Raw genomic sequence first — 57,671 nt, forward strand, 5'->3', positions numbered from 1 at the left:
CTAATTTTTTTCTCTTTGAAATTTTTTGAGAAATTCTTAGGATACTCATTGAGTACAACCGGTGCAATTGAATCTTTCGGTCCACCTGTTGGCTGCTTTATGCTTGCACATTGCACAGTTAATAAAATCAGAGAAGAAAACAAGCTTAAAAGCACTAACCTTGTGATTAGTGTGCTTTTAATGCTTTTTAAGCTTGTTTTATTTTTTTTTGAATGTTGACTCATAAATGAAATAATAATACTTTATATCGCTTTATTTTGCATTGATAATATTTATTATACAAGTAACTGTAAATCAGATTATTATGACATATGTACCATTAAAACACTAATATCGGATGGTGATACACCTGATATTCTGGATGCCTGGCCCAATGTTCTTGGTTTTACCTGAGCAAGTTTTTGTCTTGCTTCTATCGACAACGAAACTAAGGAAGAATAATCAAAATCTGGATTGATTTCTCTATCTTCCATTTTTTTCATTCTGTTTACGATTTCCATTTCTTTCTCGAAGTAGCTTTCATATTTGACTTTGATTTCCGCCTGCTCTATTGTCTCTTTGTCGAACTGGTTTAAATAGGATCCAAAATCTGAATCACCTTTCGCGAGGTCATAGATATTGATTTGTGGTCTTCCTAGTAAATTAACCAATTTTGTTTTTTGTGAAATCAAGCTTGATCCAACTTCGTCTAAGATAGGATTCATCTTATCGACTGTTGTTGAATTTTGTTTAAGATACTGAATAATATGATCTGAATTTTTAATTTTCTCATTTACTTTATTCAGTCGCTCATCTCCTATTAATCCTAATTTATGGGCAATCGGTGTTAATCTGATATCTGCATTATCTTGTCTTAGTAGTAACCGGTGTTCTGCTCTGGAAGTAAACATGCGGTATGGCTCATCAGTTCCTTTTGTTACTAAGTCATCAATTAGTACGCCTATATAAGATTCAGATCTTTTTAAGATTAGTTCTTTATCATCATTAATGCGTTGGTGTGCGTTGATACCTGCAATGAATCCTTGCGCTGCTGCTTCTTCATAACCTGTAGTACCATTAATCTGTCCTGCAAAAAAGAGATGCTTTACAATGAGTGTTTCCAAAGTTAGATCAAGTTGCATAGGTGGAAAGAAATCATATTCTATAGCATAACCTGGTCTATACATTCTTGCATTTTCAAAACCTGGGATCAATTGTAAAGCTTTTTGTTGCACGTCTTCCGGTAAAGAAGTGGAGAAGCCATTAACATAAATTTCATTCGTAGTCCATCCTTCTGGTTCTACAAAAATCTGATGTCTTTCACGTTCTGCAAAGCGATTGATTTTGTCTTCTATCGAAGGACAGTAACGTGGGCCGAGACCTTTAATTCTACCTGTGAACATAGGCGATCTTTCAAAACCTGTTTTCAACATTTCATGTACCTTATCATTGGTATATGTGATCCAGCAACAGCGTTGCTCTGTCGGTAATGGAGTATCTGTATAAGAGAACCGACCTCGATTATCATCGCCCCATTGCTCTTCCATCAAAGCATAATTTAAGCTTCTTCCATCGATTCGCGGAGGTGTTCCGGTTTTCATTCTACCGGACTCGAAGCCTAGTGATACAAGTTGTTCTGTCAAACCTGTTGCTGCCTTCTCTCCTGTTCTCCCGCCACCGAATTTCTTTTCACCAATATGAATAACACCATTTAGAAAAGTTCCATTTGTTAGGACTACTGCGTCTGCTTCTATTTCTATTCCTAAAGAAGTGATGACACCGCAAGCTTTTCCATTTTTAACGATCACTTCTTTCACGGTATCTTGCCACATGTCTAATGTTGGCAGAGCTTCCAGTTGTAATCTCCATTCTTCTGCGAATCGCATACGATCATTCTGCGTTCTGGGACTCCACATAGCAGGTCCTTTCGACAGATTAAGCATTCTAAATTGAATAGTTGATTTATCTGCGATGATACCCGTATAGCCACCCATGGCATCAATCTCTCTTACGATTTGTCCTTTTGCTACTCCACCTATTGCTGGATTACAACTCATCTGTGCGATTACTCCCATATTCATGGTAATGAGAAGTACAGATGAACCTAGGTTTGCGGCTGCCGCCGCGGCTTCACAGCCGGCATGTCCTGCACCAACTACGATAACGTTATATTTTTTAAACATCTTATTTTATTTCAAAGTTCCACGTGAAACGCTGGAATTGATTGTTTAGTTTTTATTATTTATTACGCTACGTTTCACGTGAAACGTAGCGTGTTGTTTTTACATCAGTTCTGCTAGACTCAACCATCTTTCAGATTTTACGTCTATACTATTTTGTATATCTTCTATTTCTTTTGCTATACTTGATAGTTGTACGTGGTCCACCGTAGAATGAAGCGTATTGTTTTTTTCTACCAAGAGTTCTTCCAATTGCTGTATTTCTTTTTCCAGTTTATCGTACTCCAATTGCTCTTTATATGAAAGCTTTTTCTTTTCTTCCTTTACTTCTTCTTTCTTTTGAACAGGAATATCTTTTTTCTGTTTTTGTTCTTTTAGTAAGATATCCTGCTCTGTTTTATAATCGGCATAATTACCATTATAGATATCAATTTTTCCCTCTCCCTCAAATATGAATAATTGCTCTGTCAATTTATCTAGTAGATACCTATCGTGAGAAACTAATATAAGTACGCCATTATAGTTCATTAAGAAATCTTCTAGAACATTTAAGGTGTCAATATCAAGATCGTTTGATGGCTCATCGAGTATTAGGAAGTTCGGGTTTAACATCAACACGCGCATTAGTTGTAAACGCTTACGCTCACCCCCACTCAACTTGCTTACGAAACCAAATTGTTTTTCAGGAGGAAACAAAAAGTGTGTCAATAATTGTGAAGCTGTGATCACTTCACCATTTGCCATCTTGATATATTCTGCTACATTTTTTACAACATCAAGAACTCGATCTCCTTCGCTTACTTCTAAACCACCTTGTTTGTAATATCCATAAACAGTCGTTTCTCCAACAGCAATACTTCCACTGGTAGCAGTTTCATTTTGTGTAATTAGATTTAGAAAGGTCGATTTACCTGTTCCATTTTTACCGGCTAATCCTATCCGGTCACCTTTTTTGAAAACATAAGAAAAATCTTTTATGATGACTTTATCTCCATAGTTTTTAGAGACATGTTCTAATTCTAAAATTTTTGAACCTTGCCTACTAATCTTAACACTTAGCTGAACTGAATCATTTGCTTTTTGAGCTTTTGATTTATCTTCAAGTTCATAGTAGGCATCTATTCTAGATTTGGATTTTGTACCACGTGCTTGCGGTTGTCTTCTCATCCATTCTAGTTCCCGACGTAATAGATTTCTACTTCTTTCTACCATTACTGCGTCGATCGCTTCGCGATCAGATTTTTTCTCGAGGAAGTATGAATAGTTTCCTTTATAAGTAAACAGCTTTCCCCTATCCAATTCTCTGATCTCTGTACAAATGTTATCTAAAAAATAACGATCATGGGTAACCAGTAATACAGTTTTATTTCCTGTTGTCAAAAGTTTTTCAAGCCATTCTATTGTTTCAATATCCAAATGGTTGGTAGGCTCATCTAGAATGTAAACATCCGGTTCGTCTATTAAAAGTTTTGCTAGAGCTAGTCGCTTACGTTGTCCTCCCGAAAGACTCTTTATATCTTGATGAAAATCGACAATATTAAGTCTATTCAAAATAGTCTTAATATTATACTCATACTCCCATGCATTGAGGGTTGTTATTTTTTCTGTCAGCTCTTCTAATTTATTCTGATCAATTTCTGGCATAGCCAAAAGCTCTTCATAATCTCTAATTAATCGCTGTTCTTCGTTGTCAGTTGAATATATAAAATCGTTAATGGAGGTTAATCCATCATATTTAGGATCTTGATCTAAAAAACCAATCTTGATACCTTTTTCTTTAACAACTTTTCCGGAGGTAGGTTCTAATTTGCCACCTAATATGGAGAGAAGGGTTGATTTTCCTGTTCCGTTAATACCTACTAAGGCTACTCTATCCCCTTTTAGAAGTCCAAAATGTAAATCTTTAAAAAGCCATCTATCATGAAATGAATGACTTACTTGTTCAGTTGCTAATATACTCACGTTAATTTCCTAATTTTTCTTGTTCAATAAATTGCATAATTTACACATAAGAAAAACATAAAATACTGATTATTAGTGCTTTGTGTTTTTTCCTGTGTTTTTCAATACACTTCTATGTATTAAAAACTATGAATGTCTACCCTCTAGTATAAATAACTTTGATGGTAGTAAATTATATGCAAAAGTTAGCACATTGCTAACGTATTATTTTATTAAGAATAAATGACAGTTGGTCATTTAATAGGAGATTTTAAATGTTGGTCCCTAGCAACAGTATGTCCAATTTATTCAAGCAGATTTTATCACATGTAAAATCAATCGCGATGAATAAGGAAGATATATGAATTTGATTATTTAGAAAATAATTTCCACTCACAAATGTATCACGCAAAAGTAAGTAATTTTCGCCTTTTATATGTAATCTTTGGAGAAGATCTGGATAAGATGAAATGCAGGTGATAATGATCTAGTTCAATACGTAATTTGCAATCAAGTTAAATCTAGGGATGTCAACTTTGAATGAAGAGTCGTCTATCAATTTGATCATATTAAAGTAACCTTCCATATAGCCCATCTCACTTTTTAAATTGCATCCTGATGTATATTGATGCATTTGACCTGGTTCAATAATGGGCTGTTCTCCGACTACACCGTCACCATATACTTCATTATGATCTCCGATTGAATCGAAAATATTCCAGTAGCGGCTCATGAGCTTAATACTTGAATCACTTAAGTTTTCTATACTTATTAGATAAGCAAACATAAAATGATCTCTTTCTGGATTAGAATATTCAGGTTGAAAAACGCATTCTACTGAAATTTTTATTCCTTCTGTTATTTGAGTTGTCATATACAGTTTTTTTGCTATGCAACTAAGTTACTAATAATGAGTTTAAATACTCAAAAAAATGATAAGGTTTTACATTATATTGAAAAATGCATCTGTTATGAAAGACAATTTAGTAGGTTTGTAAATATGCAAAAAGGTACACTATTTTTGATTCCGGTTCCTCTTAGCGAGGAAGCATCAGCAAAATCTTTCACTTCCTATTTAGTGGAGACAATAAATAGCTTGGATGAATATATTGTGGAGAATGAGAAGACAGCACGTAAGTTTCTTAAACAAGCTGGTCTTAAGATTCCTCAAAAGGATTTGATCATTTATGATTATGGTAAGCATGCACGAGATAAAGGAAACATTAAAGATTTTTTCAAGGGCTTACTAGCAGGTAAAAATGTCGGTCTCATGTCCGAAGCTGGTTGCCCAGGTGTTGCTGACCCCGGTGCTGATATTGTGGCTGAAGCACATCGTCAAGGAATTAAGATTGTGCCATTAGTTGGGCCTAGTTCTATTTTATTAGCCTTAATGGCTTCGGGTTTTAGTGGACAAAAATTTGCTTTCCAAGGATATCTACCTATTGATAAAACAGATCGTTCAAAACGTATAAAAGAATTGGAACTACAGGCATCAAAGGAAGATCAGACACAAATTTTTATAGAAACTCCTTTCAGAAATAATCAATTACTGGCCGAATTATTAAAAACATGTAAAGGACAAACTAAACTTTGTGTTGCATGTGATCTCACAGATGATGCTGAATTTATTAAAACATTGACTATTGATCAATGGAAAAAGAGATCCGATGATTTTCATAAAAGACCTGCTATATTTTTGCTTTACTAGTAATGGTCTCCCCTACCCTAGTGTGGTAAGTTCGCATACTGAAATTAAAAACCTCACTGAGGTGTTTTAAATGGGGTGAAATGTGGTGAGTAAGTACTTATTTACTCTGTTATTTTATCTGTTGATAACGAATAGTTTTTGAAACGCGTTGTATTAAATGATTCCATGTAGATTGCAATCATTATCTCAGTTGTATACGGCATACTATGCTTTTGAAATACACGTCTGATTATTAATTAGATATATTTTTTATATGAACTTTATTTTTCATAAAACTTGCTAAGTTGCAGGAATACAGTCGGATAATAATCTAATAAATCCCCCACTCTTTCACTATTTGGGAATAGGTTAAAGCTTTTAATATAAATATCATTTTAAGGGTAATTGATCAAAATCGACGAATAAAGAATTTAAAAGAATTGGTATCTTTACTGCATAACGAGAATTAGCACAGATGGATCAAGTAGAATTACAAGAACAGTTATTGAAGGAAATTTCAAAGCCGGAGTTTATCTATACAGTAATTGCAATTTATATTATTCGTATTGTTATTTGGCTGTTTTTAGCCAATACGATGAGAAAGACATTATTATTGGTGTCAGAAGAAAATCAATGTATAAAACCTAATCAGGTATTTGGTATCGCTATTCCTTTATTTAATATTTATTGGAATTTTGAAGTAGCAAGACGTTTACGGGATTCGTTAATTAATGAATTTTTTGATCGTAAAATCGCTGTAGATGAATCTCCGACATTTAAGAAAGGTTCACTATATGGCTGGATATATTTGGCGACAAATATTCCATTACCCCCATTTATATCTGTTGTTGCTATTATTTTTCATTTTGTAACCATGATTAATTATTGGGTTGATATCAAAAATTATAAGCGTATATTAGAGCAACATAATACTTTTAGGGATCAAGAAGAATTAGAGAATAAACATGAAGATTAAGGAAATTACTGCTTATCTGGAAAGGATAGCACCATTAGATCTACAGGAGTCGTATGACAATTGCGGTTTAATCGTGGGAGATCCGGATCAAGAACTTTCAAAAATATTGATTTCTTTAGATTGTACTGAAGAGGTAGTTGATGATGCAATTGCTAAAGGATGTAATTTAATTGTTTCTCATCATCCCATTGTTTTTAAAGGTCTGAAGAAATTTAATGGAAACAATTACGTGGAGCGTACTGTTATAAAAGCAATTCAACATGATATTGCGCTGTATGCTATTCATACGAATCTGGATAATATAACAGGTGGTGTTAATTCAAAGATAGCCTCCCTGTTAAATCTTCAAAATCAGGCTATTTTAGAACCTAAATCTAATCTTTTGTATAAACTTGTGGTCTATGTCCCACGAAGCCATGTCGAATTGGTTAGAGAAGCTCTATTTGATGCTGGCGCAGGTAAAGTTGGGACCAAATACGATCAATGCAGTTTTAATACTGCCGGTTATGGTACATTTAGACCTCATGGCGAAGCACAACCAACTATTGGGGAAATTGGGCTACAAGAAAGAGTGGAAGAGACCAGAATTGAAGTTGTTTATACAAAAGCTATTGAACGTAAAGTTCTTTTGGCTATGTATGAATCACATCCTTATGAAGAAGTTGCTTACGATACGCTTAAACTGGAAAATAAAAATCAAGAAGTCGGAGCTGGAGTTATTGGAAATTTAGAAAGTCCTATGTCTGAACAGGATTTTTTAGCCTATTTAAAAAATAATTTAAACCTGCAGGTTATTAGACATACTGCTCTACAGGGAAGACCTGTGTCAAGGGTTGCCGTATGTGGTGGTGCCGGTGGATTTTTATTAAATACCGCAAAGCGGTCTGGAGCGGATTTTTTTGTTACAGCCGATTATAAATATCATGAATTTTTTGATGCAGAAAATCAAATTGTGATTGCAGATATTGGTCATTATGAAAGCGAACAATTTACGCAAGAATTATTGTTCGATATAATTACAGAAAAATTTCCTAACTTTGCAGTCCTAATAACAGAAGTAGATACAAATCCTATAAAACACTATTGTTGATGGAACAAACCGTAGAACAAAAATTGAAAGCATTATGGTTATTACAGGCCATACATACTAAAGTAGATAAAATTCGCCAAATTAGAGGAGAATTACCTATCGAGGTTGCAGATCTTGAAGATGAAATTGCGGGTTTAGAAACACGTATCGAAAAGATCAGAACAGACTTAGATGAGTTAGAAGATTCGATCGTTAAGCGTAAGAACATGATTAAAGACGCTCAATTGGCTATCAAAAAATATGAAAGTCAACTGAACGAAGTAAAAAATAATCGTGAATATGATGCTATTTCGAAAGAAATTGAAATTCAAGGATTAGAAATCCAAGTTTGTGAAAAAAGAATTAAAGAATTCGAATTCGAAATTCGCAATAAAACAGAAAACTACGATACGACAGTATCTAATTTAGAGTATAGTAAAGGTGAGTTAGAAGGTAAAAAGAAAGAATTGGAAACAATTACTTCTGAAACTCAAAAAGATGAAGATGATTTGTTGGCTAAAGCTGAAAAAGCGGAAGCTAACATTGATGAACGCTTAAATAAAGTTTATTACCGTTTACGTAATTCATTCAAGAATGGTCTAGCAGTTGTTTCAATTGACCGTGATAGCTGTTCAGGATGTCATAATAAAATCCCTGCACAACTACAATCTGAGATTCGTCAACGTAAGAAAATTATTATCTGTGAACACTGTGGACGTGTTTTAGTAGACGAAGGTGTTGTTTTAGAAATAGAACAAGACTACGGTTTCTAAAAAACAGCCTTATATTGATATTTAAGCCCCAATTTTTTAATTGGGGTTTTTTTATTGCAACTTAATTGATATACATAATTTATTGATAAATTATTGGTTATTTTTACAGCACAATAAAAACCCTATTTTATCTTTAAATATATGTTAAAACCTAAACTTCGATTTTTAGGATTAGTAATGGCTTTATCGGGTGCTTTTTCAGTAGAAGCACAAGAAACTTTGTTATTGAGAAGTCCTAGTATTAGTGCCGAAAATATTGCTTTCGTATATGGAGGTGATATTTGGATCTCGGATAAATCTGGAGCAAATCCAAGAAGATTAACGACAAATCCTGGTGTTGAACAAAACCCCATCTTCTCACCGGATGGAAAACAGATTGCTTTTACGGGTAATTATGATGGTAATACAGACGTTTATGTCATGCCGATTGAAGGTGGTGAACCTAAACGTATTACTTTTCATCCCGCATCTGATGTGCTGCGAGGCTGGCTAAATAATAATGAAGTATATTATACCACAACCCGCGAATACAATTATGCATTAAGTCCACGTTTATATTCTTCATCTGTTACTGGATTGACATTGGACAAATCGCTTCCTATGCCAGAGGCTTATCAGGGTAGCCCTTCTAAAGATGGACGCTATTGGGCTTATATAAAAAATACAGATCCTACGGAACGTGACCGTGTTGCTTTTAAGCGCTATAGGGGCGGTGGTATGCCATCCATTTGGATTTTCGACACAAAGAGTAATCAAATCGAAATAATCCCTGGAGAGCGCTGCAATGACGTTAAGCCGGTATGGTTGGATAATAAGGTTTACTTCCTTTCGGACAGAGATAAAATTGTCAATATTTTCTCGTACGATGTCAAATCAAAAAAAATCGATAAAATTACCAATTTTACTGACTATGACGTCAGAACATTGACGGGCAACGGATCGGAATTGACCTTTGAACAAGAAGGAAGAGTACACATTTACAATATCAATTCAAAGTCTTCTACAGCATTAAAAATTAATGTGAGTAATGATGCGTTGTATAAAAGACCACATTATGATAATATGCGTGATGATATTCGCACTTTGAACATTTCCCCTACCGGGCAACGTGCTCTTATCGAAGCGAGAGGGGAAATATTCTCTGTACCGAAAGAAAAAGGTGAAGCTCGCAATATTTCAAATTCTCCAGGAGCACATGACCGCTTTCCAAGCTGGTCTCCGAACGGGAAATGGGTTTCCTATATTTCGAGTGAAAAAGGGAAATATGTACTTCAATTACGCGATCAATTTGGAAAAGATGAACCTCTCATGTATACTTTAGGTGAATCTAATTTTTATTTTGAACCTACCTGGTCTCCTGATTCTAAGAAATTGTTTTATAACGATTCTCACTTGAATTTATTTTACATTGATATCGATAGTAAAAAGATAGTCAAGGTAGATTCGGATAGTGAAAGTGCTCAGACTGGCCGTGTTTTTAATCATTTCCAACCAAGTTGGTCACCTGATTCGAAGTGGATTTCTTACATTAAAACACTTCCAAATTCCGTTTCGGCAGTATTTTTATATCATCTTGACAGTAAAAAAAGCACACAGATTACCGATGGTATGAGTGCGGTTCGATCGACTTCATTTAGTCGAGATGGTAAGTATCTTTTTTTCACAGCAAGTACAAATGTAGGACTAACAAATTCAGGACTGCATATGTCAGCAACGGAGCGTCGTGCTAATTATGAAGCATATGCATTCATTTTATCCAGTAAAACACCATCTATTTTCAAAAATGAAAGTGATGAAGAAACGATAAAAGAAGAGAAAGAGGAGTCTGAAAAGCCTAAAGAAACAGCAAAGGCTAATAAAAAGAAAAAAGACGAGAAGAAAGAAGAACCAAACAAAGAAGCTTCAAAACCTGCGGTACAGCCTACAGAAATAGATTTTGATAATATCAATAATCGAATTGTTGCGCTTCCATTAGGTGATGGTATTTATGGTATCAATGGATCTGTCGTCAATCAATTGACATATGTCAAGAATGGGACACTCTATGCTTATGATTTTACAGATTTCAAAGAAAAAGATCTTGTCGCAGGTATCCGCTCATATGCTATCAGTGCCGACGGTAAGAAAATGATTATTCAGACCAGTACAGGTATTAATATTGTAACAGCAGGTCAAAAAGTGGCAAGTCCTACAACTGGTGTATTGAAATTGGATAATATCAAACAATTAGTTGATCCTGTTGCTGAGTGGAAACAAATATTCGATGAAGTATGGGCAATGCAGAAAGATTATTTCTACGTTGAAAATATGCATGGAGCAGATTGGAATGCTGTAAAAACGAAATACGAGAAGTTCTTGCCTTATGTAAGTCACCGTTCTGATTTAGGTTATTTATTGAACGAAATGATGGGCGAAATGGTTGTTGGACATAATTATATTTATCCAGGCGATCAACCTAGTGGTCCTTCGGTTAGTGTGGGTGTCTTAGGAGCTGATTATTCTATTGATAAAGGTTTTTATAAGCTTGATAAAATTTTTACACGCTTAGATTGGAATCCATCATTTAAAGCGCCTTTGTCCGAACCGGGATTAAATATCAAATCGGGAATGTACTTAGTAGCAGTTAACGGTACAGCAGTTACTGCCGATATGGACCTGTACAGTTTATTTGATAATACTGTAGGCAAACAGGTAAGCATTAAAGTCAATACAAAACCTAGTTTAGTTGGCGCTAAAGAATATGTGGTGAAGCCAATCTCATTTTCTGATGAGATGAGTTTAAGAAGCACCGAGTGGATGGAGCGCAACAGAAAACGTGTGGAAGAATTAAGCAAGGGTCAGATCGCGTATATTTATATGCCTAACACAGGTGGAGAAGGATACACTGCTTTCAATCGCTATTATTTCTCTCAGATGGATAAAAAAGCGGTATTAATTGATGAGCGTAACAATGGTGGCGGTTGGGTTGCCGATTACGTAATTGATTTATTGTCCCGTGATTTAATCGCCGGATGGGGAATACGGGACGGAAAGGGATTCAATACTCCAGGTAATGGAATCTATGGACCCAAAGCAATGATTATCAATGAAAATGCGGGTTCCGGAGGAGATATGATGCCTTATATGTTCCGCCACAAAGGATTAGGAAAATTGGTGGGCCGTACCACTATGGGTATTTTAGTTGGTATCAGCGGTTATCCTCCTTTATTGGATGGAGGAAGAATCACTTCACCAAACTTTGGTGTATACGATTTGAAAGGCAATTATATCATCGAAAATGAAGGTGTTGCTCCAGATATTTTCGTTGAACAAACACCTAAGGATTTGATAGAAGGTCGTGATCCACAATTGGAAAAAACGGTTCAGATCTTGTTGGAAGAAATGAAAAATTATCCCTACAAGAACATGAAAAAACCGGCTGATCCAATTCGGGTTAATTAATTGAAAAACATGGAAATCCCGTTTCATTTTAAATGAAACGGGATTTTTTTTGTTTACAGGTTTCTATATCCAGATAGACGTTGTTCTAGATGTAGCATGATAGCTTAAAGTAGATCTTTTAGAAGATTTTGAGGTAATAAATTTTAATTGTAATATATTTATAGAATAAATTAAAAGTACTACATGGAAGAATTAGTGACAAAGATAAATCCCGGAAAATCTTTATTTAGATTATTGCTTTACATGATCGTTTTGGGTGTAAGTATTCAATTGGTATTGATGGGATTATCACTATTGGTTATGAAGATTTTGTCTCCCGAGAGTCCGTTCAGTTTATCTTTTTTTCAAGAAAATACAGTGGCACTCAAAGGGATGTTGCTGATCAGTAGTGTTACAACATTTATTTTACCAGCTTGGATCTTATATCGTAGCGAATCAGGCATTCATCCCTATTTTGAAAGAATAAATAAGGTTTCATCATTACAATATCTTTTTGTCTTTGCGGCCATGCTATGTTTCATTCCTATGATGTCATTGCTTGCGTATTGGAATGAATCTATGCAATTGCCCGATAGTCTTCAAGGTGTACAGCAGTGGATGCGTGCTAGTGAAGATAGTGCCGCTGTAATGACTAAACAAATTGTAGAGGAGTCAACTTGGGGCGGTTTATTGATCAATCTGATCATTTTAGCAGTGGTGCCGGCCGTAGGTGAAGAAATGGTTTTTAGAGGCTGTCTACAAAACATTTTTGGACGTTGGATATGGAATAAGCACGTGGTCATTTGGTTAGTAGCAATAATCTTTAGTGCATTTCATATGCAGTTCTTTGGATTTATTCCTAGAATGCTTCTTGGTGCCTTTTTTGGATATCTCTATGTCTGGAGTAGAAACATATATTTGCCTATTTTTGGCCATTTTATTAATAATGCAAGTGCCACCATTACAGCGTTTTATTATACAAGAAAAGGGATACCTTTCGAAGAAATGAATAACTTTGAACAAGAACCAATTTGGGTTTACCTTGCAAGCTTAATATTTACTGTTATTTTTGTAGTATTATATTATCGTTCAACTAAAAAAATCCCATATGGAGCAAGGCTGGAAGAAGATTAAAGTGTATACTAATGCAATAGAAGCTGAGATCGTTAAACAAATGTTAGAAGAAAGCGGGATACCTGCTATTGTATTAAATAAGCAGGACTCATCATACCTTGTATTTGGTAAGATTGAGCTTTATGTGAATCAAGAAGATGAGCAACAGGCATTAGTTTTAATCGAATCTACGACAGAAAGCGAAGATTAGTATGAAAACTAGAGCTATTACAGGATTTTTCTTTATCATCGTCATGGTTGGGGCTATGCTTCTGGGCGACGCAGTTTTCCTTGGATTTTTTTCTTTATTAAGCGCCTGGTGTCTGTATGAGTTTTATGGTATTGTTAGCTCAGAAGATCGTAGACCAAGTAAAGCTTTAGGTATATTGACTACAGTTGTTTTATTTAGTACAACAGCGTTATATAGTTTAGGCATTTTTGAGGCGAAGTATATTTTGTTATGCATCCCTTTTCTTTTAGCGATCTATATACAAGCTCTTTATCAAAAGCGTGATTTCCCCTTTAATGATATCGGCTTTACCATTTTAGGTATTCTGTATGTTGGATTTCCTTTTTATTGTTTTACAAGATTAGGCTATATAGGTGGTTCATTTAATCATTTTTTACCTTTGGGTTTTATGATTTTACTTTGGACGAGTGATACAGGGGCTTATTTAGCTGGGAGATCCTTGGGAAAACATAAACTTTTTGAGCGAATTTCTCCAAAGAAAACCTGGGAAGGTTTTATTGGTGGTATTGTATTGGCAGTTCTTGTATCTTTATGTTTAGCACATTATTTTGAAACAATACCGCAATGGCAATGGATTATTGTAGCAATGATAATTGCTGTATTTGGTACATTGGGTGATTTGGTAGAATCGATGCTTAAAAGAAGCTTAAATGTGAAAGATTCTGGACATATATTACCTGGACACGGAGGTTTATTAGATCGATTCGACGGTTTATTAATCGCTGGACCTTTGGTATATTTATTTTTGTTTTTAGTAAATTAAGATCATATTTATGGGACATATTAATCAAAATACGTTTAAATTTTTAAAAGATTTACAGGATAACAATACCCGCGAATGGTTTGCAGAAGAGAAAGAACGCTATGAAGCGGCTTTAGCTGATGTTCGTTTGTTTGTGGCTGATTTGATTAATAGCCTGTCTCAATTTGATCCTCATATTACGACCGATATTCAGGCCAATAAATGTTTGTTTCGTATCTATCGTGATACGCGTTTTTCAAAAGACAAAACACCCTATAAAAATTGGTTCGGTGCAGGTATTTCCAAAGATGGCCGTAAATTGGACGGACCAGAATATTATATCCACATCTCTCCAGATAATTCATTTATTGCCTGTGGTTACTGGAGACCAGAAAAAAAACATTTAGATGCTATTCGTCAGGAAATAGATTATAACGAAGAGAAATTTAATGCAATTATAGCAGATTTACAGAAAAAAAGTGGTCTTACTTTAGAAGAAGAAGACAAACTAAAACGCCCCCCTGCTGGCTATGAGGCAACACATCCTTCAATTGAATTTTTAAAATTAAAGAGCTTTGTTGCACACAAAAGCTTATCCGATAGCGCTCTGACTGATAAAAATGCTTTGAATAATATCATTGCCTTATATAAAACAATGCTTCCTTTGAAGCAGTATCTACACGAAGCTATTGATAATGATTAGTTGTTATTGAGGTAAGCTAATTTTACCCATACAGACTGCAGGAGAATCTTTTATTTGACTTACATTGTCTCGGTCGCCAACCAATGTTTCATTAGCCAGTAGAGCAAATAACACTGCTTCTTTAGCGTCGGGATCAATGCCTAGTATTCCAAATGAGGAGACTTTATGATGAGGCAATCCTGCTTTGATTTTAGCGACCAATAGCGGATTGTGTAAACCTCCCCCACTGATGTAGATATGTACATTGCTTAATGTTTTTGACAGCTTATGGATTGCGTCAATGATGCATGTTGCAGTAAATTGATTTAAGGTGGCCATGATATCTTCAGGAATCATATGAAGATTATTGGATGCTATCTGACATTTTTTTAGATAATCCAAATTAAAGAGCTCCGGACCAGTTGTTTTAGGGAATTCATCTTGTAGAAATGGTTCTTTTAAAAGCTCATTTAAAAGTCCCTCATGGATAGTTCCTTGTGTAGCGATGTTTGCATCCTTATCCATCTCTATATCAAATTTTTCTTTTGCAAACTGATTCATAATGGTATTTCCGGGGCCGATATCTGTTGCAAAAGCTTTCAAATCACTTTCTTGGCTAGGTATAAAGGTATAATTAGCAATGCCACCGATATTCAATAAAAATCGATTTTCTTTCCTGTCCGAAAAAAGTAAGTAATCGCCGTAGGCCGTCAGAGGTGCACCTTCACCACCTGCAGCGATGTGTTTTTGTCTAAAATCTGATAGTGTAATAATACCAGTTTTTACAGCAATATGATCGCCATCCCCGATTTGAAGAGTGCTGTTAGGCATTAATTGATCATCTGTAAGGCTTTGTGGAGCGTGGTATACTGTCTGCCCATGGCTAGCAATACAATCGATTTCTGTATGTGGAATCCCCCATTTTTCAAGAGCCTGATTAATCAGTGCTGCATGTACATTTCCGACGTAAGCATGAAGTCCGCAGAGCAGCTGTTGATCAATTGTACGCTTTGCAAAAACACCTCTTACGTATTTTCTAAACTCATCCTGATAGTCCATTGTAATAAAATTATCTACGCTAATTTGTGTAGACTTACCACTATTACTTATTCTACAAAGTGCAATATCAAGACCATCCAATGAAGTCCCTGACATAAGTCCTATTATGAAGCGACTATCTTTTTTTGCTATTTTGTAAAGCTTTTCAATCATTGAGTTCATACCTTAAAAGTAGGAACAAAATATGATAGAATACACAAGATTTTTGTGATATAAATATATTTTGTAACTTCATGGCGTAATTAAATAGAAGATTAAAAAAAAGTAAAATGAATTTTCCAGCAGAATTAAAATACACTAAAGATCACGAATGGATTCGTGTTGAAGGTGATGAGGCCGTTATTGGTATTACTGATTTCGCACAACGTGAGTTAGGTGATATCGTATTTGTAGACATCAACACAATTGGTGAAGAAGTGGCTGCAAACGAAATCTTTGGAACAATCGAAGCAGTAAAAACGGTTTCTGATTTATTCATTCCTGTTACAGCAACAGTGTTAGCTGTTAACGAGGCAATCGATGCATCACCAGAATTAGTAAACTCAGATCCTTATGGAGAGGGTTGGATTATTCGTATCAAATTAAATGATGTAGCTGACGTTGATGCTTTATTAACTGCTGATCAATATAAAGAAGAAATTAACGCGTAATTTTAACATTTACGTTCAATAAAACCACGAAAGAGCTGTCATTGACAGCTCTTTTGTGGTTTATAGGATTTCTATTTTGTTGGTGACTTCAACCTCTTCATTTTTTACTTTTGTTTCGAGCGTAAGCGCTTTTAAATAATGAGTTTTAGGATTTAATAGGTATTGGCCAGTGATTGATCCGACAGTTTGGCCTTCTGCCGTTATACTTCCTTCCGAAGTAATCGATATACCCTCTGCTGAGATACTTTTTAGGGTATATGTTTGTTCTATTGGGCCTAGAGACTTATTATTTGCTGTTGCTTTCCATTGTTCTCCAACTTTTAATTCTCTATTTGGGTATTCAAACGCTGCTTCTTTGAGCATATTGGCATCAAACAGATCATTATCATCAGGTAAATCTTCGACATCTTTTATTTTTCCATTTAAACTCATTACAGCCACGATAGGGGTCTCCAGCAAAGTTTTAACTTTTTCATGGATCTGTTTGGAAAGTTCATTGGCTTCTGGATTCTTGGAGTCATAGTTGACGGTCATCATTCCTGCATCCATCGTCATGATCATTTCTGTATATTTCGTTGCATAGGTCAATGTACTGTCTGTAGCATTGGTGTTTGTTGTCTCGCACAACATGGTTGCATCGATCATAGTACTTTGAGCACCAGCATTGACATCTATAGTCATGTGCATTTTTTGTGAAAAGGGATTATTAAGGTCGGGTTTCAGCTTTAATAAAACTTTGTCTTGAGCAATTAATGTCGTAATAATAAAGAACGACAAAAAAGCGAGCGATAGGGGCTTGATCATTTAAAATTAGTTAGTAAAATATCCCCTAAATTAAAAAAGACCTTTGGTATTACCAAAGGTCTTTTTTGATTTAAGCAATTAGATGCTTTTATTTTTTGATGTAAGCAACTTCTTTTACAGCTTTTACAACTTTAGCAACACTTGGAAGAGCTGCTTCAATTAATGTAGCTGCATATGGAAGAGGAACATCTGCTGCTGTAATACGAACGATTGGAGCATCTAAATAATCAAATGCATTACGTTGTACAGAATATGTTATTTCAGATGAAATAGACGCTAATGGCCAAGCTTCTTCCACAATTACCAAACGGTTTGTTTTCTTAACAGACTCGATAATAGTTGGGTAATCTATTGGACGAACAGAACGTAAGTCAATTACTTCCACATTGATACCTTCTTTTGTCAATTCTTCAACAGCAGGTAATACAACACGTGGAACCATTTTACCGAAAGATACGATGGTTACATCAGTACCTTCTTTAACAACATTTGCTTTACCTATTGGTAAGTAATATTCTTCTTCAGGCACGTGACCTTTATCACCATACATAACCTCAGATTCCATAAAAATAACTGGATCTGGATCAATCATAGCAGATTTTAATAAACCTTTCGCATCATAAGGATTTGAAGGAACAACAACTTTTAATCCTGGAGTATTTGCATACCAGTTCTCAAAATTTTGAGAGTGCTGTGCTCCCAATTGCCCTGCATTACCAGTTGGACCACGGAATACTATTGGAATAGAGAATTGACCTCCACTCATGGAACGAATCTTTGCAGCAGCATTGATAATTTGGTCAATCGCAACTAAAGAAAAGTTGAAAGTCATGAATTCAACGATTGGTTTTAAACCGTTCATTGCAGCACCGACTGCTATACCTGCAAAACCTAATTCTGCAATAGGTGTATCTATCACGCGTTTAGCTCCGAATTCATCCAGCATACCTTGGCTCACTTTATAAGCACCATTGTATTCTGCAACTTCTTCTCCTAATAAAAATATTGTTTCGTCTTTACGCATTTCCTCGTTCATCGCTTCACGAAGTGCTTCTCTGAATTGTATCTCTCTCATCAGTTGTAAAATAGTGTCAAATTTTAGATTACAAATCTACTATTTATTATTGATATTTTGAAGGTAATTCATCGCTAAATATCTGCTTTTATGTCATTTTTTAATAACAGGATGGCGAAAACAGTAATAAAATTCAAAAATTAAACTTTATATATTTTAGACAAAATTTCGAAAAGAACCGCATTGCTATTGTGGATAGCGAGCGGTACGTTCCACGTGGCGCGATTTCGCTTCTCTACATAATTAGATATTCCACGGATCTGTATGGTTTGAATTTTTGCTTCAGATGCAACTAAAAAAACAGACCCTCCTTCCATGGATTCAATCAATGCATCGGGTATTTGTATCAGTAATTTCGAAATTTCTATTTCATTTCCATGTACTTTATTAACTGTTACACCTAGCCCTGTTGGTAATGCATGCACCAGTTCCTGAGTTGTCTTATTTTGTGTGGCCACATAATGAGCGCTACCAAATCCAAGTTCATCAATCGGAATGAATCGCTCATCATCTTCTGCTCCTAATTCTGAGAAGATCTCGCGATCGATTGAAACGACCGCCCCTATTGGTAATGATCGATTAAAGCAGCCACCAATACCGATATTAATGATAAGATCATATTGATTATTTGCAAGATGTTTTCCAAGCCGATAAGCTGTTTGTACCATACCCACTTCCGTTATTAAATAATCGGTATTCGGATATGCAGCAATACGATCAAGGAAGGGTTGAATTTCGAATCGAGTTGCTGCTACTATAAGTGTTTTCATGTGGGATAACCTTTATACAATATTAATCAATATTTACGCAAATGTGATGGTAATGATTTCGTTGAAAGCGATATTTTGGTTGCAAACACGTATCTTTGTGGTATTATGGTATATATCACTCGTCGTGAGCGCTTTTGCGCTGCACATAAGCTTTACCGCGAAGATTGGAGCATTGAGAAAAACGAAAATGTTTTCGGAAACTGTTCAAATGTTAATTGGCATGGTCATAATTATGATTTGTTTGTGACGGTCAAAGGTGAAGTAAATCCAACAACAGGTTTTCTGATTGACTTAAAATTGATGAAAACCATTATTTTGGAAAATATCGTAAATAAAGTCGATCACAAAAATATTAACCTTGATGTTGATTTTATGAAAGATAAGATGGCTTCTACAGAAAATATAGCAATTGCTATATTTGAGGTATTAAAACCATTATTTGAAGAACAAAAAGTGCAGTTGCACAGCATTCGCCTTCATGAAACAGAAAATAATTACGTCGAATATTTTGGCGACTAATCTTATACACTAATTTATTTAATTACTATGAGTAATCACTCATTTGAAGAAGAAGAGTTAGACGGCTACGTGAAAATTGATCAATATAATCAGGAAAAAGTTGGTCGTATTGCCGCTCATTATACAGATATTTTAGAATCTCTAGGAGAAGATCCGAATCGTGAGGGATTATTGAAAACACCAGAACGTGTAGCAAAAGCTTTGCAGTTTTTAACTCATGGATATGATATTGATCCTGCTAAAGTATTACAAGGTGCTATGTTTGAGGAAGACTATAGCCAGATGGTTGTGGTAAAGGATATTGAAGTGTATTCGATGTGCGAGCACCATATGTTGCCATTCTTTGGTAAAGCACATATTGCTTATATTCCTAATGGTCATATCGTTGGATTGAGCAAAATTCCACGCGTTGTAGATATCTTTGCACGTCGACTACAAGTTCAAGAACGTCTTACCAATGAAATCCGTGACTGTATTCAAGAAACCTTAGGAGCAAAGGGTGTGGCTGTGGTGATCGAATGTAAGCATATGTGTATGGCTATGCGAGGCATTCAGAAGCAAAATTCTGTCACTACAACATCAGCATTTACAGGAGCTTTTCAAAACGATGTAACGCGTTCGGAATTCTTAAAACTAATTACTGCAAACTTGACGTAATTCAATAAAAAAATAACAAAAATTAAAGTCCAATCTTCCCATGATGATTGGACTTTTTTTTCTTTAAAAATTCAAAGAATTTAAAAAATCATGATTTTTTAAAAGTGTCATTATGCTTCATAAAGGCGGATGCCATTTTTTATGTAACATTTGATTAAATATTAATGATCTAATTATCAGATCTTTGTATTTTATTTTTTCTGATTATAAATCATGTTCAGTAATTTTGTTGTTATGGACATTTGTAATGAGCATTTAGAATCTTACTTAGAGCGCACATGTGACGAAGAAAATCCGTTGCTAAAAAGCGTCAATAGGGAGACCTATTTGAAGGAAACAATGCCTCATATGTTATCCGGACATTACCAAGGAAGGGTGCTTGCTATGCTTAGTAAATTAGCTGCTCCAAATACTATTTTGGAAATCGGTACGTTTACTGGATATGCTACTTTATGCCTTGCAGAAGGCTTGTCTAAAAAAGGGATTTTACATACGGTAGATGTTAATGTAGAACAGGAGGAGCGTGTACAGGGATATTTTGACAGATCTGAATATGCGTCTCAAATTAAATACCATATTGGTGATGCTGCAGAAGTAATTCCGAAGATCGAAGGTAGCTTTGATCTGGTTTTTATAGATGCTGATAAAAAGCGTAATCATTACTATTACGAATTAATTTTAGATAAAGTCCCGTCTGGAGGGCTGATTTTAATCGATAATGTCTTGTGGAAAGGCAAAGTATTAGATGAAAATCCAGACAATCAAACAAAGCAAATCATAGATTTGAATGAACAATTAGCTCAGGACCAGCGCATCGAAAAGGTTTTATTGCCGATTCGAGATGGACTTTTTGTATTACGCAAAAAGTAATTAGTGGACTAAATGATTCTTTATGAATTTTAAAACATTAAAAAACTATGTCGCTGTATTAATTTTGATCGTCAGTAGTTATGCTACTGCATCCGCTCAAAGCAATCAATTTTATATTGATAAATACAGCCCCGTAGCACAAGAGATGATGCAAGAACATGGTGTTCCAGCATCAGTAATTTTAGCTATTGCAATGCATGAAAGTGCACATGGAAATAGTAAGATTGCTAAAAATTTAAATAATCACTTCGGTATTAAAGGAAAAAATAATAGCAAAGTGATTAATTCAGCATATAAAGGTTATAAATCAGTACTTGATTCTTATAATGACTTTATATCGTTGGTTAAAAGAAAGAAAACCACGACTCCCCTTTTTGAGGAAAATCGAGGACAAAACTACAAAGCTTGGGTAGGTGCTTTAGCAAAAGCAGGATATTCAAGAACTAAAGATTGGTCTGCGAAGGTTATCAAAACAATTGAAATGTATGATTTAGATAGTTTTGATAAAAACCCGACCACAATATCTAGGAAACTCACCGCTTCTAAGTAATGCTACTCATCCAATGAAAAAAATTGCTTTTATCCTACTTGCCCTTACTGTTTTTTTTAGTTCATGCTCATCCAAAAAAAACACCGTCTATAAAAGCAAAAATCATCAAGGCTCTACCTCTTCCAATCGTCCTAGTAAGTTAAGACCAGCTGTTTCAGGAAATGCTTATGTTGAGAAATATAAAGATATTGCTATTTCAGAAATGAATAAGTACGGTATTCCTGCGAGTATCAAATTGGCACAAGCATTATTAGAATCTGGGAATGGCAATAGCTACCTCGCTACCGAAGCCAATAATCACTTTGGAATCAAATGTGGAGGTGTCTGGAAGGGAAAATCCATTAATCGCCCAGATGATAATATCAATGACTGCTTTCGTGTTTATGAAAGCCCGGAACAGTCTTTTAGAGATCATTCTGAATTTTTGTTGCGTAAACGTTATTCCGATTTATTCTTGCTCAATAAGAACGATTATAAAGGCTGGGCCAAAGGTTTGAAAGCCGCAGGCTATGCCACCAACCCGCGATATCCAGATTTATTGATCGATATGATTGAACGGTATGAACTCTACCAATATGACCGTGTGGAAACTCGTGTTGAGAAGGAGAAAAGAGAAGTTGTTGTTGAGCGGGAGATTGTACACAATGCAGTCGAAGCTCCTGTGGTACAAACAGAGCAAATCAAGAGTCCTGTAGCAATGCGTATTCATGAAGTACAAGGGAAAGACACATTATATTCGTTGAGTAAACAATACGGTATCACTGTTGATCAAATAAAAGAGTTAAATGGCTTGACTGACACAAACTTAGCCATCGGGCAGCTATTAGTAATTTCAAAGTAAATCATCAAAAGATGTTAAATATTTCTATTTTGATAAGCTAAAACGTAGTTTTACGAGAGTGAAGACTCTGCAAAATATCGTAATACTCATTCTTTTGCTTGCACTAGCACCTGATGCTTTTGCACAAAAGCGTATAGAGGGTATTGTTTCCGATTTTAATACCAAACAACGTATATCAAAAGTAACAATCCGCAACACAAGGACCAATGAAGAAGTCTTTAACAATAGCAAAGGAGAATTTTCTATTATGGCCGACAAAGGAGATGCATTGATCGCGACTTCTCGAGAATACTATCCTGATACCGTCATTGTAAATACCTCTCCTGTTATACTGTTCCATTTGAAGCGTGAATCGATTTATATTGATGAAGTTTCTGTAGTTGCAAAGAAAGATCCGGATGAGATTTTAAAAAAGGCAAGAAATGATTATGAGAAAGCCTTTCGGCTTTCTGATCCAGGAGATCTGTTTTCCGTTGGGCAAAATGGTGCAGGGCTCAGTATCAACTCCATCTATAGTCTGTTTAGCAGAGAAGCTAAAAATGCAAAACGATTAAAGAAATTGATTGAGAGTGATTATAAAGATAATGTTATCGAGTATAAGTTTTCAGAACAACTGGTGAGTCGTACAACAGGTTTAGAAGGAGAAGAGCTTAATAAATTTAGACGGATCTTTAAACCAAGTTACTTTTTCATCATTAGTTGTACACAGTATGAACTGACAAATTATATTAAAGAGTGTTTTGAAAAGTATCAAAAAAATCCTTCTCGATATTTTATTGAGCCATTACCAACAATAAATCCTATTTTAGTACCTTAAATTAAGAAAAGAAAAAAAAGCGTTGCTTGATATGAAGTTACAATCCTTATTTGCCTTATTAATTATTGGCTTATCGTGTAGTACGGTTAGCGCTCAGGTTAATTTGAAAGACCTTAGAGTAAAGCCAGATTCAGTTATTTCGGAGAATAAACAAGAAAATATCTCCTTAAAAAATATTCGTCCAATAGTACCAAAATTAGAATTACAAGTTGATTATTGGAAGCATTGGACAAGATTTGGGATTACTGCAAATCAAGCTTATTTTAATGAAGATTGGCAAGGTGGTGGAGTAAACTCCCTTGCGGTGGGATTTAATTTCTATCATAAATCTGATTATACACGTGATAATTTCAATTTCGTTTCAGAGTTGGATTTAAAATATGGAAAGGTAAGAAATAGAGATCAAATGGCTAAAAAGAATAATGACCGCATATTTTGGGATAATAAAATATCTTATAAACTATCTAAGAACTGGTCGTTATATACATCTCTTACTTTTGAGTCTCAATTTGACGTGGGCTATACATACGCGTTTATAGACGGACGGGATACAATTACAGGAACCGTTTCCGCTTTTATGGCACCGGGTTATTTTACGGAATCACTGGGTTTTGAGTATAAACCAAGCAATGAATTTTCATTACGTTTAGGTACAGGTACTGCACGTCAGACATTGATTTTAGATGATCGTATCAAGCCCTTGACAGTTGAAGAATATAAGCAGAAATATCCAGATCGTGAACCAATTGATAAAGATCAAGAACGCTATGGCATTGAGGCAGGTAAGATGTTTAAAAATGATTTAGCTTTCCAAATCACAGCTAATTTAGATAAAAATATAGCCAAAAATTTAAATTTAAAAAGCAGATATAACTTGTTTGCTAATTATAATAAATTGTCTGATCCAGCTCATCGTTTGGATGTTACATTAACAGCTAAAGTAACATCATTGGTTAATGTCACTTTAAATGGAATTGTTGTATATGATTCTGAGGTAGTTTCAAAAGTACAGGCGAGTGAAAGTTTAGCATTAGGTATTACCTATAGTTTACCTCGATAATGTTTGAAAAAAAAAATCTTTGGATTCCGTTTATACTTTGTTTTGCTCTATCCATTATTGGATGTAAGAGTAAGTCAGGCATGTCTAAAAGGGGATCTATAGAGCAAATTGTACCTGTAAAGATAGATACGATCATCCAAAAGGTGATCGTACACGATACCGTTCCCAAATTAAGCCAGGGAGAGCACAAAGTATGGACATTGGGAAAGGCCGGCATACATGCTAATATACGTCAGGAAACGGCCATACACTATGATGTGCGCAAACCAAACTACGTTATTATCCATCATACAGCACAGAATAGTCTGGATCAAACCATCAGAACATTTCAGGTAGAGCACACAAAGGTAAGTTCACATTATGTGATTAGCCGTAATGGTGTAATCGTTCAGATGCTCAATGATTATGTAAGAGGTTGGCATGCGGGACTCTCCAAGTGGGGAACGATTACAGATATGAATTCGATCTCTATTGGAATAGAACTGGATAATAATGGAAAGGAAGCATTTCCAGATGCCCAGATTGAAGCGTTAATGGTTGTCTTGGATACATTAAAAGCTAATTATGGTATTCCCGCAGCAAATTTCATTGGTCATGCTGATATTGCTCCAGCTCGTAAAAATGATCCAAGTGTATTTTTTCCTTGGAAAAAATTGGCAGATCGCGGTTTTGGTATATGGTATAATCCTGCAGAATTGGTAACAGCTCCAGAAACCTTCAACCCAATTGATGCCTTGAGAATCATTGGTTACGATACACGCAATTTGAAAGCGGCAATTATTGCATTTAAAAGGAAGTTTGTTGTCAACGATGTGAGTCCAGAACTCACGATTTATGATAAAAGTATTCTTTATAATCTATATCAAAATTATTAAGCTATTCGATTGAATGGCTTTTTTTTGGTATCAAGTTTTCTAATAAGTAAGCGATGAACATGACCGAGATACAGCCAATGACATTGAGCCATAAAAAGGCTATGACATCCATTTTCCAGATCGTAAAAATAATCACTTCAGTTATTATTGCAGCATAAAACACGGCTTTCCCTCCTATCCTCTTCATATAGAAGGCGACAATAAAAATGCCCAAAATAGTACCATAAAATAATGAACCTAGAATATTAACCGCCTCTAGGAGATTGCCCAGTCTACTCGCATATAAGGCAACAGCGATAGAAAATACACCCCAGAAAAGCGTGAATATACGTGACCAGAATAGATCCTGTTTATCGCTAGAATTTTGGTTTATAAATCGCTTGTAAATATCAACGGTGCTTGTAGAAGCCAAAGAATTGATCGCACTTGCTGTAGATCCCATAGATGCAAGAAAGATAACAGCGATAAGCAGACCTATTAAGCCCTTAGGGAAAGTATTATTTACAAAAGATAGAAAGATGTAATTATTGTCATTTGTTTCGGCAGCGGGATTATTCTTCTTTATTAATACGACAACTTCTGTACGGATACCGTTTAGTTTTTCATTTGAATTCTTGAGTGTAAGCCTTGCTTCGTCTATTGTAGATTGATCCTCATCATCAATGGCTTTAGTTAAGCGATTAATTGTTTCCTTCTTTTCATTACTAATAAAAGCCTGTTGCTTTTCCAGAGCCGTATAAGTGCTGTTATATTCACTTTGTTTTAGCTTATCTACTTCAACCTGGTTGAAAAAGATTGGCGGTGTGTGATATTGATAATAAACAAAAACAAGAACGCCTATGAGCAGAATACAAAATTGCATAGGTATTTTGAGTAAGCCATTCATAAGTAGACCAAGTCTACTTTCTTTAATAGATGAACCCGTTAGATAACGGCCAACCTGACTTTGATCCGTACCAAAATAGGATAGCTGTAGGAAGAAACCACCAATAATACCTGTCCAAACAGTATACTGGTTATTAAGGTCAAATGTAAAGTCGATCGCATTTGTTTTTCCAGATTTACCTGCAATATGAAGCGCTTTATATAAACCAATGTCTGTAGGTAAGAGTTTGACAACAAGTATTCCGGCAACAAGCAACACTCCAAATATGATGCTCATCTGGAGCATTTGCGTGTGTGAAACTGCTTTAGTACCACCATATGTCGTATAGATCACCACGATACTGCCGATTAAAAGCGTGGTGAGAGGAAGGTTAATATGTAAAATGCTGGCTATAATAAGTGCCGGAGCAAAAATACTGATGCCTGTTGATATACCGCGCTGGATCAAAAACAAGAAAGCGGTTAATCCACGGGTCCGAATATCAAACCGTTTCTCTAGAAATTCGTAAGCTGTAAAAACGCGAAGTTTATGAAAGATTGGTACAAAGGTGATACAGAGTACAATCATGGCCAAAGGAAGACCGAAATAAAACTGGACGAAGCTCATTCCTGAACTGTAAGCCAGGCCTGGCGCAGAAAGAAAGGTGATGGCACTCGCTTGAGTGGCCATCACCGAAAGTCCGACATGGTACCAAGGTAAGGATTGATTACCAAGTAAATACCCATCAATATTTTTAATTCCTCTACTTTTGTACATGCCATACAGCACAATAATCAAAAGAGTCAGAATAAGAACTATCCAATCAATCGTACTCATGAAAAATAGCTCGTGAATAGATAAAGGAATAGTATGACCACAAGCAGGCTACACGCTACTAAAATATAAAAGCGCTTCCATTTTTGTGTTAAGGGATTATTTCCCCTATCTGTCATGCGGTGTTTGAGCGTAAAGGAAGCTATTGAAGAAAGCTGCGATAATTAAACCAACAACAGCTCCACCTATGATACTTAAAAAAGTCTCGTTTGCAGTGAATGAAATTAAAGCTCCAAATATCACACCGATTAATACGATTAATCCTTTTGGATTAGGTGCGCATGCGTTGTTTTCAACTTGATTTTCCATTGAATTGTATGTTTTATTTTGATTTTGATAACAAATTTACAAATAATCTGTAAGCTCCAGGAACTCCTGCAGGCAATTGTCTGAAAAATGACAATGATGTATAGACAAATCTACCACTTCCATAGTTAGTAATCAATAGCGATCCATTGTGAAGGGGTTCATTTTTATCCTGCAGCTGTATAGGTGTCTGATAACGACTGTCGATATCTTCCGCAAAATACAGACCCCGTTCTTGTACCCAATTGTCGAAATCAGATTTGATGATTTTATTTGGATAGTTAAAAATTGGATTTTGTTCATCAAATTTTACTACAGCAAGTTCTTCCGTCACCCTGCTGTTGCCTAAACGGAATGGATATGGACCAAATTGATTAGAGAGCAAATTGTTGTTTACATTATACTGTTCCAAAACTGTACCGCCATTTTTAACATATTCATTTAGTTTAGCACTAATCTGATTCATCGATTTTAAGACGTTAAAAGCCCTTATTCCTACTATGACGGCATCATATTGTGCGAGATTTTGATGCAGAGCCTGTGTTTCATTCAGAAGATCTACAGAAATACCAATTGCTCTTAAAGACTCAGGAATTAAATCTCCAGCTCCAACCAGATATCCAACTTTTTTGATAGGAACTTGAAGTTGCAGATTGCTGACTTTTACTGTAAGATCAGGAAACCACGTGATGGCTGGTATATGGTCATAATGTATATCACGGTTTATTTTGACTTTTTCATTTGAACCATAACGGAAGGAAAGTGTATCTAGGCGTGTATCTTTGGTTTGTGCCTGAACGGTAAATTCCTGACTTATTTGTTGCTGGTTTTCTGAATATTCGAGCTTAACCAGATTTGGAGTTACGATCCAATTTTTGTTGACAACAGGAGAAACATTTTCTGTTCTATTTTTTGTACTGCCTTCATTTACAAATGTTACCCTTACCTTTTGTGGGGTGTTATTTTGACTTAGTACGATCGTCTGGTCCGTAGATGCGGTTATGGCTGGTGAAATCACGATAGGATTGTAGATTTCCCCCCGAACAGGATCTGTAAATTTATATTGGATGGGTTTTTTATAGTTAAGCGCCTTTCCATTGATGAGCAATTCATAGTTAACAACTGGATAGTCTGGATTTTCAGGGGCTCCAGTTTTATTAAAGTCTGCGAATTGGAATCGACCTATAAGATTTGGAGCATCCAACCAGTATGGTTGTGTACTAAACCGCGCAGGGTAAGAACTAGTAAAACTTGTTAGGGTATTATTTTCGAGATTTTGATTGATGTTTTTTCCATTGATCTTAGCAACCTGTATCGCTGGAACATCAGCTCTTACAATCAGTTGATTTGTAACCTTTATCGTGTCTTCAATAGCATAATGTGGCTTTGCTGCGATGCTTTCTATTCTTACTCCAGCACAGGCAAGGATTAAATCATTGATTTCATTTGTTTTTATTTCTTTCCAGTATGGATCCTCTATCGCTTTGACCAGTGTCAGAGCTTCTAATAGGTCAGGAATTGATTTTTCCGGGTGGTCGAGCTGAAAGGAAGCATTAATTTGTTTTATTTTCATACTTATAGCAGCGGTATGAGGGATTCTCGACCAGGTATCGTCAATATTTTCGAAAAGATCTTTATTCGTTGCTTCTCCTGCTATGTATTCAAAATATTCTGTAGACTTTCCAACCTGAGCAGCACTTCCAAATCCCTGACTTTTATGCGATGACCTACTTTCGGCAGCGACTTCTCCATAGGATTTGCCTATCAAGGGATTGTATTGGCCTATTTCAATCTGTATTTGATCATCACTAATCGTATTTTGATTGCCGAAATTGTACGTATTCCATAGCAAACGAGTTGCTTTCCATGGCTTGACCTGTTTCAACTGTTCTGGAAACCGTGTTGGGTCTCCAGCGGCAACAAATGCTTCTTTTGCTAATATTGCAGAAGCTTGGTGATGACCATGTCCCCCTCTGGCATCAGGAGGAAATCGGGTGATAATGACATCAGGTCGGAATTTTCGAATGATCCACACCGCTTCTCGTAGTACTTGTTCTTTATCCCAAAAATTAAAGGTCTCTTCCGAAGTTTTGGAAAATCCAAAATCAAAAGCAGAAGTAAAAAACTGCTCTCCTTGATCGATTCTTCTTGCTGCTAAAAGTTCCTGTGTTCTAATCAGGCCAAGTTCTATTCCCTGTTCCGTACCGATTAAGTTTTGTCCCCCGTCTCCCCTTGTTAGGGACAGATATCCCGTTTTATAATGTTTTTCCTGAGCTAACCATGCTATTAATTTAGTGTTCTCGTCATCCGGATGTGCTGCAAAATATAGAACAGACCCTAGAACATTTAATTTTTCTAATTTTGATTTTATGTCAGCACTGTTCCAGCTATTTGTTGCCTTTTGAGCTTGAGCCTGTGGCAGAAAGGTTAAACAAATGAATATGTTGGTAAATAGGATTGATTTTAACATAGATTAAAGGTAATTAATATTGTGGTTAAATAAAAAACGGAAATTCTGTAGGGAGAATTTCCGTTTCTAACAATTAAAATATTATCTTAAAATCTACCCTTTTATAGTTTGTTCATCAGGATAGCAAATTCTTTAAGTGGTAACCTTTATTACCGCTAAAGATAGTACAATCTTTATTGGACTTTAGCATTAAATGAGAACAAGTTTTCCACAAAAAGCGGATTATACACATTCATATAAAAAATGAAGTTCTTGTTGCAGTAATTGCTATTGCTAAAGGCTAAAAGATTTATTTATCAATTGAACCTAAAACACGTTTCATAAACATGTTCATAGCGTCCTTTTTACTATTTCCTTCTTTAATTAGTTTATCAACCTCGACAGCACCATAAAGATTTGAAATCAATTCACCGATTACATCAAGCTCTTCATCTTTTAAAGGAGCTTCTACCAAGGATTCTAATGTCTCGATGGTCTCTAATACATAGTCAACATCGTTCTGTTCGATAAACTCGGTGATATGTTTAATTACTGGAAGCTTCATTGAATAAGTCGATTAAGGCGTCAAATTTATTTGTTTGTACTTGATTTACCAATTTTCCATTCTTGAAAGCCGCAAAAGTAGGCAAGTTATTGACATTTGCTAGTTTTCTAGATTCCGGAAATTTTTCAGCATCAGCGATTACGAAAGTTACATTTTCATTTTCAGTCGCCAATTTTTTGAATTTCGGTTTCATAATTTTGCAGTTACCACACCAAGTAGCTGCGTATTGAACCATTACAATATCATTACTGTTTACAATTTCTTGTAAATTATCGTTTTCTAATTCCTGTACCATGATTTTTTCGTTTATTTATTGAGAAAGATGAATAAACAAAGGGGGCAAGGGATTACCCCCTTTGTAAAAAGACCTATGTAGTCTTTTCAGTATTGTTTTTAGTTACCAGCTAAATAGCTAGCTACACCGTCACGAGTTGCGTGCATTGCTTCTTTTCCTTCTTCCCAGTTAGCAGGACATACTTCACCAAAATTCTGAACGTGAGCATAAGCATCGATTAAACGTAAATATTCTTTTACGTTACGACCTAATGGCATATCGTTTACAGATTCGTGGAATACGCGACCTGTTTCATCAATCAAATAAGTAGCTCTGTAAGAAACTGCAGAACCTTCAACTAAAGTACCGTACTCAGGGTGCTCTACTTCTTTAATGTCTAAAATACCTAATACAGAAGATAGGTTACGTGTAGTATCTGCTAAAATTGGGTAAGTTACGCCTTCGATACCACCGTTATCTTTTGCTGTATTTAACCAAGCGAAGTGAACTTCGTTTGTATCACAAGATGCACCGATAACGATTGTATTACGTTTTTCAAATTCTGGTAAAGCTTCTTGGAAAGCATGTAATTCTGTTGGGCAAACAAAAGTGAAATCTTTTGGGTACCAAAACAATACTACTTTTTTACCTTCTTGAACTGCTTTTTCGAAAACGTTAATTTGTAAATTATCGCCTAAATAATCGATTGCATCTACTGTGATGCTTGGAAAACTTTTACCTGTGAAACTCATAATAATATCTTTCTTTTTTTGTTGATACAAAGATACCTCAAATAAGATTAAAAAAGTATTGATTTTTTCAATGAGCTATCGTTAAAATCTATTTTTACATTAAGGGTACAATAAGTTTTCTCGATAGGTTAATTTTAAATAAATTTTGCATTTATCAGACAAAATTCTACCTTTGTAGCGTTCCACAAGGAAATTGAGATACAATAAATCTTAATTCTTTAGAAGTCAACAAATTATACTGGGGGGGTTCCAGAGCGGTCAAATGGGACGGACTGTAAATCCGTTACTTCGGTTTCGAAGGTTCGAATCCTTCTCCCCCCACAGTATTTTTTCTCTCCTCTTTTTTCAGTAATATTTTAATAAATAAGTTTGGGATTAAGCAATATATTTGAAATATTTGCATACGCTTTGTCGGCCCTGTAGTTCAACGGATAGAATAGATGTTTCCTAAACATTAGATAGCAGTTCGATTCTGCTTGGGGCTACAACAAAAAATGCGAGACTGTTAAATGGTCTCGCATTTTCTTTTTTTATCACATCTGCCATATGGTTAATGAATAATCTTTCTTTTACCTGCTACCCCTCCCTGAAAACCTTCAGTTTACTTACCATAATAAACATGAGGACACCGAAGAAAGCAAATACACCGTAAGAATACCGTAAACTTGTCAGCTCTGCAATATAGCCGATTAAAGGAGGTCCCATTAAGAAGCCCAGAAAGCTAATGCTAGATACCATCGCCAAGGCTACTCCTGGAGTAACCTTTTTGTTCTGACCAGCAACGCTATATACTGTCGGGACATTGCACGCAACACCGATACCCACCATCATAAATGCCAATGTGCTAATATAAAAAAGAGGGAAGATAACAGAGGTCATCATGCCGACAAACATCAATATACCGCTAATTTGTAAGGTTCTTTTTCTACCGAGCCTACTAATGACCGCATCCCCAATAAATCTTCCCAGCGCCATCATGACCATGAAGGAAGCATAACCAACAATAATAAATTGTTCTGGAGCGTGAACTATTTCCTTAAAATAAACACCGCTCCAGTCAAACATTGCACCTTCGGTGGCCATGCTAAAAAAGCCGATGATACCCAATTGTACTAAACTGCTTTCCGGTTTGGAAAAAAATGAAGTTTTTTTTGCCTCTGTAGCGACACCAGGAATCAAGTAGCGGTAGTTGATGGTCGTATTAATCACAATGAGAACAAAAATAATGATAAAATGAGGAATGGTGTCTACGGCTATATTCATAGTGAGTAAACCGATGAGGGCACCGGTAAATCCGGCAATGCTCCAGGCGCCATGAAAAGATGACATGATTGATTTTTTAAAAATCTTTTCTGCCGCAACCCCCTGTGTATTGACAGCTATGTTGCACATGTTTCCAATTACCCCAAAGAAAAATAAGATTGCTCCTAACTCCCATGCGTTTTGTGCAAAACCTATTAAACATAAAATAAGGGCATAAATAATCGCGACTATTCGTAGTACTCTAGCACTGCCGTAAGTGGTAACCAGTTTCCCGGATAACGCCATGGTGACCAGTTGACCGACAGGAAGCATCAATAAAATTGTGCCTAATTGACCTTCTGTAAGATTCAGACGTTCTTTGATAATCGGAATACGGCTTGCCCAAGAAGCAAATGCCAGGCCCTGGCAAAAATAAAATAAGGATACAGCGATCCGAATGCGATTACGGTTTTGGTAAAGCTCTTCTTCAGAGTAGGTTAAGGATGCGTTCATTGTTGTAATGATGTGTGAGCAAAGGTACATGTAAGAAATTAATAATGACAGTGATGATGTTTCATCTTTTGGTATTTATAAAAAAAATATTAAAATTAATGGGTGCACATGGGTAAAGAACACGTGATATTGAAAACTGTTTTTAATGCTGGGGTAGGTTTTTTTAATAACGATTGATTATTTCATTGTTTTCTAACGAGTAGCTGATTAACTTTGGCATACAGGTATTTAATCGATTAGCCTCCTTGAAAAGTATGATTAGAAAATTGTTATTGGGCACTTGTCTTGCCTTAGGTGGAACCATGTATGCTTTTGCGCAGCAACAACCCACATTTTTATCCCATCCGACTTTAAGTCCTGATGGAAAAGTCCTTGTTTTTAGTTTTGAAGGTGATCTGTGGAAAGTTGAAAGTGAAGGTGGGGTTGCAGTGAGATTAACAGGTATGGAGGGCAATGAAATCAATCCACGGATATCGCCTGACGGCAAACAGCTTGCATTCTCAGCAAATCAGAATGGAAATATGGATGTATATATCATGCCTTTAGCTGGTGGTGATATCCGTCAAATTACACATCACGATGGTGCTGATGAAATGGATAGTTGGAGCTGGGACAGTAAAACCTTATATTTTACATCAACCCGCTACAATCGGATGAGTAGTTATCAAGTTGATGCCACAGGGGGGACCGCAAAGCGACTATTTCCACATTATTTCAATTATATAAGTCAAGTTGTAGAAACACCAACAGGAGAACTATTATTCAATGATAGTTGGGAAGGATATAGTTCTGCTAACCGTAAGCGATATAAAGGAGCATTCAATCCGGATATAAAATCTTATAATCCTAAAACAAAAACATTTAAGCAATATACCGATTACAATGGTAAAGATTTCTGGCCTACTGTTGATCAAAATGGTGTGATCTATTTCGTGTCTGATCAAGGAAATGCCGAATATAACCTGTATCAGATGAGCGGTGATAAACCCGTGGCTTTGACTTCATTTAAGGAATCTATCAAGAGACCTGCTGTAGCTGCCAACGGAAAAAAGATCGTTTTTGAAAAAGGATATCAATTGTTTTTATACGACGTTGCATCAAAGAAGGTTACACAGCCAACTATCGCATTGAGCAGAAATCAGTTATTAGGCAAGAGCAAGGAATTTAATGTAAATGGTAACATCAGCTATTTTGATGTAGCACTTGACGGTAAAAAGATGGCATTTGTATCGAGAGGCGAGCTCTTCGTTTCCGATAGCGAAGGTAAATTTATCCGTCAGATGCCTAGTCAGGGACAGCGCATTATGGAGGTGAAATGGTTAAAGGATAACAAAACATTACTCTACAGTCAGACCTATCAAGGTTACCTGAACTGGTACACCCTTAGCGCAGACGGATTGGGCGAACCAAAGCAGTTGACACAAGATCTTCGCAATAATAGAGAGTTAACTTTCAACGCTGATAAATCACATGCTGTTTATTTAAGTGGGCGAGATGAAGTACGTCTTTTAGATTTGACAACTTTAAATAGTAAAACTGTTGTTAAGGATGAACTGTGGGCATTTCAAAATTCTTCTCCCTCTTTTTCTCCAGACGGGAAATATATTCTTTTTACTGCTATTCGAAATTTTGAGCAAGATATTTTTGTTCATCATATCGGTTCAGGTCAAACAACAAATCTGACCAATACTGGTGTCACTGAAGCCTCCCCATCGTGGTCTCCAGATGGAAAATATATTTATTTTGCCAGTAACCGCACAAAGCCGTCCTTTCCTACCGGCATGCAGAACTCCAGTATTTTTAGAATGGCATTGGAAAATTTTGACGAACCTTATCGCATTAGCAAATTTAATGAACTCTTTAGTCAGCCTGCAAAGAAAGACACTATTGCGGACATAAAAAAAGAAGATAAAGCGAAGACTAAGGATAAGAAAGAAGATAAAGCGACAAATGTTTCCACAGATAAAAAAGTGCTGGTTACAATCGATCTTAAAGGGTTGCGTGACCGCATCGAGCAAGTAAGTCCTGCTTTTGGAACGCAATCAGATCCCATTGCTATCCAAAAAGGAGAAAAAAACTATGTTTTCTTTTCATCCAATCACGAAGGAAAGTACGGATTATACAGAACGATCTATGAACCTTTCGAAGCAGTTAAAACAGAAAAGGTTGTTGACAATGGAATCAACCAGTTTATCGAATCTGGAGGTAAGTATTTTATCCTTAATAGAGGGGTCATTCAAAAATATAACCTTGACCAAAATAAACTCGATGCGGTAACAATCAATTTTAGATTTAACCGTGATCTGGAAAATGAGTTCAAGCAGATGTTCTATGAGACTTGGGCTGGGCTAGAAGAAAACTATTACGATAGTACTTTTCACGGTATCGATTGGACGGCAATGAAGAAGAAGTATGAACCTTATCTTTCTGGTATTAATGACCGTAGTGATTTACGGATATTATTAAATGATATGTTAGGAGAGCTAAACTCTTCACATTTGGGCTTTAGTTCAATGGGAGCAGAAGAGCGCAAACCATTTGGGGACGTAACTAATGAAATTGGTGTTTTATTCAATCAGGATAATCCTTATCAAATAGCACAGATTATAGACAACAGTCCAGCTTCCCGTAAAGGAGTAGATCTGAAAGAAGGCGATGAGATCATGGCTGTTAATGGAAATAAAGTAAATCCTAAAGAAGATCGGGATCAGTATTTTACATGGCCGTCTCTTGCAGAGGAAATACAGTTGACTATACTACGTGGCGGTAAAGAAATTTCAGTTTTTATTCGGCCCTTAACCAGTACCGCTTTTAAGGACCTGATTTATGACGAATGGATGAAAGGCAATCGAGGGAAAGTTGATCAATGGAGTAATGGCAAAATTGCATATTCACATATGAAAAATATGGGAGGGCCGGAGTTGCAACGCTTTTTGATCGATATGGCCGAGCAAGAGAATAATAAAGATGGTATTATTTTGGACCTGCGATACAATACGGGGGGTAATGTGCACGATGAAGTGTTACGTTTTCTATCACAAAGACCTTATTTGAAGTGGCAGTATCGTGGCGGTCAGCGGGCTCCGCAAAGTAATTTTGCACCAGCATCGAAACCTATTGTACTTTTGATAAATGAACAATCTCTGAGCGATGCAGAAATGACCGCAGCAGGATTTAAGGAATTGAAATTAGGTAAGATTATTGGAAATGAAACCTATCGTTGGATTATCTTTACATCAGCAAAAGGTTTAGTAGACGGATCTAGTTATCGCGTGCCAGCTTGGGGATGTTATACTTTAGCTGGTCAAGATTTAGAGTTATCAGGTGTAGCACCGGATATTGTGGTTAAAAATACAATCGCAGATCGTACGAATGATAAAGACCCGCAACTGGAACGAGCAGTGCAAGAAATATTGAAAGACTTGAAATAAGAATTTTTTAATAATAAAGCAGATTCATCTCTGAATCTGCTTTATTATTTTTGAACAGTACCTTAATTTTTATTCAATTATTCTTTAATGATAAACATTAGAAATCAAGATTAGAGTAGGATAAAATAATGACTATTTCGTTTCTTTTATAAAGAAAACAGTCAAACTTCGTGCTCCCTGTGCGCCGCGTACCAGGTAAGCTCCAATATCTGCGGTAGCTGAAGGGCCCATAACAAAACAACCATAAGTAGAGGCTTGAAAATCAATATCGCTGTAAGCTGTATGCATATTTTCTGTAATCGCATCTGGATCAAGTAATATAGCAAGATGCTGTGATAGAAATCCCAGAGAGTTTACCTTCAGTGAATTTTCAGTAAGCCATATCATCCCCATTTCTGCCACTCCAAATTCTGCTCTTATAATTCCTAAATCTACGTCGTCTAGATCGCGAGGATGTGCAATAGCATTAAGCGATTTGGTCCCCTCCCATTCTGGGGCTGCGGAACAACTAACCCGTGTATCAGGAAGGTTTTTGAGCATGATTTCTTGCGCTTCTGCAATACTTTCTACGTCATAGCTTTCTCCTCCGGCAAGCCCAAGGTTTACTTTAAATTGATCTTTCAGATTAGTTCCCTGTTTTTCAAAAGATGGCAACTCAGGATAAGCAACCTTTTGAGCAGGAAGATTTTGACGGATAGCCGCTAATATTTCGTCTAGTGAACTCATTTTTTCAATCTATTTTTAATATACCAATCGCGGAAAGTCTCTTTTTTAATTTCCGGCAATTCGCGGTGTTTACCCCAAGCATTTAATTTGGTGTTATATAATAACCAATTTGGTGTAAGCTTCATACCATAGTATGCCGCCTTCTCTGCCAATCGGAATAATTTGGGATTAGCAAATACTTTTTCTACCGCTCCAAACGCATAGTGAAGTGCTTTGGAAGATTCATTGATATTGACCATGCGCTGTCTCCATAGCCCAATTTGCTCAGCAATATTAATCCGAACTGGACAAACCTCAGAGCAAGAACCGCAAAGTGATGAGTGGAAAGGAAGCTCACTGAATTTTGATTCATCAAAAGTCGGATCGATAATGATACCGATCGGCCCCGAATAAGTGGCTCCATATGCTAATCCCCCACTTCTACGGTATACCGGACAGGTATTCATACATGCTCCACAACGAATACATTTCAAGGATCTCCAGAAATCTTCCATTCCTAAACGACGGCTTCTTCCATTGTCCGTTAGTACAATATGCATTTCGGTTCCTGTTTCTCTAGGTCCCATAAAATGAGAAGTGTAGCGAGTGGCTGGAGTGCCTAGAGCACTGCGTGACAGTAAACGGATAAATAGGGCAAGATCTCTCGTTTTGGGAAGAATTTTTTCAATTCCAATACTGGCAATGTGTAACGGTGGTATACTTGCTGTAAGGTCGGCATTACCTTCGTTTGTACAGACTACAAAAGCACCTGTTTCTGCGATAGCAAAATTTGCTCCCGTTAAACCTGCATGCGCTTCCAAAAATTTAGGACGAGCATTGTTTCGCATAGCTTCTGTTAACTGTGTAGGATCATCCTCATCTGGATTCGTACCGATTGTTCTTGCAAAAAGTTCAGCCACATCTGCCGTCGTTTTATGAATAGCGGGCATGACAATATGGCTTGGCATTTCCCCAGAAAGTTGTTGTATCCTTTCGCCAAGATCTGTTTCGATCATTTCGATACCTCTAGCCTCAAGAAAAGCGCCCATTTCACATTCCTCCTGGAGCATCGATTTACTTTTGACTACTTTGGTGGCATTGTGACTTTTTAATATGTCGTATACGGTTTGATTATGTTCTATATCGTCTTTCGCAAAATGTACAATTACACCACGTTTGGTCGCTTCGGTCACAAACTGTTCTACATATTGGTCCAGATGGGTTAGTGTATGCTCTTTTATTTGTGAAGCAAGATCACGCATCTGCTCCCATTCAGGAATTCCAGATGCGGCAAGATCCCGTTTCATGCGGGCATTCCATAAGTTTTTATCGTGTGTAGGCTGGTGGATGTCATCCATGTAGATGAAATCTGCCGCATTTTGGTCAACTCTAACTTTACTCATTTTGATTTTCTTTTAAAAAGGACCATTATTTAAAACTTGAGCAATGTGTACAAATTTTAAAGGTGCTTTTCCGCGTTTAGCAATCCCTTCCTGATGCATCAAGCAAGACATATCCGGTGAGACGATACAATCTACTTCGTGATTCAGGTAATCAGCAACTTTATCCTGCCCCATTTTGACACTGACAGCTTCATCAGTAACACAAAATGTGCCCCCAAATCCACAGCACTCATCCGGGCGGGTAATCTGTTTAATGGTCACCCCCTCTACCATCGTTAATAGCTGCTCCGTTTTATTGAAGTAGGGTTCTTGCCACTCAGAGCGAGATTGTATATGTAAACCCCGTATAGCGCTGCAACTATTATGAATGGCCACTTTATGTTTGTAAGAAGCCCAAGGGAACTCTTTAACCTTTAATATATCTGTTAGAAACTCAACAAGCTCGTAAGTTGTTTTACGTACATGCTTTACTTTTTCGGTTTGTGGAATAGCATCGAAGTGCATGCGTACGTGTTTTACACAGCTTCCTGCCGGACCAACGATGTAATCAAAACCTTCAAAATTATCGCAGAAAAGCTGCTCTGATGAAGCCGCATTTTTTTGATCACCTTCATTACCCATCGGCTGGCCGCAACAGGTTTGATTTAATGGCACTACTACTTCCACTCCGAGGCGCTCCAACAGTTCTAGTGTTGCAATTCCTACTTCGGGATAGATCGCATCGATATAACAAGGAATAAATAATCCTACACGCATATTGTTGATTTAAATTGATGGGCTAAGTTTACAAATAAAATTCGAATTTACTGTTCTTAACTATCATGGAGTAGCAATAAAATTACTTAATTGCTTGAATTTTTATAAAACACTATTGGCAACAATTGAAAAAGGTATCTGTATTTTTTGCCAATGCACAAATATTTTTTAGAAACGATGAAAAACTTAAAAGAGCTTTTTTACTTGTTTGCTAAAAAAAATAGGAATCTATTTTTTCTGTGCGAGCAATGCTTTAAGAACCGCGATCGTTTCATTTTTTGCTTCGATCGTTTCTTTGAGCGCTAGAATAGTTTCTTGCTGTCCAGAGTTGTCAGGAATTGTCGCTGAGGTTAATTGCGAGGTTTCGTTAGCCGATAAATATAGCTGATTACTTGCTCCGATCAGGTAGTCTGTATTGATATGATTGTATGATATTTTCATATCATGAATATGCTGAATACTCACTTTTTTTCGTTCGGTTTTTAAATCATTGATTCCAACTTTCGATTCATTGATTAATTTACCTAGTTCTACGTATGTTTTTAATTCGCCTTTTTTCTTTAGATCCTCAAACAAGAGAAAGAAACGTTCGTTGTATGTAATCGACATGCTGTTTGGGTTGTTTGTGCTTTTGTTAGGGGATAGATGATATACTCATACTATCGCCTTTTTATATGCGTGCAAACATACATTTTTAAGTTTATAATAGTATGAAATATTATAACTTATTTTTTGAAAATTAGACCTCATCAATGAGTTCGCTGACAAAAGCAGCGGTTATTCATACCATAGTTAGCAGTGCATCGCATGGAATTATTTCTTGTGCAGACTAAGAGTGAATTGATACGATCTGTGTATTATCGGTATATGATCAAAATAGATAGAGCTATTTGAAGGGCCTTATATGCCATATTCGTAAGATTTACTTGACGATACTATTCCAATATTAATTGGCTTTTACTAGAGACAGAAGGACAAATTGGGTTATATTTCTATTAGAAGGTGAAAATTCTCACCTTCTTATTTATCAAAATTTGGACATATTGGGAAATAAGTGACCCAAAAGTAAAAAAGATTGTAATTCGTTCTTTTCGCTTTTAATATCCGATTTATAAAGATAAAGCATCGGTAATGACTTCATAAATATAATCAAGATCCGCGTCGCTAATGCAGTAAGGAGGAACAAGGTAAATAATATTGCCTAATGGTCTTATTAATATACCTCGCTGTAAGAAATAGGGATATACAATTTCATTTATATTACTAAAATAAGATGTTTCTTCACGCTGTTTTAATTCGATTGCCATTATTGTTCCCGTTTGTCTAACATGCTTAATCTTAGGCTCATTTTTGATCTTAGTAAGAAAGATGCTGTGTTTCCTTGTGATGTTTGTAATACGGGCTAAAGTTTCTTTATTTAATAATAACTCCATGCTTGCCAGTGCCGCTGTACAAGCTAAAGGGCTTGCGGTAAAAGAATGACCGTGAAATAATGCCCGTTGTTTTTCATCCGAATAGAAAGCTTCATAGATCGTATTGGAGCAAGTTGTAATACCCAATGGCATAGTTCCACCTGTTAAACCTTTGGAAAAACACATGATATCTGGTGATTCAGACAGATAATCTGCTGCAAACAATTTTCCTGTGCGGCCAAAACCGACAAAAATTTCATCTTGAATCATTAAGATTCCCTTAGAACGACAATAGTTCATTAATGTACTCAAGTGTTCTGGTTTATGCATCAACATTCCTGCTGCCCCCTGTACCAGCGGTTCGTAGATGAAACAAGCGACCTCTGTCGCGTGTTTATCAATTTCCTGACATAGGAATTCAATATTTTTATTTGTGGGAACGTCTATAAAAATAACATCAAAAAGCAGATGTCCGAATGGCTCTGTCCATACCCCTCTGGCACTCACTGACATCGCTCCAAAAGTATCACCATGGTAAGCATTGCGGAAGGCTAGAATTTTTGATTTCTTTTGACCTTTGTTTGCATGGTACTGTATGCACATCTTTAAGGCAACCTCGACAGCAGTAGATCCATTATCGGTATAGAATACTTTTTGTTGATTATTAGGAAGTAGTTTTAGTAAGTTTTCAGCTAATTGAATAGCTGGTTCATGTGTAAATCCTGCAAATATAACCTGCTCCAGCGTATTTAACTGTTTAGAAACACGGGCTGCAATATAGGGGTGGGCATGCCCATGTAAAGTTACCCACCAGGACGATACAGCATCGATATATCGGTTACCTAGATCATCATATAGATATGTCCCTTCGCCCCGAATGATAGGGATGATGTCCGATGCACCCTTCATTTGCGTGTAAGGATGCCAGTTAACGTTCTTGTCCCGTTCTTTTAATGTGCTGTGCATGCTTCGTCCTTCATGTGTTTGACCATCGGTTTTAATCCCAGTGTCTGGAACATTTTCATGTCCTCAGATACTCCTGGATTTGGAGTGACCAGTAATGTCTCTCGTTCACCTGTAAAAATGGAATTGGCACCCGCCATAAAACACCAGGCTTGTTCTGTTTCATTCATCTCTATACGGCCGGCACTTAACCTAACCATTGATTTTGGCATCACTATACGGGCTGTAGCGATCATTCTGACCATATCCCAGATATCAACTTTGGCATTGTTTTCCAATGGGGTTCCCTTAACACGTGCGAGTGCATTGACCGGTACAGATTCAGGATGCTTGGGCATAGTCGCCAATGTTAAAAGCATCGCTATCCGGTCAATGTGTGACTCACCTAGACCTATGATACCCCCTGAACAAACGGTTATTCCAGCCTTACGCACATGGTTGATGGTATTGATGCGGTTATCAAACGTGCGGGTAGAGATGATCCCATCATAATACTGTTCAGAGGTATCTAGGTTATGATTATAGGCATGTAGGCCTGCCTCCTGAAGCCGAATAGCCTGCTGTTCCGTTAGCATTCCCAATGTACAGCAGACCTCAAGACCTAGATCATTTACGCCTTTTACCATATCTATAATACGGTCAAAATCACGATTGTCACGAACTTCTCTCCAAGCGGCCGCCATACAAAATCGGGTAGAACCATTATTTTTTGCCTTTTGAGCATGCTCGATCACGGTTTGTGTGGGTAAGAGGGCCTGTACTTTTATATCGGTGTGATAGCGTGCGGCCTGGCCACAGTATGAACAATCTTCTGGACATCCGCCTGTCTTTACAGATAGTAAGGTGCACACCTGTACTTCAGCGGCATTATGATATTCGCGGTGAACCGAAGCGGCGTGATAAATGAGCTCCATAAGAGGTTGGTCATAGATCTGTTGAATTTCTTGCTTGGTCCAGTTATTTCGGATTGTAGTTTTCATCTGTTATTAAATTGCTTTAAGAGTTAAATGGATCGGTTATTTTTCGTACAGCTTCTGCCGTTACTGTTTCTAGCTGCGGGATATGAATAATTTGCGTATGTTCAGGTATTTGGAGGGAGATCACCCTTTCGCTATCGGTATCGATACCACCGTTAAATATCAAGTATTTTAAATCTATATTTCTCTGCTTTATGGCATTTATTGATAGTAAACTATGATTAATGCACCCTAAATAATCTTTGATAACCAGCGCGACTGGAATTGTTAAGGCTTGTATTAAATCAATGATATAACAGGTGTCACTGAGTGGGACAAATAAGCCACCAGCACCTTCTATAACAAGATTATTTGTCGTCTCGGGAATTTTAAAATCTTCGAGCGATATCGATGTGTTTTCTAATAAAGCGGACTTGTGTGGAGATGCAGCTAGTTGTAACTTATATCGTTCGGGATGGATACGGACATCACCTTGAAGGAGATCATATATGCGCATGCTGTCTGTGGCATGTAAATCTCCAGATTGGACAGGTTTCCAATAATCCGCTTTTAGATATTGAGTTAATATAGCGGAACAGACGGTTTTGCCAATTTCTGTTCCAATTCCCGTTACAAAAATCTGTTCTTTCATATTGTTTTTTATTTTAATTCTATTTGGTTTGGGACTCAAAACGAGTATTTTGATATGTTTCTTTCTCTATAAGTCAAGACTCGATTTTATGCTTTGTGTTAGCAAGAGAATATCGTTTTTCTGATTAAATGTGTGTAGGCAAATACGTAAACGTTCTGTTCCTAATTTTACTGTTGGTGAAAAAACAGCATAGGTTTGTAATCCTTTTTCAGACAGGGAGTTCTTTAAGTTCAACAACTGTTTGTTGTCAGGAACTATAAGCGATTGTATCGGACTATCTGTGCCTGATATTGTGGGTACCTGCTGTGTTCGGAATAGGCGAATGTTGTGCCTTAAATTTGAAGCTAAGGCAGGATGATTGTCAAGAAATTCATATCCCATACGAATCTGTCTCCAGATAAGATCTGGAAGGGCTGTACTGTATATAAAGGGAGAGCCAAAATTGATGAGGTAAGTTTTGATAAGTTTACTGCAGAGTAGTGCTGCCCCATGTGATCCCATAGCCTTACCATAAGTGATCAAAGTTGCAAATACGCTGTTTTGTAAACCCAATTGATGGACAAGGCCATAGCCAAATACACCAAATGCATGTGCTTCATCGACGATGAGAGATGCTCCATATTTATCGGTCAATTTGGCGATTTCTGTTAAAGGGGCAAAATCTCCTTCCATGGAATATAGGCTTTCAACAGCCACAAAGCAAAGTCCCCTGGCTCTTTTTAACTTGGCTTCTAGATCTTCAAGATTATTATGTCTAAATTTCCATTTTATAGCTTTAGACATAACACAGCCGTCGTGCACAGAACGGTGTATATACTCATCTACAATAATGGTGTCTTGCCGCTGCGGTAGACAAGAGAATAAAGTGAGGTTGGCCGCATATCCCGATGCGAATAGTAAAGCTGATTCGGTACGATGCTTTTGTTCAAGAATAGATTCTGTTTCATGCACCTCTGCCGATTGACCACTGATGAGTCTTGAACCAGTGCTACCTGCAAGTATTGTGGGGTCTGACTGTATGGTTTCTAGCATCTTCTTATGGAAAACTTTATTCCTGGCCATGCCCAAATAGTCATTGCTCAGGAAATCGGTCTCACTGGCATTTATGCTGAGCTTTCGAAGTGATGCGGACTCTTTTCTTTGCAATAGCAGTTTATCCCATGTACTGTACATCGTCGGACATTAGTTTAATTGACTTGCTATTGCGCTGATCCATTCTGTATGTAAGGCTCGCTCTATAGCCTGTACATTGTTGGCATACTGCTCCCATTGTGGAGAAAACTGCGCCAGTTGATCAATCATTTCCTCCAGATGCCCTTCCTCTTCAAGAATTATAGATTTGACCATAACCTTGCTTTTCATTGTATCAAGCGTATGCTGGTATATGGGATATAGCTCGTCGGCACGGACCTCAATGGCGTAAGTAACAAATAGGTAAGCGGCATGCTTAAGAGCTGCGCCGCTTAGATTAAAAGTTTCTTTGAGGTAGCGACAAGATTTAATATCTAATTGATGCAGGTATTGTTTTGTGTATACTGGAGCGATTAAATATTTATCCTCATAGGTCGAGCAGATGGCTGTTCCAAGTTTACCGATTTGTTTTTTCAGGTAATAAGCATGCCTATGCTCCTCTGCCGCATGTTTGAGCTGTATGATACTAACTTCTGTAGGGTGTTCACATTGCGATATTTTTCTTGCGCCAGCGTTTTCCATAAAAGAAAGTGTATTCAACCATCTGGCATGCAGTTCATCTTGCTGCACAATATACCGGAGCACATTTTGAATATCCATAGTTTTAAATTTTGAAACAAAGGTATTGTCCCGCATGAAATTCATGATGTACCAGTTTTTAGATTTCGCCTAGTCCGGTAGCGTTTTCGCAGTAAGTTTTTACATTTCTAGATTGTATTTTTCTTTCTTTTTAATGTACTGTAGACTGTAAACTATTCTATAATAACATTAATACCGGCCATTTTAGCTTTATATTTGATCTTTTCAATAAGGCCGTAATAGCTCCAGTTGCGGAGTAAGAATTCATCCTCCTTGGCGATCTCCTCTTTGTTGGATTGATTGACTAGAAGAAGTGTTCCTGCCTGAGATTTGATACAGATATCAATGAGTCTTCTGCTATAGAGATGTAGTCTACTATCAACATAATTCTTTTCTTTCTGATTATAATGATCTAGACTTTTGAGTTTTCTTTTACGGCCATTGCCACCTCTATTATAAGATATGGCTTTTTGTAGTCTATGTCTTGCCGCTTGAATAGCAATACGACGGTATAAAAACTCTTCTTTTGTCCCGATTTGGTAGCAATCTTTATCTATACTCACTGAAATAGGATGTTCAATAGATAGCGATGCTTCTGCAATAAGATGCTCCTGCAGAACATGGTCTTTTTGAGGCATTTCTAATGATAATAGAAGAAATATTTTACCTTTTATAACCTTTATAGCGCTAGAACAAGCCTTAATCTGCCCGACCAGTACCCTTTGTAACAGTATGCGTTTATCAGACCTATCTTTACCAAGATAAGTTCGAAAAGGAAGTTTAAATAAAGAAATTTTAAAATCTCGCCCTTGTTCATCATTACTTAATTTCATAGATTTTGAAGAAAAAGGAATAGGAATATCTTTTTTGTAAGTTCTTAACGAGCGCTCTCCCTTCCAGTAAGCTTTACGATCCGATTGAAAATTTTTGTATAATGTTGTATTGAGCGTAGATAAGATATCGGTCGGTATTTCGCCTTTAAAATAAGCTGAAAGAAGCCGATAGGTAGTATTCATTCTTGATGTATTCAATATTCCTTCTTCATCGGTATTGCGGTCTGCTAATTTTACTTTCACTTCAGTAGTTAGATAAATGAGATCTTTTAAGCTATCCTGCAGAAATTGATGGGAGAGTACAATATTGGATGCTCTAAATATTATGTTTTGCCAATCATATAGCCTATCGTAATATGTGGCTCTTTTCTTTTTATCATCACAATCGATATAAATCTGTATTTTCCGAGTTAAAATAGTTGTGTTCTTTTCCATAACAAAGGGATTTTAAGCAGTCTTCTTGCGGGGTTTTATTTTACTGTGTGCCTCGATAAATATTTTTTTGACAGCTGTAGTGTTTAAATGCAATTGCTTTGATATTTGTTCAAAAGAGAATTGTAATTCATATCGCATGCGGAAAATTTCTACCTGTTCGTCCGTAAGTTCTCCTTGTGCAACAATCTTCGTATTTAAGGTTGGCTTATTTATTTTTTCATAACTATTTAAAATTGAACGAAGAACTTCAATCGTTTTTTCTACTTTTAGGCTCACTTCATAATCTGATATTCCGCCTAAATAATAAGCAATGCGCTCATAATTGAAGCTGTACTGAAGACTGAGTTTAATGAATAACTGCTGTTCAAGATTTAAAAATGGCAGTACTTTGTTTAGTTTATCTAATTGATGCTTCTTTTCATTGTCTAATTTATCAAGATAAACTATGTCTTCATGAGCGTCATCATCTTCTTCATATCCAGCAAGAAATTCCTGATAATTGTCGATAGAATCTAATTGGAGGAGGCTACGGTGAAAGCGGCTCCGGGGGTTGCTATAAAAAATATGAATAGCCTTTTTAATTTGCATTTTTAGGAAATGCAAAAGATCTTCTTCAGAATGAATATTTTCCCGAGATAGCCATAACCTTAAGAAAGCATCATGTGCAATACTAGCTGCAATACAGGTGTCCCGTGTTGCACGGTTAGAGCGGAGGTAGAAATACGGATAAAACTTCTCATAGAAATAATTTAATCCTGCTTCAATCCCTTTGTTGAGTTGGATAAGTTGTTTTTTAGTGTTTTTTTGACTGTAAAGTTTGTTCATATTTCGTTTTATTTAGTGGGTAAACTTTTGAAACAACTTCGTGCAGCTTCTTTTCTGGCGATTTTAACCATGAAGCTGCCTCAGTTGAAAGATTTATGAATAGAACTTATTGGTATTGACGGTAATCTTGTTTTAGTCGTTTTGCGATTTTCTTAAAAGAATTTGTGAAGACCTTATCATGTTGAAAGCGTTCGTGAAAAGATGTTTTAACTCAAAATTCAATATTGTATAAACGCTCCAAGAAGATATTAATGAATAAACCGGTTCAAATTTAGTGTAATGGCAGACCTTCAATTGTATATCCCTAGCAACATGTAGCTTTATCTTCGTTGAATAATTTAATTCTTGGTAGGTATTTAGTGAGCGACAAGTGTCCTCACCCTACGGCTGTACAAGCAGCCTCGCTAAATATTTTAATAGCTGATTCGTATAAATAACCTGCTTATAAGCTGATATTCTTACCTCATAATTATAAATAGTGCATGATTGTATATACGTAGTAATTTATTCATTTTGTTAGTCCAGCTTATTGTTTATACATAACCAATAGTCTTGTGTTCAGGAGCTAATGATTGAGTTAACCTTAATATATGGGTAGAGAAAAGATGTTAATCATTATAAAAATCGGATGAGTAACCCATAAAGATTGTTAACCCATTATTGTTCTAGCAAGTTACAGTTAATACAGATTTTACAGCTTGAAAAAAATAAATTGGAAAGTATTTAGTGAGTAGCTTAAACTCTCACCCTACGGCTTTACAAGAAGCCTCATTTTGTCTTTAATATCTAATTTATTATGGAAGTGATTTCGCAGTGCTTCTATAGGGCTGTTTTTATAAAGTTTATTTACAGCTATAGATTTTAAGTCTCCTTATCTTAGTAAGAACCTAGTTGTGTACTACTTTCATTTTTTTCCTCATTAATTAGACTTCCTATGCAATAAAAGCACAGCTTTCTGCATATTATAATCCAACTGTTGTAAGAACTTTTACATGTAATTTTATAGTCCTTTGCTGTATGTACCATCAGTTTACAAAGTTAACGAACAAAGGTTATTGCAAGTTTTTTGTAGACCATGTACTTAATGAGCAGCATTTGCTCTCATCTTGCGGTTTCACAAGGAACCTCTTCTCCCGGGCTACTAAAGGAGTGTAGGTCGTGAGCGTAATGTTTACAAAGGTAGATGATGGGTACGTAAACTTATGATATTTGTCTAAATCTATTATTAAATTATAATGTGCCCTTTAAAAGCAATAATAAGAAAAATTGATTTATAGTCTTAATGAACCCGTAGGATAAATAAACATAAACATAGTTGTGTATCACTTAAAAATTAGGGACAACAAACAAGACCAAATATGAGAAGATCCCTAACCATGTATTTACCAAGTATGACTTTGGAAAACAGAAATTGGCAACATATTATTAATATCTTTTTTTTTAATGAAGAAAAAATACGAAGTTGTTTTCAGTGTATTTGGCGAGTGGAACTATCCCTTGCCTTACGGCTTCACAAGAAGCCTCTTTTTATCAATACCAATAAGTCAAAGAACAAAAACGGTGAATATATCGCTGCGCTGATATCACCTTAGAACATTTAATTTTTGAGAATCCTAGGTTTTGATGAATATTTCATATCGATCATAATTGGTTACATATACCATAGGACGAAAGGTAATTTCTCCCTTATATACACAAAAGTAATATTATAAAAGGAATTGCGCAAATTAAATCAGCTTTTTATTTGTATTTATTTTGCGCAAATATTTACTCTATTTGTTACGTGTCAAGAATAAATGAAGATATTATCCTGGATATTGGTCAAAAATTTCGAGAGCGTCGAGATGAATTAGATTTTACGCAAAGGGACGTTGCACATATGACTGACCTTACCATTAATACCATTGCTGCGGTAGAAAAGGGAAAAGGTACGACTATGTATAATTTTTTGCTAATTTGCCGCGCACTGAATATCCAGCCCAGAACATTGTTTGAGAAGAACATGGATCTGACGCCACTATATAAAATCGAACCTGAATCTAAACGACGTATAGAAACAACACAAAAGTTGGATCATTTAGTTTATCACTCTGATTTTTTTAATACACCCAAACGTGTGGCGGAGGTATTGGCAGAATTGAAGTTGGATAAAAACGATAGCAATAAATTTTCCGTTTATTTAACGGGATATTGTAAAGAGCATGTGTTAGAATATAGAAAAGAAGGTAATTTTAAGCTATATAAGAAAAAGACGAATAAAATATAGAAATCACAAAAAGCTCATACCTCATGCGTAATTTGGCTGATTGAGGCTAGCGATTAAAAACAGCAGTTTGAGTTCATGTCTATATTTGTTATCGAATTCATATACTTCATTTATGGATTTTCAATTTGATAATGAATGTCTTAAAAAGATTATATTATTATATCTTGTTTTTTCATTTTTATGTTTGATATAAAAAAAATCTAAGTTACATTTGAGTATAGACTTGACTTTGTAGCTCAGCTGGTAGAGCAATTGACTCTTAATCAATGGGTCGAGGGTTCGAGCCCCTCCGAGGTCACCTCCAGTAAAAAAGCCACTTTCTTTATGAAAAGTGGCTTTTTTATTCTTCGCGGCTTTTGATACTTGAGATTGATTCGTTTTTTTTTATCCTCAAATGATTTGTTTTACATTTTTTGCAATTCATATGTAACTTGGACATTTGTGATTGAATCAATCATTCTTTTAAAATCGTTTTTTCGGCTAAATTAAGACCTCTAGTAATCAATTAACTACAAAATTTTGGTGGTTTCATCGATTAAAAGTCATTACTAAACGTTCATTAATCTAAATTTATTAGCCATTTTCGCCCTAAAATTAATACTTACTATATTTTAGGATGATTAAAAAAACCAGAACTACAAAGACCAAATTTTTAAAGAAGGTAGTTTATTTTATTATAACATTTTTGGTTGTATACGCATGTCGTAAAAACCAGATCAGAATAGATCAGAACGCTGTACACTTTACAGCAACGATCGTTGAAGAGAATCAAAATAGAGCAATAGGTACTACATGGCAAAAAGGAGATGAGATCGGTATATTTATGATCGAGTCAGGAATGCCATTATCGACTAGTTCCATTGTCAACGGTACTAATAATCATATGTTTTTTATAAACGGATCAATATTTCAAACTACAGATGAACTTTTCTTACCTGATAAATCGGTAGATTTTATTGCCTATTATCCTTTTAAAGTAATTAGCGATTATCAATACATACTTGATATAACGGATCAGTCTAATCAGGCGAAAATAGATCTCATGTACGCAAAAAATGCGAAGGCAATCAATAAAGAGAACAATAATATTCCACTTATATTTGAACGTCAATTATCAAAAATATCGATTAAATTAACGGTAGCCAATATAGATGAACACGGGTATGAAGAGATGAAAGTCGTAATGCCGAAACTAAACACGCTTGGCTCCTTTGATCTGGTAACAGGGAAGTTAGCAGTCAACAAGGACAGTCAGAAAGATATTGAGGGAAAAGTCATAAACAACCATGATGGGACTGCTTTTGTCGAATTCTTCCTTTTTCCAGGAGAAAATATTACTGGAAAAACCATACAGTTTTTAACTTCAGACAACACGAAGTTTACTTGGAAGCTACCAAAAGTAAATAAACTGAAAAGAGCGAATCATTATTCTTTTGATGTAAAAATTGATAACGGTATTTCTGATGGAGGCATTGTCGCAATGCAACCTTACTTAGAAATTCCAGGAATAACGAAGTTGAAAAAGGACGAGGTTTTTATTCAGCACTTTTTACCTGATGATCCGAAACGCCGTAATTATACCATGCTGTACGATAAGGTGAAAAAAATGGCCTATTGGGTTGCCTACCCGTTGCACAGTAGTTATCTCGGTAATGCCAAACGTACCGATGACTGGCAATACGACCCGGCTATAGCAATGGAGTTTCAGCCCACTTTATTTAAAGGTTTTGGTACTTCAGGTTACGATAGAGGGCATCAGTTGCCTAGTGCGGACAGAAATTTTAATAATGCTCAGAATAAGACTACGTTTTACTTTTCAAATATGACCGCACAGGCATCTAAACTGAATCAGGGTGTCTGGGCAAACCTAGAAAATAAAGTGCGGACATGGACGGCACAATGTGATACGCTATATGTGGTAACAGGAGCGATGCCAAATACAAAATCTAACACGGCGATTGAATATATCATCGATAATAAAAACATAGAAATCGCCAAACCTCAGTATTATTTTAAAGCGCTAGCAATGAAAAAGGGAAAGAATTATTATACCATTGCCTATAAGATGGACAATGAAACACCAAGTTCTAACAAATTTGAAAAATATCAAATGACTGTAACCGAATTAGAGAAAGTGACCGGATTTAATTTGTTCCCGGATTTAAATGCAACGCAAAAACAAAGTATTGATGCAAACATTTGGAGATAAATCTTACCATTCATTGCATCGTAAAATAGGCACAAGACCTTGAACAGCACCGTATATATTGGTGAGTTATTTGTTAGAAGATTGCTTTTAAAAGAAATATCAGGGGGTATCTAGGCAAAATTAAGCTCAGATTCCCATTCTTTTTTAATGATAAAACCAAACGATTTTAGACATTAATTGTTTTGGAGGTACTGATTAATGGTTATACTTTGTATTTTAGCTAGATGAATATAAAAGGATTTGCTTTCATTCTTATTGGGGTATTGTCCTGTCTAAGTGTGGCAGCGCAAAAGAACCCATTACCGGCACATAACAATTGGATATTTGGGCCTTCTATTGGTTATCAATATCAGAGCGGAAGTTTTTTGAAAGCATCTGCCTGGGGGTTATTTGCACCAAATGAGTCGCAGTATATGAAAATTGATGCTGGTGCAAATTTCACTTGGATGGGCGGTAAAACAACCGTAATTCCCGAGGTGGGATTTACTTATTATGTCAATGATTTTGTTCTACTACCTTTTGTCAAAGCCGAATTGACCCCGTATACGGTAACGCCAAAAGTTGGTCTCAGTCTTTTCTCTCTCATTGATCTGGGAGTAGGTTATGGGTTTGATATTAATACCAAGAAAGATTTTAAACAAATTAAAGGAGTGAATTTATCCTTAGGAGTCAATATTCCTTTAAACTTTCATTTATATTAGACTCTATGAGAAGAAGTATTGTTGTTAAATTGATCTGTCTTGTGCTATTTAGCTTCAATATGCAGGTAAAAGCTCAGGAGATCTTATATGGTCCTACAATTAGTTATCAATATCAAAAAGGAAGTGCTGTAAAAACAGGAGGGTATTTTGCATTTGCTTTTCTCGGTGAAAATATTTTAAAAACAGATGTTACCGCTAATTTTACATGGACACAGAAAAAGTTTGCGGTAATTCCTGAGCTGGCGCTGTCTTTCTATCCTGAATCCTGGGTAGTTGCTCCTTTTGTACGGACAGAATTCACTCCATATACCTTTACACCAAAAGTGGGTGTTACAATGGCCACTCTTTTGGACTTGGATTTTGGATATGGATTTTCAATCGCTGACAAGCAGGATTATCGTCCACTGAAGGGTTTTACGGTTTCGCTCAGATTTAATATCCCGCTCAACTACAAACTCAATATGTAGTGTTTTTTGTTATTTGAGATAACAACCTAATATTTATAACAGAGTCTATTTCCCGGTAATTTTATAGTGTAATATTGATAATGAAAGATTTTACCCATTTGCATCAGCCAACAGGTCGGGTGATCAGTGATGAAGAAAGGACGTATCTTTTTTTTGGCGGAACTTCCTATCTGGGCTTATTGGTTAATGAGGCTTATATCGATGTATATAAACAAGGAATTTCTATTTATGGACTGAATAACGGAACCTCCCGTAATAATAATATTCAGCTTGGTATTTTTGATATTGCCGAGGAGGCTGCAGCTTTACGATTTGGCTTTGAAGATGCGATGCTAGTTTCAAGTGGTTATTTGGCTGCACAATTGGTTGTGAGGGTACTTGCTTTACAAGGAACACTTCTATATGCTCCCAATAGTCATCCAGCATTGTGGTTTGATGTCAATCCCGGAGTGAGTGGTCTTATGGCTTCTTGGCTGGAGGATGCGGTAAAGCATATCAATGCCTCTAAAGAAGAGTCTTTCGTAATTGTGAGTAATGCACTGGATAATTTAACACCCCAGCACTACGATTTTAGTCCATTACTAAAAATAGATCCCAATAAAAGGATCGTGCTTTTAGTCGATGACTCGCACGGAATCGGTGTGGTTCGCAAAAATAAAGTTTCTACGGAATTGTCTATGTTTGATAATACAGGAATTGATGTCGTAGTCGTTGCATCTTTGGCAAAAGGAATGGGAACAGATGCGGGTATCATCTTGTCATCCAATAAGTGGATTCAAAGGTTTCGTAAATCATCTTTTTTTACTGGAGCCTCCCCTGCTTCTCCCGCTTTCATGTACGCTTTTACAAATTCACAGGAAATATATTCGGATGAATTCAATAAACTCCAACAGAATGTCAAGCTATTTAGCGACTTAATCGGCAATAGCCTAAGTCATATTCCTAGTTTTCCTGTTTTCAGCTCCACAAACCCTGAACTTTATCAAAAATTAGTAAAAGAGGGATTTTTGATTTCAAGTTTTCCTTATCCTTTGGAAACAGATCCACCATTAAACAGAATTGTGCTGAGCAGTCTTCATAATGCCGATGATTTAAAAAAAATAGCACAGGTAATTTGTGATTAAAATTTAAGTCATAGGCTTATCATTTGTTTCACGTGAAATGATAAAAATAAAATTAAAGGTTTGATTTTCAGTAATAAAGTGTATTTTTGTGCTTCTTTGAAAAATGAGTTTAGCGATGCAATATGGCTAAGCTGTTGTAAATGATCTCTTTTGGAATAATTTTAAAATAAAAAAAATGTTTAAATTATTTCCAAACGTCATTTTAAAGAGATACTTTTGCAACCCCAAAGTATATTTGGTTAAAGGTTGAGAAATAAATAATTACAGTAAAATTGATATGACTAAAGCAGAAATTATTGCAGAAATCTCTAACAAAACAGGCTTAGAGAAGGTAGATGTTCAAGAGACCGTTGAGGCATTCTTCAAAGTGGTTAAAAACGCAATGGTGGGTGGAGAAAATGTATACGTAAGAGGTTTTGGTAGCTTTGTTGTTAAAAAAAGAGCTGAAAAAACTGCTAGAAACATTTCTAAAAACACAGCGATCATCATCCCTGAACATTTCGTTCCTAGTTTCAAACCGGCAAAAGTATTTGTTGAGAAAGTAAAAAACGGCAATAAATAATCTTAAAAACAGATTAAAAATGGCAAAAACCAAACAGATTATAGTAGTAGGCGTGGTTGCAGCATTAGTTGCGGTACTATTGGCACAACCTATCAAAGGTTTGGTGAACGAGAAAGAAGAATCTGCTCAAACGGAGCAATCTTCTTCCGAAATTAATTTGGAAAACATATCGTTAATGACAAAACAAGGATTAGATGCAAATTTAATCAAAGATATTTCCGATATTGAGACCCAAATTGCAAAGGCATCTGGAGAAGAAAAGATTTCTTTACTTCAAAAGTTGGCTGTAAAGTGGGATGATTTGGCGAAGCCAGCTCCGCAAGGATTCATATATGAAGAAATGGCTAAAATTTCTCCAAAATATGAATACTGGTTGAAAGCGGGTAACTCTTATCGTACTGCTTACACAAATTTACAAGACTCTACTTTAGCTCAGGCTTTAACACAAAATGCAATTCGTTCTTACGAAGCTGCGTTGAAATTAAATACTGCTAGTTTAGAAGCGAAAACAGGATTAGGAGCTGCTATGGTTTCGGGTACTAATAACCCGATGGCAGGAATTGCTTTACTTCGTGAAGTGGTTCAAGCAGATCCAAAAAATGTAGAAGCAAACAAAACTTTGGGATTGTTTTCATTACAATCTCGCCAGTTTGATAAAGCGATTGATCGTTTCAAAACAGTTATTGAATTGAAACCAGATGCGGAATCTTACTTTTATTTAGCCACAGGCTATGAAAATATTGGGATGAAAAGTGAGGCGGTTGCTGCTTTTAAACAAAGTAAACAACTAGCTGCTGACCCTTCCCTTTCACAATTTATCGATCGCAAGATCGCTGAGTTGAGTAAGTAATTAATTTAGTTTATAATCATTTAAAAAAAATTAGCTATGCCAAGCGGAAAAAAAAGAAAAAGACACAAAATGGCTACTCACAAACGTAAAAAACGTTTAAGAAAAAATAGACACAAGAAAAAATAGTCTTTCTTGTATAAGACTCCAATAGGTTGTTGAGACATGAAAATAACGCAATAATCGCATTGAAGTTTGATGATCTACACGTAATTTATTACGTGTAGATTGTTTTTTTTTATAAAAAAACGTTCTTTAAGGTTTAATCAGATACAACAAAGTTAGCAGGGTATGCTAATTTGTATCGTAAATATGTAGCTGTTGGTAAAGGAATTAATTATCGATTCTACTCCTGAAAAAGGAGTTACTATTGCTTTGCTACAGGATAAGCAGCTTGTTGAACTAAATAGGGAAACGGTTAACAATAATTTTTCAGTTGGAGATATTTATCTTGGGCGAATCAAAAAAATTATGCCGGGATTAAATGCAGCATTTGTAGACGTAGGATACGAAAAAGATGCTTTTCTCCACTATTTGGACTTAGGTCCTCAGGTTCAATCTTTGCTAAAACTTACTCGAATAGTAAAGAATGGCAGTTATCAAGAGAAACTGCTAAATAGTTTAAAACTTGAAAAGGACATCGATAAGGCCGGTAAGATATCTGATATCTTAAGCAAAAACATGCTTTTACCAGTTCAAATCGCAAAAGAACCAATATCAACAAAAGGACCTCGATTGAGCTCCGATCTATCTATTGCAGGTAGATTTGTCGTACTGGTACCTTTTTCAAGCGCGGTTTCCATATCCAAACGAATCAAAGGAAGTAATGAGCGGACACGTCTCAAGAAGATTGTCGAAGGAATAAAACCTCCTAATTTTGGAGTTATTATCCGAACGGTGTCTGAAGGTAAAGGCGTAGACGAACTACAAAAGGATTTATTGGATCTAATCTCTAAGTGGGAAATATTTACCAAGCGACTTCGGACAGCAGAACCTCCTCAAAAAGTATTGGGTGAAATGGATAGAGCTTCTACCATCTTACGCGATTTATTAACAGATGAATTTACACATATTCATGTAAATGATCCTGTGATATATGAAGAGACAAAATCTTATGTCCAAGATATCTCTCCTGATCTAGAAAAAATTGTAAAACTTTATAAACATAAAGAACCAATTTTTGACCATTTTGGGGTTGAGAAACAAATCAAGGCTGCTTTTGGAAAAACTGTTACATTACAAGGTGGTGCTTATCTCGTAATCGAGCACACTGAAGCACTTCACGTCGTTGATGTTAATAGTGGTAATCGTTCTGCTAATAAAGAGAACCAAGAGGATAATGCGCTCCTGGTTAATATGGAAGCAGCAAAAGAAATTGCGCGTCAATTGCGCTTAAGAGATATGGGCGGGATCGTTGTTGTCGATTTTATCGATATGCATAAACCTACTCATCGCAAAGAGCTGTACAGCTTCTTGAAAGAATGTATGGCCACGGATCGTGCGAGACACACAATCTTGCCTCCAAGTAAATTTGGATTAGTGCAGATTACGCGTCAACGTGTTAGACCAGAAATGAATATCGTTACAAATGAGAAATGTCCCGCTTGTGATGGTACTGGTGAGATCCGGTCAAGTATTGTCCTGATGGATGATATTGAAAATAATTTAAGTTTTATTCTTCAAGAACAAAATGAAAAAGGAATATCACTATGTGTACATCCTTATATAGCCGCTTTTATTAAATCTGGCTTTATTTCAAAAAGAATAAAATGGTTTTTGAAGTTTCAAAAATGGATCAAAGTTGTTCCGGTTACTTCATATTATTTAACGGAATTCCATTTCTTTAATGCTAAAGACGAGGAAATCAAGTTATAATCGAAAGAAATTAAAAAGGGTTGATCCATCTGGTCAACCCTTTTTCTGTTTATAAACTCTGATACTTTTAATCCAACCAATTGATGACAATGCCATCTTTTTCCATCTTACGGAAATAAGTCATCTGCCTTTTTGCATAGCGATGAATTTCTGTTTCCAATTTTTTATAGAACTCTTCGTAGTTTAATTCGCCTAATAGGTATTTAGATATATATTTATATTCCAGACCATAATATTGCAGTTCTGTATGACTAACACCAGATTCCAATAATGCCTGTACCTCTAAAATAAGTCCTGCCTCTATTCTTTGATCCAGTCTT

General features: G+C 36.1%; 54 protein-coding genes and 3 tRNA genes (2 of these 57 cut by a window edge). 30 read left to right on the forward strand and 27 right to left on the reverse strand.

From position 1 onward, the window contains the following. The 4 genes from ACFS6I_RS19765 to apaG all read right to left on the reverse strand — a co-directional run. Nucleotides 1-116, reverse strand: the 5' end (the start) of a protein-coding gene (locus ACFS6I_RS19765; protein ID WP_380923203.1) for an Ig-like domain-containing domain. 1,459 nt of this gene lie to the left of the window's left edge; 116 of the gene's 1,575 nt are visible here — the first part of the coding sequence; it begins with the start codon at nucleotides 114-116; its stop codon lies off the left edge, out of view. A 186-nt stretch (nucleotides 117-302) separates the two neighbouring features. After that, entirely contained in the window at nucleotides 303-2,162 is a 1,860-nt protein-coding gene (gene mnmG, locus ACFS6I_RS19770) for a tRNA uridine-5-carboxymethylaminomethyl(34) synthesis enzyme MnmG (protein WP_380923204.1), read from the reverse strand. A gap of 99 nt (nucleotides 2,163-2,261) precedes the next feature. Further along, entirely contained in the window at nucleotides 2,262-4,121 is a 1,860-nt protein-coding gene (locus tag ACFS6I_RS19775; RefSeq protein ID WP_380923206.1) for an ABC-F family ATP-binding cassette domain-containing protein, read from the reverse strand. Between the two features lie 466 nt (nucleotides 4,122-4,587). Then, nucleotides 4,588-4,974 carry a Co2+/Mg2+ efflux protein ApaG gene (apaG, locus tag ACFS6I_RS19780; RefSeq protein ID WP_380923208.1) on the reverse strand — a complete coding sequence of 129 codons (387 nt, stop codon included), beginning with the start codon at nucleotides 4,972-4,974 and terminating at the stop codon, nucleotides 4,588-4,590. A 126-nt stretch (nucleotides 4,975-5,100) separates the two neighbouring features. Here apaG and ACFS6I_RS19785 point away from each other — a divergent pair, with 126 nt between their 5' ends. The 9 genes from ACFS6I_RS19785 to ACFS6I_RS19825 all read left to right on the forward strand — a co-directional run bounded on the left by ACFS6I_RS19785 (nucleotide 5,101) and on the right by ACFS6I_RS19825 (nucleotide 14,833). Further along, nucleotides 5,101-5,808: an SAM-dependent methyltransferase gene (locus tag ACFS6I_RS19785; RefSeq protein ID WP_380923210.1), complete on the forward strand. Its 708-nt coding sequence runs from the start codon at nucleotides 5,101-5,103 to the stop codon at nucleotides 5,806-5,808. A 454-nt stretch (nucleotides 5,809-6,262) separates the two neighbouring features. Then, entirely contained in the window at nucleotides 6,263-6,763 is a 501-nt protein-coding gene (locus tag ACFS6I_RS19790) for a hypothetical protein (RefSeq protein WP_021189291.1), read from the forward strand. Then, a complete protein-coding gene (locus tag ACFS6I_RS19795; RefSeq protein ID WP_380923212.1) occupies nucleotides 6,753-7,853 on the forward strand; it encodes a Nif3-like dinuclear metal center hexameric protein in 1,101 nt (366 codons plus the stop codon). Before ACFS6I_RS19790 ends, ACFS6I_RS19795 begins: the two co-directional genes overlap by 11 nt. Continuing rightward, a complete protein-coding gene (locus tag ACFS6I_RS19800; RefSeq protein WP_021189289.1) occupies nucleotides 7,853-8,605 on the forward strand; it encodes a zinc ribbon domain-containing protein in 753 nt (250 codons plus the stop codon). The genes ACFS6I_RS19795 and ACFS6I_RS19800 overlap by 1 nt, the downstream gene beginning before the upstream one ends. Before the next feature lie 141 nt (nucleotides 8,606-8,746). After that, complete coding sequence (locus ACFS6I_RS19805; protein WP_380923214.1) at nucleotides 8,747-12,046, forward strand: S41 family peptidase; 3,300 nt, start codon at nucleotides 8,747-8,749, stop codon at nucleotides 12,044-12,046. Nucleotides 12,047-12,229: 183 nt separating this feature from the next. Beyond that, entirely contained in the window at nucleotides 12,230-13,159 is a 930-nt protein-coding gene (locus ACFS6I_RS19810) for a CPBP family intramembrane glutamic endopeptidase (protein ID WP_208700741.1), read from the forward strand. Continuing rightward, a complete protein-coding gene (locus tag ACFS6I_RS19815) occupies nucleotides 13,134-13,349 on the forward strand; it encodes a putative signal transducing protein (RefSeq protein WP_208700743.1) in 216 nt (71 codons plus the stop codon). Before ACFS6I_RS19810 ends, ACFS6I_RS19815 begins: the two co-directional genes overlap by 26 nt. Before the next feature lies 1 nt (nucleotide 13,350). Continuing rightward, entirely contained in the window at nucleotides 13,351-14,151 is an 801-nt protein-coding gene (locus tag ACFS6I_RS19820; RefSeq protein WP_132771758.1) for a phosphatidate cytidylyltransferase, read from the forward strand. A gap of 10 nt (nucleotides 14,152-14,161) precedes the next feature. Then, complete coding sequence (locus ACFS6I_RS19825; RefSeq protein ID WP_380923217.1) at nucleotides 14,162-14,833, forward strand: DUF2461 domain-containing protein; 672 nt, start codon at nucleotides 14,162-14,164, stop codon at nucleotides 14,831-14,833. Between the two features lie 3 nt (nucleotides 14,834-14,836). Here ACFS6I_RS19825 and ACFS6I_RS19830 read toward each other — a convergent pair whose 3' ends face one another. Next, nucleotides 14,837-16,024, reverse strand: a complete 1,188-nt coding sequence (locus tag ACFS6I_RS19830) for an anhydro-N-acetylmuramic acid kinase (RefSeq protein ID WP_380923219.1) — start codon at nucleotides 16,022-16,024, stop codon at nucleotides 14,837-14,839. 116 nt (nucleotides 16,025-16,140) lie between these two features. Here ACFS6I_RS19830 and gcvH point away from each other — a divergent pair, with 116 nt between their 5' ends. Beyond that, the gene (gene gcvH / locus ACFS6I_RS19835) at nucleotides 16,141-16,521 is read left to right on the forward strand and encodes a glycine cleavage system protein GcvH (RefSeq protein ID WP_021189281.1); all 381 of its coding nucleotides are present in this window, start codon (nucleotides 16,141-16,143) and stop codon (nucleotides 16,519-16,521) included. Nucleotides 16,522-16,581: 60 nt separating this feature from the next. Here the strand turns inward: gcvH and ACFS6I_RS19840 are convergent, their stop codons facing one another. The 3 genes from ACFS6I_RS19840 to mqnB form a co-directional block, all read right to left on the reverse strand. Further along, complete coding sequence (locus ACFS6I_RS19840) at nucleotides 16,582-17,325, reverse strand: DUF6263 family protein (protein WP_380923221.1); 744 nt, start codon at nucleotides 17,323-17,325, stop codon at nucleotides 16,582-16,584. Between the two features lie 88 nt (nucleotides 17,326-17,413). Further along, complete coding sequence (locus tag ACFS6I_RS19845) at nucleotides 17,414-18,400, reverse strand: pyruvate dehydrogenase complex E1 component subunit beta (RefSeq protein ID WP_021189278.1); 987 nt, start codon at nucleotides 18,398-18,400, stop codon at nucleotides 17,414-17,416. A 140-nt stretch (nucleotides 18,401-18,540) separates the two neighbouring features. Further along, on the reverse strand, nucleotides 18,541-19,170 hold the full coding sequence (mqnB, locus tag ACFS6I_RS19850) for a futalosine hydrolase (protein ID WP_380923224.1): 630 nt from the start codon (nucleotides 19,168-19,170) through the stop codon (nucleotides 18,541-18,543). 105 nt (nucleotides 19,171-19,275) lie between these two features. Between mqnB and ACFS6I_RS19855 the strand changes: the two genes are divergently transcribed. The 8 genes from ACFS6I_RS19855 to ACFS6I_RS19890 all read left to right on the forward strand — a co-directional run bounded on the left by ACFS6I_RS19855 (nucleotide 19,276) and on the right by ACFS6I_RS19890 (nucleotide 25,359). After that, nucleotides 19,276-19,689, forward strand: coding sequence for a 6-pyruvoyl trahydropterin synthase family protein (locus tag ACFS6I_RS19855; protein WP_380923226.1), 414 nt, complete (start codon nucleotides 19,276-19,278; stop codon nucleotides 19,687-19,689). 27 nt (nucleotides 19,690-19,716) lie between these two features. Next, nucleotides 19,717-20,346, forward strand: coding sequence for a GTP cyclohydrolase I FolE (folE, locus tag ACFS6I_RS19860; protein WP_132771763.1), 630 nt, complete (start codon nucleotides 19,717-19,719; stop codon nucleotides 20,344-20,346). Nucleotides 20,347-20,559: 213 nt separating this feature from the next. Further along, entirely contained in the window at nucleotides 20,560-21,216 is a 657-nt protein-coding gene (locus ACFS6I_RS19865; RefSeq protein WP_380923229.1) for an O-methyltransferase, read from the forward strand. Nucleotides 21,217-21,238: 22 nt separating this feature from the next. Next, the gene (locus tag ACFS6I_RS19870; RefSeq protein WP_021189273.1) at nucleotides 21,239-21,766 is read left to right on the forward strand and encodes a glucosaminidase domain-containing protein; all 528 of its coding nucleotides are present in this window, start codon (nucleotides 21,239-21,241) and stop codon (nucleotides 21,764-21,766) included. A 13-nt stretch (nucleotides 21,767-21,779) separates the two neighbouring features. Then, nucleotides 21,780-22,607 carry a glucosaminidase domain-containing protein gene (locus tag ACFS6I_RS19875; protein ID WP_132844985.1) on the forward strand — a complete coding sequence of 276 codons (828 nt, stop codon included), beginning with the start codon at nucleotides 21,780-21,782 and terminating at the stop codon, nucleotides 22,605-22,607. 58 nt (nucleotides 22,608-22,665) lie between these two features. Beyond that, nucleotides 22,666-23,424, forward strand: coding sequence for a hypothetical protein (locus tag ACFS6I_RS19880; RefSeq protein ID WP_380923231.1), 759 nt, complete (start codon nucleotides 22,666-22,668; stop codon nucleotides 23,422-23,424). 31 nt (nucleotides 23,425-23,455) lie between these two features. Continuing rightward, on the forward strand, nucleotides 23,456-24,484 hold the full coding sequence (locus ACFS6I_RS19885; protein ID WP_380923233.1) for a DUF3078 domain-containing protein: 1,029 nt from the start codon (nucleotides 23,456-23,458) through the stop codon (nucleotides 24,482-24,484). An 80-nt stretch (nucleotides 24,485-24,564) separates the two neighbouring features. Beyond that, complete coding sequence (locus tag ACFS6I_RS19890) at nucleotides 24,565-25,359, forward strand: N-acetylmuramoyl-L-alanine amidase (protein WP_380923235.1); 795 nt, start codon at nucleotides 24,565-24,567, stop codon at nucleotides 25,357-25,359. Nucleotide 25,360: 1 nt separating this feature from the next. Here the strand turns inward: ACFS6I_RS19890 and ACFS6I_RS19895 are convergent, their stop codons facing one another. The 6 genes from ACFS6I_RS19895 to ACFS6I_RS19920 form a co-directional block, all read right to left on the reverse strand. Next, nucleotides 25,361-27,061: a sodium:solute symporter gene (locus tag ACFS6I_RS19895; protein ID WP_380923237.1), complete on the reverse strand. Its 1,701-nt coding sequence runs from the start codon at nucleotides 27,059-27,061 to the stop codon at nucleotides 25,361-25,363. A gap of 105 nt (nucleotides 27,062-27,166) precedes the next feature. After that, nucleotides 27,167-27,367 carry a hypothetical protein gene (locus ACFS6I_RS19900; protein ID WP_021189267.1) on the reverse strand — a complete coding sequence of 67 codons (201 nt, stop codon included), beginning with the start codon at nucleotides 27,365-27,367 and terminating at the stop codon, nucleotides 27,167-27,169. 13 nt (nucleotides 27,368-27,380) lie between these two features. Next, nucleotides 27,381-29,834, reverse strand: a complete 2,454-nt coding sequence (locus tag ACFS6I_RS19905; protein WP_380923239.1) for a PIG-L family deacetylase — start codon at nucleotides 29,832-29,834, stop codon at nucleotides 27,381-27,383. Between the two features lie 289 nt (nucleotides 29,835-30,123). After that, complete coding sequence (locus tag ACFS6I_RS19910) at nucleotides 30,124-30,378, reverse strand: DUF6952 family protein (RefSeq protein WP_021189266.1); 255 nt, start codon at nucleotides 30,376-30,378, stop codon at nucleotides 30,124-30,126. Continuing rightward, nucleotides 30,359-30,673 carry a thioredoxin family protein gene (locus tag ACFS6I_RS19915; protein WP_021189265.1) on the reverse strand — a complete coding sequence of 105 codons (315 nt, stop codon included), beginning with the start codon at nucleotides 30,671-30,673 and terminating at the stop codon, nucleotides 30,359-30,361. The genes ACFS6I_RS19910 and ACFS6I_RS19915 overlap by 20 nt, the downstream gene beginning before the upstream one ends. 98 nt (nucleotides 30,674-30,771) lie before the next feature. Then, a complete protein-coding gene (locus tag ACFS6I_RS19920; RefSeq protein WP_021189264.1) occupies nucleotides 30,772-31,404 on the reverse strand; it encodes a peroxiredoxin in 633 nt (210 codons plus the stop codon). A 240-nt stretch (nucleotides 31,405-31,644) separates the two neighbouring features. Here ACFS6I_RS19920 and ACFS6I_RS19925 point away from each other — a divergent pair. Both ACFS6I_RS19925 and ACFS6I_RS19930 read left to right on the forward strand, forming a co-directional pair. Next, nucleotides 31,645-31,725: transfer RNA gene (locus ACFS6I_RS19925), tRNA-Tyr, on the forward strand. 92 nt (nucleotides 31,726-31,817) lie between these two features. After that, nucleotides 31,818-31,889, forward strand: a tRNA-Arg gene (locus tag ACFS6I_RS19930). A gap of 91 nt (nucleotides 31,890-31,980) precedes the next feature. Here the strand turns inward: ACFS6I_RS19930 and ACFS6I_RS19935 are convergent. Beyond that, on the reverse strand, nucleotides 31,981-33,159 hold the full coding sequence (locus ACFS6I_RS19935; protein WP_132844994.1) for an MFS transporter: 1,179 nt from the start codon (nucleotides 33,157-33,159) through the stop codon (nucleotides 31,981-31,983). A gap of 254 nt (nucleotides 33,160-33,413) precedes the next feature. Here ACFS6I_RS19935 and ACFS6I_RS19940 point away from each other — a divergent pair, with 254 nt between their 5' ends. Continuing rightward, nucleotides 33,414-36,590 (forward strand): S41 family peptidase, encoded by a 3,177-nt coding sequence (locus ACFS6I_RS19940; RefSeq protein WP_380923243.1) that lies wholly within the window; start codon nucleotides 33,414-33,416, stop codon nucleotides 36,588-36,590. A gap of 132 nt (nucleotides 36,591-36,722) precedes the next feature. On the opposite strand, the gene ACFS6I_RS19945 is transcribed toward ACFS6I_RS19940, so the two are convergent. From ACFS6I_RS19945 to ACFS6I_RS19995, 11 genes are all read right to left on the reverse strand, one after another. Then, nucleotides 36,723-37,316, reverse strand: coding sequence for a LutC/YkgG family protein (locus ACFS6I_RS19945; RefSeq protein ID WP_132771771.1), 594 nt, complete (start codon nucleotides 37,314-37,316; stop codon nucleotides 36,723-36,725). Further along, nucleotides 37,313-38,698: a lactate utilization protein B gene (locus tag ACFS6I_RS19950; protein ID WP_132771772.1), complete on the reverse strand. Its 1,386-nt coding sequence runs from the start codon at nucleotides 38,696-38,698 to the stop codon at nucleotides 37,313-37,315. The genes ACFS6I_RS19945 and ACFS6I_RS19950 overlap by 4 nt, the downstream gene beginning before the upstream one ends. Nucleotides 38,699-38,710: 12 nt before the next feature. Next, nucleotides 38,711-39,454 (reverse strand): (Fe-S)-binding protein, encoded by a 744-nt coding sequence (locus tag ACFS6I_RS19955; RefSeq protein ID WP_132771773.1) that lies wholly within the window; start codon nucleotides 39,452-39,454, stop codon nucleotides 38,711-38,713. Nucleotides 39,455-39,682: 228 nt separating this feature from the next. Next, on the reverse strand, nucleotides 39,683-40,063 hold the full coding sequence (locus ACFS6I_RS19960) for a hypothetical protein (RefSeq protein WP_380923246.1): 381 nt from the start codon (nucleotides 40,061-40,063) through the stop codon (nucleotides 39,683-39,685). A gap of 500 nt (nucleotides 40,064-40,563) precedes the next feature. After that, on the reverse strand, nucleotides 40,564-41,832 hold the full coding sequence (bioA, locus tag ACFS6I_RS19965; RefSeq protein WP_380923248.1) for an adenosylmethionine--8-amino-7-oxononanoate transaminase: 1,269 nt from the start codon (nucleotides 41,830-41,832) through the stop codon (nucleotides 40,564-40,566). Then, nucleotides 41,817-42,809: a biotin synthase BioB gene (gene bioB, locus ACFS6I_RS19970; protein ID WP_380923250.1), complete on the reverse strand. Its 993-nt coding sequence runs from the start codon at nucleotides 42,807-42,809 to the stop codon at nucleotides 41,817-41,819. Before bioB ends, bioA begins: the two co-directional genes overlap by 16 nt. Nucleotides 42,810-42,825: 16 nt before the next feature. Then, a complete protein-coding gene (gene bioD / locus ACFS6I_RS19975) occupies nucleotides 42,826-43,476 on the reverse strand; it encodes a dethiobiotin synthase (protein WP_380923252.1) in 651 nt (216 codons plus the stop codon). Nucleotides 43,477-43,503: 27 nt separating this feature from the next. Next, nucleotides 43,504-44,610, reverse strand: a complete 1,107-nt coding sequence (locus ACFS6I_RS19980; protein ID WP_380923254.1) for an aminotransferase class I/II-fold pyridoxal phosphate-dependent enzyme — start codon at nucleotides 44,608-44,610, stop codon at nucleotides 43,504-43,506. Nucleotides 44,611-44,619: 9 nt separating this feature from the next. Further along, entirely contained in the window at nucleotides 44,620-45,228 is a 609-nt protein-coding gene (locus tag ACFS6I_RS19985; RefSeq protein ID WP_380923256.1) for a hypothetical protein, read from the reverse strand. A 152-nt stretch (nucleotides 45,229-45,380) separates the two neighbouring features. After that, nucleotides 45,381-46,475 (reverse strand): hypothetical protein, encoded by a 1,095-nt coding sequence (locus ACFS6I_RS19990; RefSeq protein ID WP_380923258.1) that lies wholly within the window; start codon nucleotides 46,473-46,475, stop codon nucleotides 45,381-45,383. A gap of 12 nt (nucleotides 46,476-46,487) precedes the next feature. Next, nucleotides 46,488-47,300, reverse strand: a complete 813-nt coding sequence (locus ACFS6I_RS19995) for a hypothetical protein (protein WP_380923260.1) — start codon at nucleotides 47,298-47,300, stop codon at nucleotides 46,488-46,490. 1,783 nt (nucleotides 47,301-49,083) lie between these two features. Here ACFS6I_RS19995 and ACFS6I_RS20000 point away from each other — a divergent pair. From ACFS6I_RS20000 to ACFS6I_RS20040, 9 genes are all read left to right on the forward strand, one after another. After that, nucleotides 49,084-49,566: a helix-turn-helix domain-containing protein gene (locus tag ACFS6I_RS20000; RefSeq protein WP_380923262.1), complete on the forward strand. Its 483-nt coding sequence runs from the start codon at nucleotides 49,084-49,086 to the stop codon at nucleotides 49,564-49,566. A gap of 225 nt (nucleotides 49,567-49,791) precedes the next feature. Further along, nucleotides 49,792-49,864, forward strand: a tRNA-Lys gene (locus tag ACFS6I_RS20005). Nucleotides 49,865-50,182: 318 nt separating this feature from the next. Next, nucleotides 50,183-51,775, forward strand: a complete 1,593-nt coding sequence (locus ACFS6I_RS20010) for a DNA/RNA non-specific endonuclease (RefSeq protein WP_380923264.1) — start codon at nucleotides 50,183-50,185, stop codon at nucleotides 51,773-51,775. Nucleotides 51,776-51,999: 224 nt separating this feature from the next. Further along, on the forward strand, nucleotides 52,000-52,476 hold the full coding sequence (locus tag ACFS6I_RS20015) for a hypothetical protein (RefSeq protein WP_021189244.1): 477 nt from the start codon (nucleotides 52,000-52,002) through the stop codon (nucleotides 52,474-52,476). A 5-nt stretch (nucleotides 52,477-52,481) separates the two neighbouring features. Next, complete coding sequence (locus ACFS6I_RS20020; RefSeq protein WP_380923266.1) at nucleotides 52,482-52,943, forward strand: hypothetical protein; 462 nt, start codon at nucleotides 52,482-52,484, stop codon at nucleotides 52,941-52,943. 80 nt (nucleotides 52,944-53,023) lie between these two features. Then, nucleotides 53,024-54,067, forward strand: coding sequence for an aminotransferase class I/II-fold pyridoxal phosphate-dependent enzyme (locus ACFS6I_RS20025; RefSeq protein ID WP_380923268.1), 1,044 nt, complete (start codon nucleotides 53,024-53,026; stop codon nucleotides 54,065-54,067). 277 nt (nucleotides 54,068-54,344) lie between these two features. Next, nucleotides 54,345-54,629 carry an HU family DNA-binding protein gene (locus tag ACFS6I_RS20030; protein WP_021189241.1) on the forward strand — a complete coding sequence of 95 codons (285 nt, stop codon included), beginning with the start codon at nucleotides 54,345-54,347 and terminating at the stop codon, nucleotides 54,627-54,629. 19 nt (nucleotides 54,630-54,648) lie between these two features. Further along, the gene (locus ACFS6I_RS20035; RefSeq protein ID WP_021189240.1) at nucleotides 54,649-55,479 is read left to right on the forward strand and encodes a tetratricopeptide repeat protein; all 831 of its coding nucleotides are present in this window, start codon (nucleotides 54,649-54,651) and stop codon (nucleotides 55,477-55,479) included. A gap of 318 nt (nucleotides 55,480-55,797) precedes the next feature. Further along, nucleotides 55,798-57,351 (forward strand): Rne/Rng family ribonuclease, encoded by a 1,554-nt coding sequence (locus ACFS6I_RS20040; protein ID WP_021189239.1) that lies wholly within the window; start codon nucleotides 55,798-55,800, stop codon nucleotides 57,349-57,351. 67 nt (nucleotides 57,352-57,418) lie between these two features. Here ACFS6I_RS20040 and miaA read toward each other — a convergent pair whose 3' ends face one another. Beyond that, nucleotides 57,419-57,671, reverse strand: partial view of a tRNA (adenosine(37)-N6)-dimethylallyltransferase MiaA gene (miaA, locus tag ACFS6I_RS20045; protein WP_380923271.1) — the 3' end only. 650 nt of this gene lie beyond the right edge of the window; the window shows 253 of its 903 coding nt (coding positions 651-903); the start codon falls outside the window, past its right edge; its stop codon occupies nucleotides 57,419-57,421.

Origin of the sequence: Sphingobacterium anhuiense (assembly GCF_042686355.1) — a bacterium.
GTDB lineage: Bacteria > Bacteroidota > Bacteroidia > Sphingobacteriales > Sphingobacteriaceae > Sphingobacterium > Sphingobacterium anhuiense.

Bases quoted from the DNA above. Each gene is read 5' to 3' on its own strand.
- ACFS6I_RS19790 (WP_021189291.1), top strand. From the start codon at position 6,263: ATGGATCAAGTAGAATTACAAGAACAGTTATTGAAGGAAATTTCAAAG.
- ACFS6I_RS19915 (WP_021189265.1), bottom strand. From the start codon at position 30,673: ATGGTACAGGAATTAGAAAACGATAATTTACAAGAAATTGTAAACAGT.
- ACFS6I_RS19940 (WP_380923243.1), top strand. From the start codon at position 33,414: ATGATTAGAAAATTGTTATTGGGCACTTGTCTTGCCTTAGGTGGAACC.
- mnmG (WP_380923204.1), bottom strand. From the start codon at position 2,162: ATGTTTAAAAAATATAACGTTATCGTAGTTGGTGCAGGACATGCCGGC.
- ACFS6I_RS19865 (WP_380923229.1), top strand. From the start codon at position 20,560: ATGTTCAGTAATTTTGTTGTTATGGACATTTGTAATGAGCATTTAGAA.
- ACFS6I_RS19920 (WP_021189264.1), bottom strand. From the start codon at position 31,404: ATGAGTTTCACAGGTAAAAGTTTTCCAAGCATCACAGTAGATGCAATC.
- ACFS6I_RS19960 (WP_380923246.1), bottom strand. From the start codon at position 40,063: ATGTCGATTACATACAACGAACGTTTCTTTCTCTTGTTTGAGGATCTA.
- ACFS6I_RS19815 (WP_208700743.1), top strand. From the start codon at position 13,134: ATGGAGCAAGGCTGGAAGAAGATTAAAGTGTATACTAATGCAATAGAA.
- bioA (WP_380923248.1), bottom strand. From the start codon at position 41,832: ATGCACAGCACATTAAAAGAACGGGACAAGAACGTTAACTGGCATCCT.
- mqnB (WP_380923224.1), bottom strand. From the start codon at position 19,170: ATGAAAACACTTATAGTAGCAGCAACTCGATTCGAAATTCAACCCTTC.
- ACFS6I_RS19785 (WP_380923210.1), top strand. From the start codon at position 5,101: ATGCAAAAAGGTACACTATTTTTGATTCCGGTTCCTCTTAGCGAGGAA.
- ACFS6I_RS19870 (WP_021189273.1), top strand. From the start codon at position 21,239: ATGAATTTTAAAACATTAAAAAACTATGTCGCTGTATTAATTTTGATC.
- ACFS6I_RS20025 (WP_380923268.1), top strand. From the start codon at position 53,024: ATGAAAGATTTTACCCATTTGCATCAGCCAACAGGTCGGGTGATCAGT.
- ACFS6I_RS19825 (WP_380923217.1), top strand. From the start codon at position 14,162: ATGGGACATATTAATCAAAATACGTTTAAATTTTTAAAAGATTTACAG.
- ACFS6I_RS19945 (WP_132771771.1), bottom strand. From the start codon at position 37,316: ATGAGTTCACTAGACGAAATATTAGCGGCTATCCGTCAAAATCTTCCT.
- ACFS6I_RS19890 (WP_380923235.1), top strand. From the start codon at position 24,565: ATGTCTAAAAGGGGATCTATAGAGCAAATTGTACCTGTAAAGATAGAT.
- ACFS6I_RS19895 (WP_380923237.1), bottom strand. From the start codon at position 27,061: ATGAGTACGATTGATTGGATAGTTCTTATTCTGACTCTTTTGATTATT.
- ACFS6I_RS20035 (WP_021189240.1), top strand. From the start codon at position 54,649: ATGGCAAAAACCAAACAGATTATAGTAGTAGGCGTGGTTGCAGCATTA.
- gcvH (WP_021189281.1), top strand. From the start codon at position 16,141: ATGAATTTTCCAGCAGAATTAAAATACACTAAAGATCACGAATGGATT.
- ACFS6I_RS19900 (WP_021189267.1), bottom strand. From the start codon at position 27,367: ATGGAAAATCAAGTTGAAAACAACGCATGCGCACCTAATCCAAAAGGA.
- apaG (WP_380923208.1), bottom strand. From the start codon at position 4,974: ATGACAACTCAAATAACAGAAGGAATAAAAATTTCAGTAGAATGCGTT.
- ACFS6I_RS19885 (WP_380923233.1), top strand. From the start codon at position 23,456: ATGAAGTTACAATCCTTATTTGCCTTATTAATTATTGGCTTATCGTGT.
- ACFS6I_RS19995 (WP_380923260.1), bottom strand. From the start codon at position 47,300: ATGAACAAACTTTACAGTCAAAAAAACACTAAAAAACAACTTATCCAA.
- folE (WP_132771763.1), top strand. From the start codon at position 19,717: ATGAGTAATCACTCATTTGAAGAAGAAGAGTTAGACGGCTACGTGAAA.
- ACFS6I_RS19985 (WP_380923256.1), bottom strand. From the start codon at position 45,228: ATGGATATTCAAAATGTGCTCCGGTATATTGTGCAGCAAGATGAACTG.
- ACFS6I_RS19875 (WP_132844985.1), top strand. From the start codon at position 21,780: ATGAAAAAAATTGCTTTTATCCTACTTGCCCTTACTGTTTTTTTTAGT.
- ACFS6I_RS20010 (WP_380923264.1), top strand. From the start codon at position 50,183: ATGATTAAAAAAACCAGAACTACAAAGACCAAATTTTTAAAGAAGGTA.
- ACFS6I_RS19800 (WP_021189289.1), top strand. From the start codon at position 7,853: ATGGAACAAACCGTAGAACAAAAATTGAAAGCATTATGGTTATTACAG.
- ACFS6I_RS19795 (WP_380923212.1), top strand. From the start codon at position 6,753: ATGAAGATTAAGGAAATTACTGCTTATCTGGAAAGGATAGCACCATTA.
- ACFS6I_RS19830 (WP_380923219.1), bottom strand. From the start codon at position 16,024: ATGATTGAAAAGCTTTACAAAATAGCAAAAAAAGATAGTCGCTTCATA.
- ACFS6I_RS19980 (WP_380923254.1), bottom strand. From the start codon at position 44,610: ATGTACAGTACATGGGATAAACTGCTATTGCAAAGAAAAGAGTCCGCA.
- ACFS6I_RS19820 (WP_132771758.1), top strand. From the start codon at position 13,351: ATGAAAACTAGAGCTATTACAGGATTTTTCTTTATCATCGTCATGGTT.
- ACFS6I_RS19810 (WP_208700741.1), top strand. From the start codon at position 12,230: ATGGAAGAATTAGTGACAAAGATAAATCCCGGAAAATCTTTATTTAGA.
- ACFS6I_RS19840 (WP_380923221.1), bottom strand. From the start codon at position 17,325: ATGATCAAGCCCCTATCGCTCGCTTTTTTGTCGTTCTTTATTATTACG.
- ACFS6I_RS19955 (WP_132771773.1), bottom strand. From the start codon at position 39,454: ATGCGTGTAGGATTATTTATTCCTTGTTATATCGATGCGATCTATCCC.
- ACFS6I_RS19935 (WP_132844994.1), bottom strand. From the start codon at position 33,159: ATGAACGCATCCTTAACCTACTCTGAAGAAGAGCTTTACCAAAACCGT.
- ACFS6I_RS19805 (WP_380923214.1), top strand. From the start codon at position 8,747: ATGTTAAAACCTAAACTTCGATTTTTAGGATTAGTAATGGCTTTATCG.
- ACFS6I_RS20030 (WP_021189241.1), top strand. From the start codon at position 54,345: ATGACTAAAGCAGAAATTATTGCAGAAATCTCTAACAAAACAGGCTTA.
- ACFS6I_RS19950 (WP_132771772.1), bottom strand. From the start codon at position 38,698: ATGAGTAAAGTTAGAGTTGACCAAAATGCGGCAGATTTCATCTACATG.
- ACFS6I_RS19905 (WP_380923239.1), bottom strand. From the start codon at position 29,834: ATGTTAAAATCAATCCTATTTACCAACATATTCATTTGTTTAACCTTT.
- ACFS6I_RS19845 (WP_021189278.1), bottom strand. From the start codon at position 18,400: ATGAGAGAGATACAATTCAGAGAAGCACTTCGTGAAGCGATGAACGAG.
- ACFS6I_RS19855 (WP_380923226.1), top strand. From the start codon at position 19,276: ATGGTATATATCACTCGTCGTGAGCGCTTTTGCGCTGCACATAAGCTT.
- ACFS6I_RS19990 (WP_380923258.1), bottom strand. From the start codon at position 46,475: ATGGAAAAGAACACAACTATTTTAACTCGGAAAATACAGATTTATATC.
- ACFS6I_RS20020 (WP_380923266.1), top strand. From the start codon at position 52,482: ATGAGAAGAAGTATTGTTGTTAAATTGATCTGTCTTGTGCTATTTAGC.
- bioB (WP_380923250.1), bottom strand. From the start codon at position 42,809: ATGAAAACTACAATCCGAAATAACTGGACCAAGCAAGAAATTCAACAG.
- ACFS6I_RS20015 (WP_021189244.1), top strand. From the start codon at position 52,000: ATGAATATAAAAGGATTTGCTTTCATTCTTATTGGGGTATTGTCCTGT.
- ACFS6I_RS19910 (WP_021189266.1), bottom strand. From the start codon at position 30,378: ATGAAGCTTCCAGTAATTAAACATATCACCGAGTTTATCGAACAGAAC.